The 57671-nt window shown below is 70.6% G+C and carries 38 protein-coding genes (2 of these 38 only partly in view); 19 read left to right on the top strand and 19 right to left on the bottom strand.

The annotated features are described in order from the left end of the window. A protein-coding gene (gene treZ, locus K8640_RS27840; protein WP_370640401.1) for a malto-oligosyltrehalose trehalohydrolase crosses the window boundary here: on the bottom strand, positions 1 to 61 show its 5' end (the start). The gene continues 1808 nt to the left of window position 1, outside the view; the window shows 61 of its 1869 coding nt (coding positions 1-61); its start codon is at positions 59 to 61; the stop codon falls past the left edge of the window. A gap of 128 nt (positions 62 to 189) precedes the next feature. Further along, positions 190 to 687 carry a hypothetical protein gene (locus tag K8640_RS27835; RefSeq protein ID WP_223749822.1) on the bottom strand — a complete coding sequence of 166 codons (498 nt, stop codon included), beginning with the start codon at positions 685 to 687 and terminating at the stop codon, positions 190 to 192. A gap of 198 nt (positions 688 to 885) precedes the next feature. Between K8640_RS27835 and K8640_RS27830 the strand changes: the two genes are divergently transcribed. Further along, positions 886 to 2031 (top strand): AAA family ATPase, encoded by a 1146-nt coding sequence (locus tag K8640_RS27830; protein ID WP_223749821.1) that lies wholly within the window; start codon positions 886 to 888, stop codon positions 2029 to 2031. Positions 2032 to 2139: 108 nt separating this feature from the next. Next, positions 2140 to 2523, top strand: a complete 384-nt coding sequence (locus K8640_RS27825) for a DUF5335 family protein (RefSeq protein ID WP_046710694.1) — start codon at positions 2140 to 2142, stop codon at positions 2521 to 2523. 145 nt (positions 2524 to 2668) lie between these two features. Here K8640_RS27825 and K8640_RS27820 read toward each other — a convergent pair whose 3' ends face one another. Further along, on the bottom strand, positions 2669 to 3487 hold the full coding sequence (locus K8640_RS27820) for a M57 family metalloprotease (RefSeq protein ID WP_223749820.1): 819 nt from the start codon (positions 3485 to 3487) through the stop codon (positions 2669 to 2671). Between the two features lie 478 nt (positions 3488 to 3965). Here K8640_RS27820 and cls point away from each other — a divergent pair, with 478 nt between their 5' ends. Then, positions 3966 to 5420 carry a cardiolipin synthase gene (cls, locus tag K8640_RS27815; protein ID WP_223749887.1) on the top strand — a complete coding sequence of 485 codons (1455 nt, stop codon included), beginning with the start codon at positions 3966 to 3968 and terminating at the stop codon, positions 5418 to 5420. Between the two features lie 16 nt (positions 5421 to 5436). Here cls and K8640_RS27810 read toward each other — a convergent pair whose 3' ends face one another. Both K8640_RS27810 and K8640_RS27805 read right to left on the bottom strand, forming a co-directional pair. Next, positions 5437 to 6831: an MBL fold metallo-hydrolase gene (locus K8640_RS27810; protein ID WP_223749819.1), complete on the bottom strand. Its 1395-nt coding sequence runs from the start codon at positions 6829 to 6831 to the stop codon at positions 5437 to 5439. Positions 6832 to 7287: 456 nt separating this feature from the next. Then, positions 7288 to 12063: a DNA topoisomerase 3 gene (locus K8640_RS27805; RefSeq protein ID WP_223749818.1), complete on the bottom strand. Its 4776-nt coding sequence runs from the start codon at positions 12061 to 12063 to the stop codon at positions 7288 to 7290. Between the two features lie 548 nt (positions 12064 to 12611). On the opposite strand from K8640_RS27805, the gene K8640_RS27800 reads away from it, so the two are divergent. Next, entirely contained in the window at positions 12612 to 12809 is a 198-nt protein-coding gene (locus K8640_RS27800; RefSeq protein ID WP_074948654.1) for a hypothetical protein, read from the top strand. A gap of 291 nt (positions 12810 to 13100) precedes the next feature. On the opposite strand, the gene K8640_RS27795 is transcribed toward K8640_RS27800, so the two are convergent. Beyond that, on the bottom strand, positions 13101 to 14603 hold the full coding sequence (locus tag K8640_RS27795) for a hypothetical protein (protein ID WP_223749817.1): 1503 nt from the start codon (positions 14601 to 14603) through the stop codon (positions 13101 to 13103). Positions 14604 to 14773: 170 nt separating this feature from the next. Here K8640_RS27795 and K8640_RS27790 point away from each other — a divergent pair, with 170 nt between their 5' ends. Both K8640_RS27790 and K8640_RS27785 read left to right on the top strand, forming a co-directional pair. After that, on the top strand, positions 14774 to 15310 hold the full coding sequence (locus K8640_RS27790) for an SHOCT domain-containing protein (protein ID WP_223749816.1): 537 nt from the start codon (positions 14774 to 14776) through the stop codon (positions 15308 to 15310). 79 nt (positions 15311 to 15389) lie between these two features. Continuing rightward, positions 15390 to 16940, top strand: a complete 1551-nt coding sequence (locus tag K8640_RS27785) for an ATP-binding protein (protein WP_223749815.1) — start codon at positions 15390 to 15392, stop codon at positions 16938 to 16940. On the opposite strand, the gene K8640_RS27780 is transcribed toward K8640_RS27785, so the two are convergent. From K8640_RS27780 to K8640_RS27770, 3 genes are all read right to left on the bottom strand, one after another. Further along, positions 16937 to 18130 carry an NAD-dependent epimerase/dehydratase family protein gene (locus K8640_RS27780; RefSeq protein ID WP_223749814.1) on the bottom strand — a complete coding sequence of 398 codons (1194 nt, stop codon included), beginning with the start codon at positions 18128 to 18130 and terminating at the stop codon, positions 16937 to 16939. The genes K8640_RS27785 and K8640_RS27780 overlap by 4 nt on opposite strands. A 45-nt stretch (positions 18131 to 18175) precedes the next feature. Continuing rightward, positions 18176 to 19471, bottom strand: a complete 1296-nt coding sequence (locus K8640_RS27775; protein ID WP_223749813.1) for an NTP/NDP exchange transporter — start codon at positions 19469 to 19471, stop codon at positions 18176 to 18178. A gap of 152 nt (positions 19472 to 19623) precedes the next feature. After that, a complete protein-coding gene (locus tag K8640_RS27770; protein ID WP_223749812.1) occupies positions 19624 to 20922 on the bottom strand; it encodes a pyridoxal phosphate-dependent aminotransferase in 1299 nt (432 codons plus the stop codon). Positions 20923 to 21300: 378 nt separating this feature from the next. Here K8640_RS27770 and K8640_RS27765 point away from each other — a divergent pair, with 378 nt between their 5' ends. Both K8640_RS27765 and K8640_RS27760 read left to right on the top strand, forming a co-directional pair. Beyond that, on the top strand, positions 21301 to 22311 hold the full coding sequence (locus K8640_RS27765; protein WP_223749811.1) for a DUF1028 domain-containing protein: 1011 nt from the start codon (positions 21301 to 21303) through the stop codon (positions 22309 to 22311). 108 nt (positions 22312 to 22419) lie between these two features. After that, entirely contained in the window at positions 22420 to 23274 is an 855-nt protein-coding gene (locus K8640_RS27760; protein ID WP_223749810.1) for a hypothetical protein, read from the top strand. A 166-nt stretch (positions 23275 to 23440) separates the two neighbouring features. On the opposite strand, the gene K8640_RS27755 is transcribed toward K8640_RS27760, so the two are convergent. The 8 genes from K8640_RS27755 to K8640_RS27720 all read right to left on the bottom strand — a co-directional run bounded on the left by K8640_RS27755 (position 23441) and on the right by K8640_RS27720 (position 39655). Continuing rightward, complete coding sequence (locus K8640_RS27755; protein ID WP_223749809.1) at positions 23441 to 25405, bottom strand: 4-alpha-glucanotransferase; 1965 nt, start codon at positions 25403 to 25405, stop codon at positions 23441 to 23443. Positions 25406 to 25531: 126 nt separating this feature from the next. Continuing rightward, positions 25532 to 28732 carry an efflux RND transporter permease subunit gene (locus K8640_RS27750; protein WP_223749808.1) on the bottom strand — a complete coding sequence of 1067 codons (3201 nt, stop codon included), beginning with the start codon at positions 28730 to 28732 and terminating at the stop codon, positions 25532 to 25534. A 39-nt stretch (positions 28733 to 28771) separates the two neighbouring features. Next, entirely contained in the window at positions 28772 to 30043 is a 1272-nt protein-coding gene (locus tag K8640_RS27745) for an efflux RND transporter periplasmic adaptor subunit (protein WP_223749807.1), read from the bottom strand. A 208-nt stretch (positions 30044 to 30251) separates the two neighbouring features. Next, positions 30252 to 31226: an ADYC domain-containing protein gene (locus K8640_RS27740; RefSeq protein WP_223749806.1), complete on the bottom strand. Its 975-nt coding sequence runs from the start codon at positions 31224 to 31226 to the stop codon at positions 30252 to 30254. A 189-nt stretch (positions 31227 to 31415) separates the two neighbouring features. After that, a complete protein-coding gene (locus K8640_RS27735) occupies positions 31416 to 35222 on the bottom strand; it encodes a bifunctional serine/threonine-protein kinase/formylglycine-generating enzyme family protein (RefSeq protein WP_223749886.1) in 3807 nt (1268 codons plus the stop codon). A 120-nt stretch (positions 35223 to 35342) separates the two neighbouring features. Continuing rightward, a complete protein-coding gene (locus tag K8640_RS27730; protein ID WP_223749805.1) occupies positions 35343 to 35813 on the bottom strand; it encodes a response regulator in 471 nt (156 codons plus the stop codon). A gap of 151 nt (positions 35814 to 35964) precedes the next feature. Continuing rightward, entirely contained in the window at positions 35965 to 37629 is a 1665-nt protein-coding gene (locus K8640_RS27725; RefSeq protein WP_223749804.1) for an Ig-like domain-containing protein, read from the bottom strand. A gap of 352 nt (positions 37630 to 37981) precedes the next feature. Beyond that, positions 37982 to 39655, bottom strand: coding sequence for a carboxypeptidase-like regulatory domain-containing protein (locus tag K8640_RS27720; RefSeq protein ID WP_223749803.1), 1674 nt, complete (start codon positions 39653 to 39655; stop codon positions 37982 to 37984). Positions 39656 to 39900: 245 nt separating this feature from the next. Between K8640_RS27720 and K8640_RS27715 the strand changes: the two genes are divergently transcribed. Then, a complete protein-coding gene (locus K8640_RS27715; RefSeq protein ID WP_223749802.1) occupies positions 39901 to 40344 on the top strand; it encodes an HIT family protein in 444 nt (147 codons plus the stop codon). Between the two features lie 61 nt (positions 40345 to 40405). After that, entirely contained in the window at positions 40406 to 45052 is a 4647-nt protein-coding gene (locus tag K8640_RS27710; protein WP_223749801.1) for an AAA domain-containing protein, read from the top strand. 9 nt (positions 45053 to 45061) lie between these two features. Here the strand turns inward: K8640_RS27710 and K8640_RS27705 are convergent, their stop codons facing one another. Then, positions 45062 to 45646, bottom strand: a complete 585-nt coding sequence (locus K8640_RS27705; protein ID WP_141333526.1) for a Uma2 family endonuclease — start codon at positions 45644 to 45646, stop codon at positions 45062 to 45064. Positions 45647 to 45827: 181 nt separating this feature from the next. On the opposite strand from K8640_RS27705, the gene K8640_RS27700 reads away from it, so the two are divergent. From K8640_RS27700 to K8640_RS27660, 9 genes are all read left to right on the top strand, one after another. After that, positions 45828 to 48671, top strand: coding sequence for a TonB-dependent receptor domain-containing protein (locus tag K8640_RS27700; protein ID WP_223749800.1), 2844 nt, complete (start codon positions 45828 to 45830; stop codon positions 48669 to 48671). After that, complete coding sequence (locus tag K8640_RS27695) at positions 48671 to 49135, top strand: GNAT family N-acetyltransferase (protein ID WP_223749799.1); 465 nt, start codon at positions 48671 to 48673, stop codon at positions 49133 to 49135. Before K8640_RS27700 ends, K8640_RS27695 begins: the two co-directional genes overlap by 1 nt. A gap of 150 nt (positions 49136 to 49285) precedes the next feature. Further along, positions 49286 to 50506: a nitronate monooxygenase family protein gene (locus K8640_RS27690; protein WP_223749798.1), complete on the top strand. Its 1221-nt coding sequence runs from the start codon at positions 49286 to 49288 to the stop codon at positions 50504 to 50506. A gap of 102 nt (positions 50507 to 50608) precedes the next feature. Then, positions 50609 to 51019, top strand: coding sequence for a hypothetical protein (locus tag K8640_RS27685; protein ID WP_223749797.1), 411 nt, complete (start codon positions 50609 to 50611; stop codon positions 51017 to 51019). A gap of 778 nt (positions 51020 to 51797) precedes the next feature. Next, positions 51798 to 54113, top strand: a complete 2316-nt coding sequence (locus K8640_RS27680) for a hypothetical protein (RefSeq protein ID WP_223749796.1) — start codon at positions 51798 to 51800, stop codon at positions 54111 to 54113. A 58-nt stretch (positions 54114 to 54171) separates the two neighbouring features. After that, positions 54172 to 54558, top strand: a complete 387-nt coding sequence (gloA, locus tag K8640_RS27675) for a lactoylglutathione lyase (RefSeq protein ID WP_223749795.1) — start codon at positions 54172 to 54174, stop codon at positions 54556 to 54558. 129 nt (positions 54559 to 54687) lie between these two features. After that, positions 54688 to 55527, top strand: a complete 840-nt coding sequence (gene nudC, locus K8640_RS27670; RefSeq protein ID WP_223749794.1) for an NAD(+) diphosphatase — start codon at positions 54688 to 54690, stop codon at positions 55525 to 55527. A 74-nt stretch (positions 55528 to 55601) separates the two neighbouring features. Then, complete coding sequence (locus K8640_RS27665; RefSeq protein WP_223749793.1) at positions 55602 to 56546, top strand: oxygenase MpaB family protein; 945 nt, start codon at positions 55602 to 55604, stop codon at positions 56544 to 56546. A 197-nt stretch (positions 56547 to 56743) separates the two neighbouring features. Beyond that, on the top strand, positions 56744 to 57436 hold the full coding sequence (locus tag K8640_RS27660) for a radical SAM protein (RefSeq protein ID WP_046710670.1): 693 nt from the start codon (positions 56744 to 56746) through the stop codon (positions 57434 to 57436). 9 nt (positions 57437 to 57445) lie between these two features. Here the strand turns inward: K8640_RS27660 and K8640_RS27655 are convergent, their stop codons facing one another. After that, on the bottom strand, positions 57446 to 57671 hold the 3' portion of the coding sequence (locus K8640_RS27655) for a B-box zinc finger protein (RefSeq protein WP_223749792.1). The gene runs 188 nt beyond the window's last position; 226 of the gene's 414 nt are visible here — the last part of the coding sequence; its start codon lies off the right edge, out of view — the gene reads right to left on this strand; it ends in the stop codon at positions 57446 to 57448.

Raw genomic sequence — 57671 nt, 5'->3', positions numbered from 1 at the left:
ATGCACCCAACGAAGAGGTTTGAGACGGCTTCACGTTCCGCTTCTCCGACAGAGCACCCATGAGGGGCATCCCTGTAATGCGCTCGGGCCTGCCTGGGGAGCACTTGCGCGCGAGGAGGTCCGAGCCGTCCCCCGCGGATGTTCACGGGTGGGCGTTCCCGCCCGACACGGGGCCACCGCTCGTCCGCCTCAGTGCAGCGTGGGCTCGCGGTGCAGGAGGAAGGGGATGATGACGTGGCGGAGCAGCGGCAGCTCCAGGTGCGTCATCGCCAGCAGCGTGTGCCCCTCCAGCCAGCGCACCTCGTCCACGAAGGGACGCCACTGCCAGCCGGCCCCACGCGGGTACTCCACCTGGAGCGAGGCGCGTCCGTCCACGCGAGAGACGCCGTCGCGCAGCACCAGCGGCACCGAGCGCGAAAGCCCCCCCTCGCGCCGCACCAGGTTCACCCCGTCGCGCCCTCCCGCCGCGAAGTCCTTGCCCCACCAGCCACGCAAGCCCAGCAGCCCCAGCCCCTGTCGCACCAGGCCCTGGAACCAGGCGGGCCCCAGCAGCTCTCCCCGGTAGCGCCCCGGCAGCGTGTCGCGCGCGGGGGTGGGGAGGGTGCGGAACAGCGCTCGCCACTCCCCGTACCGGCGCGGCTGGGTCACGGGCACGAGCGAGGGCAGGGACAGGGATGGGAGGCTCATTCCCCCACGCTATGCAGCCGGACGCCCCGCGCCCGCGCGCACCTGCCCGTCCGCCCTCCCGGGGGCTGGGCGCCGGGCCCTGCCGCTCGGGAGGGGGCTCGAGCTCGCCGGGCTGCTTGTGGACACCCCGGAGCGCCGGGATGATGCGGCCTCTCGGGTCCGGGGTCCTCCGGCCCGACGCCCCCGGAGCCATCCTCGATGACTGTCGTCCGCCATGGCCTGGAGCCCCGGCCCTCTCCCCGCGGCGAGGATGTCGTCGAGCGGGTCGCCGCCATCGAGGTCCTGTCCCCGCGCGAAATCGACGCGCGCCTCACGGACCTGGGCTACCGCGGCCAGCCCGAGGCGCGCCGCGCCGCGTCCGTGCTCGCCTACCGCCACCTGCGCCGCATCCGCCGCCTCCACCTGGAGGGGCTCGCCCCCGAGCCGGGCCTGCGGGAGAACTGCCTGTTCCTGGGGCCCACCGGCTCCGGCAAGACGTTCCTCGTGGAGCTGCTCTTCCGCGAAATCCTCGCGGTGCCCACGGTGCTCGCGGACGCCACCCAGTTCTCCGAGACGGGCTACGTGGGTGACGACGTCAACACCCTGCTGTCGCGCCTGTACGAGGCCGCCGACCGCGACACCGAGTGGGCCGCGTGCGGCGTCATCTGCATGGACGAGTTCGACAAGCTCGCCACCAGCCGCTCCGACAGCCGCTTCGCCGGACAACAGACGACGAAGGACGTCAGCGGCTTCGGCGTGCAGCGCAGCCTCTTGCATCTGTTGTCCGCGGCGCACGCGGACTTCCCGCCGGACTTCGGCTTCACCAGCCGGATGCCGCCGGACTCCATGGAGATGGCGTGTGTCACCTTCATCGCCTGCGGCGCGTTCAGCGGCCTGCGCGCGACGGCGGAGGGCATGGCGCGCACCGAGCGGCTCGGCTTCGGCCGCGAGCCCCGCCGCGAGCCCGAGGAGTCCATCGCCACCGCCGTCACCCAGGAGCAGCTGGAGCAGACCACCGCCTTCGCCCGCTACGGCTTCATCCCGGAGCTCATCGGCCGCTTCAACCGCCTGGTCTCCTTCACCCCGCTGGACGCGGCCACGCTGGGCGACATCCTCCAGCAGAACGTGCTGCGCGCGTACGAGCGCGAGTTCGAGCAGGAGGGCCTGCGCCTGCACGTGGAGCCGGCCGTGCGCGAGCACGTGGTGGCTGGCGCCCTCAAGCGCGAGACGGGCGCGCGCGGCCTGCGCACCACGCTGGCGCCGCTCTTGGAGCAGGCGGCCTACGAGCACTTCGGCCGCCCGGACGCGGCCTCCACCGTGCGGCTGGTGCTGGAGGGTGACCGGGTGCGCTCCTGCACGGAATAGCGCCCGACGCTCCCTCCCCCACCGAGCGGGGAACCGGGTCCGGCCTCCATCCCGCCCGCACGCACCTTACGGTTTGAGCGGGAACACGAACACCGGAGGGTCGCACACATGGCGCACACGGACCACACGCGAGAGATTCCCCGGGAGGGCTGGGCGGACTATCTGGCCCTGCTCAGCAACATGGAGAAGGAGCAGCCCGTCCGCATCGAGGTGGAGGGGATGGAGCTGGGAGACCAGCCGCTCGCCTCGGGGCTGCCGTTGGTGGAGATCAGCCTGGAGGAGAAGGGCAGCGACCGGGGCGTGGTGGAAATCATCGTCGGCGGCCCCGGCGGCGAAATCACCCACCGCATCCAGAAGCCGGACCACATCTACGCGGACGAGAGCGAGAGCGGCGAGCTGGAGTGCCTCGACATCGAGAGCAGCGAGGACAACACCAAGACGCTCATCTACTTCGGCCAGGCCACCACGGCCGGCGCGCGCAAGATGGACTGAGCCTGGGAGGGCGCCCCCCCGCGCCCATATCAGAAAGGCCGGAAGGCACCCCCCTCCGCGGGAGAAGGAACCTTCCGGCCTGTGGCCTTCACCCGTCCCCGCCGTCGCGACGGGGATGGGGGTCGGCCGGTGCTTCAAGCGCGAATCACGGGTACAGCGCGCGGGCGCCCTGCTTGTCCAGGGTGGTGAGGATGAGGTCGCCCGTCTGGGTGCCGTTGCACTGCGGGTAGTGCATGACCGAGGAGCGGTCGTAGGACGTCAGCGCGCGCCAGTTCGCGTCCTCGTAGCAGGAGCCGTTGACGCGCGTGTGCTCGTGGCGGAAGCCCAGCACGTGGCCCAGCTCGTGGCGCAGGATGCCCGCCAGCGTCCAGGGCGCGATGCTGCCGAAGGCCGTGTTGTCCACGAGCACGTTGCGGCCCGAGCGGCCCGAGTTCGGGAAGAACGCGCGCGCCAGGTACTGGCCACCGGAGTTCACCGGGCGCACGTCGAAGAGCACGCCCGTCTGGGACGCGGTGCAGCTGGCGTCGTAGCTGGTGCTGTGCGTGAAGTTCACGCTGGCGGTGGCCTCCCAGGCCGCCGTCGCGCTGTTCATCGCCGTCACCATCTTCGCCTTGTTGGTGGTGCCGAAGGTGTTGCTGATGCAGTACGTCAGGTTGCCCTTCTGCGCGGAGCTCCACTTGATGTCGCCCGCCGCGGTGCCGCCGCTGTTGTACACGGCCAGCCCGTTCTGGGTCTTGCCATGGTCCGCGACCACGTTGTTGTCGTAGTAGGCGCGCAGCTCCTCCTCGCTGTCCACGGCCTGGTCCATGTCGAAGATCCACTTGCCTTCCGGATCCTGCACGGCGCCCGCCTTGAACTCCTCCCACGTCATCTTCGGCGCCAGCGTCTCGGCGCTCTCGGGACCACACGCGGAACCCAGGAGCGTCACACCAGCCAGCAGCGCCATGGAGCGGAACTTGAGCATCGGTCTTTCCTCGGAAACACACGACTGCGGGGGATGCGCCGCCCCACCTGGTCCCTCCACCAGCCGCGGCAACGGCGCGCCCCGGCCTTGAGCAACTGTCGGGCCAACGACGCCCACATAGCTGGATAGACTGTTTTTCGAGCACAAACTGGATAGCCAGCACTCCAGGTCAAAACAGACCGACTGTAAATGGGCCTGACAAAGTCCGGTGGAAGTCGGCGTGGCGGTGAGGGTTTTCGTTTCGCGCCGGGACTGTTCGGGAATCAGACGGTTCTGTCTGCGAATCAGTCAGTCGCCCAGGGGCTGTCGGAAACCGGGTCAGGGTTTCCCCGCACACGCTTGGGGGCGCAATCAGCCACGCACCATGCAATCACCGTCGGAGCGCGTCAAGCAGCTGCGGCGCGGCGGACAGCTCGCGGCGCGCCGCGCCGTGGCGTCGTGTATAGCCGAAGGCGTCGTGGGCCCTCTTCCGTTCGACATGGCGTGGTGGCTGTCCTGGCTGGAGGCGGTGTGGCCGCACCTGGCGGCGGGGCTGACGGTGCTGGTGAGCGTGCTGGCCAGCGCGCACGTGGTGCTGCACAAGCGGGACGTCCGCGCGGCGGTGGGCTGGGTGGGGCTGGTGTGGCTGGTGCCGGTGCTGGGCGCGGCGCTGTACCTGGTGCTGGGCATCAACCGGATTCGACGGCGCGCGCGCTCGCTGACGCCCCGGCGCGGGCACGGGATGTTCCCGCCCATCCGCGGCGTGGAGGCGGTGGTGGCCGAGGGCGTGTCCCGGGTGAAGCCGGAGGCCGCGCACCTGGCGCCCCTGGCGCGGCTGGGGGACGCGGTGCTGCACCGGCCGCTGTTGCCGGGCAACCAGGTGACGGTGCTGGAGTCCCGCACGGACGCGTACCCCGCCATGCTGGAGGCGATTGCCCGGGCGAGGACCTCCATCTCGCTGTGCAGCTACATCTTCGACAACGACGTGGCGGGCCGGCACTTCGCGGGGGCGCTGGGTGAGGCGGTGCGGCGTGGGGTGCAGGTGCGGGTGCTGGTGGACGCGGTGGGCGCGCGCTACACGTGGCCGACGATTCTCGGGCGGCTGTCGCGTGAGGGTGTGACGGCCGCGCGCTTCCTGCCCTCGCTGATGCCGTACCGGCTGCCGTTCATGAACCTGCGCAACCACCGCAAGATATTGGTGGTGGACGGACAGGTGGGCTTCACCGGGGGCATGAACATCCGCGAGCACTTCTGGCCGGGGGAGCAGGCCGCGAGGGACTTGCACTTCAAGCTGGAGGGCCCGGTGGTGGCGCAGCTGCAGGAGACCTTCGCCGAGGACTGGGTGTTCACCACGCGCGAGCGGCTGAGCGGGGACGCGTGGTTCCCGGAGCAGCAGTCGGCGGGGGCGGTGCTCGCGCGGGTGGTGCCGGACGGGCCGGACGAGAACTTCGAGACGCTGCGCACGGTGCTGCTCGGGGCGCTGTCCACCGCGCGGGCGTCGGTGCGAATCGTCACACCGTACTTCCTGCCGGACGCGTCGCTCATCACCGCGCTCAACGTGGCGGCGCTGCGCGGGGTGAGGGTGGACGTGGTGCTGCCCAGGAAGGGCAACCTGCCGGTGGTGCAGTGGGCGAGCACCGCGCAGCTCTGGCAGGTGCTGGCGGACGGGTGCCGGGTGTTCCTCACCGAGCCCCCCTTCGACCACACCAAGCTGATGGTGGTGGATGGCGAGTGGGGCCTCATCGGCTCGGCGAACTGGGACCCGCGCTCCTTGCGGCTCAACTTCGAGCTGAACGTGGAGTGCTACGACGCCGGGCTGGCCCGGCGCCTGGATGCGGTGGTGGACGAGCGGCTGTCGCGCGCGCGTCCCCTCACCCGGGAGCAGGTGGACGCGCGGCCCCTGCCCATCCGGTTGAGGGATGGGCTGGCGCGGCTGTTGTCCCCGTACCTCTGAAGCGACGCGCGCCGCGCTACAGCAGCACGCGGCGCACCTTCCAGAAGGCCTCCTTGGCGGTGCGGAAGGCCTGCGAGTCCGGCGGCAGGAACGAGCGCAACAGCTCCGCCGACTGCGTCTGGAGCGGCCGCACGCAGTGCGCCTCCACCTGGCCGCGCAGGAAGCCCACCGGGTCCCTGCGGCGGTACTCGGAGAAGTACGTGCGCAGCTCGTTGCGCGTGCGCGCCTTGCCGTTGTCCGCGTACTTGGCCACGTAGGGGCTGAAGTCGGGGTAGAGCCGGCCCTCGCCGAAGTCGCCGTGCAGCGTCGTCTTCATGAAGTTGCCGATGAGCAGGTCATCGAAGACGCGGTAGCGCACCGCGGTCATCAGCGAGTGGCGCGGGGCCTCGAAGGTGATGCCCCGGCGGAAGCGGCGGCGGTGGAACTCGATGACGTGGTCCTGGCCGCCCACGCGGAAGCGCAGGAAGTCCAGCACCGAGCCCAGGTGCTCGATGGCGCCGAAGTACTCGCGCAGCATGCGGGACTCGTCGGCCTCGAGCATCTCGCCCCAGTCGTCCCCGAACTCCGTCGGGTCCACGGGCGTCAGCGCGCGCTCGGTGGGGCGGATGAGCCGCACGTCGTCCTGGGCGAAGTCCACCTGGACGAAGGCGGGCAGGAGCGAGCACGTCGGGGACTCGAAGCCGCGCGAGTAGTCCTCCAGCGTGGTGGTGTACTCGGAGGCCCAGATGCTGTCGGCGCGCTGGTACTTGTGCATGGAGCTGAAGGGCACGAAGTAGCGCGCGCCGTAGAACTCCGCCTGCCGGGCGATGGTGCGCCCCACGGGCGTCTTCGCCGCGGCGTAGGGCGCGATTCGCTGCCCGTCCTCGGTGAAGTAGTTGATCATGTCCGCGTCGCCGTAACCGGACAGGGCCAGGAGGTAGGACTGGTCATACCGGCGCACCAGGCCGCGCACGAAGCGGCCCCAGCCCCGGTCTCCCGCGTCGTTGAGGTTGACGAGCAGCCGTCCGCCCACGTCGACGAGCAGCACCGCGTCCTGGTTCATGTCGGGGATGCACATGACGCGGATGCGCGGCGACAGTTGGGTCCACACGCGGTCCACCAGCACGTGCACGTTGAAGCCCTGCTCGCGCAGGTCATCGCGGATGCGGCCGCCGAAGTGGTTGGGGACCAGGATGGTCAATTCGCGCAGCTTCTCCAGGGACTCGGGGCTCAGGTGGTCCGGGTGTCCGTGGGACAGCCACGCGTACTGGCAGCGCTGGATGGTGTCGCGCTGCTCTTCGGGAATGTCGTGGGACAGGGTCCAGCTGCCGAAGTACGCGGCACCGTGAGTCCACGGGTCGGTCACCAGCACCGGTCCGTTGTCGTGGCAGATGAGTGTGGCGTTTCCGATTGTCTCGAATCCGAGTTCCATCTTCCGCTCCCCCCTCAGGCCCGCGCGGTTGCTCGCCATCGCGGTCACAGGCCGGAAGGTGACGCGCAACGGGGGAGAGACCCACTGCCCCCGCGTGCAGCGAAAAGGACTGCACGCCCGGCAGGCTGCCCGAGGCCCGGTGGAAGGGAAGATGTTTTCCCCGGGCACGGCGTCGGGCACGCCCTCCCGCGGAGCCGGAACGGCACGGACACGGCGCGATGGAGCCTCGCGAGGGGTCGCCGCGCGCGAGGGACACACCGTCACGGGTGACAAGTGCACGGCGCGGGCGGACGGGTCGACCGCCCTCGCGTGAGAGGAGGCAGCCACCCGCGTCCACGTCGACGATGTTCGCGAGTGGAGACACCAGGGCCTCCCGGTTCGAGACATGGCTCGGGAGGGGCGCGGCGCTTGGAGCAGGCACCCAGGCGCGAGCCCCGCTCCGAGCGTGGGCGTCCCTCAGCGCTTGCGAGCCACGAGCGAGAGAATCTGGGAGCCGTAGCGCTCGGTGAGCGCGGGCCCCACGCCGTGGACGGCCATCAGCGCGGCGCCGTTCTCCGGCCGCGCGGCGGCGATGGCGCCCAGCACCCGGTCCGTGAGGATGCGGAACGCGGGCACCTTGCGCTTGCGCGCCTCGGCGAGCCGCCACGCCTTCAGCGCATCCACGAGCCCCGCGGGGGCCTCCTCCTGCGTCACCCCACGGCTCCGCGAGGAGCGAGCCCCCCGCGACACGGGCTCCTCGGGGGTGCCTCGCCCCACGGGGATGCGAGACTCGGGAGACAGCGCGGTCCTGGACGCATTCCATGAGGAGCGCTGCTCGAAGTCGTCCGAGGGAGAGGAGGCCCGCCACTGTCGGCCGCCGGCCTCGCTCCGACTGGAGCCCGCGCGTTTCTTCGTCGCGCGTCTGGTCGTCTTCCCGCGCTTCTTCTTGGACGCCTTCTCCAGCGCCAGCGGCAGGAAGACCTGCTGCGGGTCCACCACGCGCGTGCGGCGGCCCTCGTCCGTCAGCGACAGGCGCTGGAAGGAGATGACCTGGCCGTCCTTGTCGAACGAGTCGACCTCCAGCCGCGTCAGCCCCGCACGCACCAGCCCTCCCACCAGTCGCTCGAAGTCACGCCGGGGCAGCGCATCCCCGAACAGCTCGCGGTGGAGTCGCCCGGTGGCCTGTCCATCCCGCTCCTGGAGGGACTCCAGGATGCGCTCGAGCCAGTGGCGCTCGGACGCCGACGGCTCGGCGAAGCGCAGCGTGGCGCACGACTCGGGCGAGCACACGTCACACAGGCCGCACGCCTCACCGGAGTCCTGGGTGTCACCGAAGTGAGAGACCAGCTGCTTCATCCGGCAGCCATGGGCCTCCGCGTAGCGCCCCATCTGCTCCAGGTGCAGGAGCTTGCGCTCACGCTGGGCGTTGTACGCCGCGGACCAGTTGGGACGTCCGCGCCGCACCGTCTCGTCGGGTGTCATCACCACGCCGCCGTGAATCCAGAGCTGTTCGAGCGCCTTGTCGAACACCTCCGGGTCCGTGCGCACGCGGCCCTGGAGCGACGGCTTCGGCTCGGGCTCCAGCGCCGTGGACTGGAACAGGCGCTCCAGGACGTACGCCTCGGGGTAGTCGCGCTTGTGGAAGAACTCGTGCGTGCGCCGGTCGATGTACGAGTGCAGCAGCACGGCGCGAGACGGCTTCCCGTCACGGCCCGCGCGCCCCAGCTCCTGGTAGTACCCCTCCAGGCTGGCCGGCAGCGCGGCGTGGATGACGGTGCGGACATCCGGCTTGTCGATGCCCATGCCGAAGGCCGTGGTGGCGACGATGACCTCCAGCGAGCCCCCGAGGAACTCCGCCTGGACCTTGTCGCGGTCTCCCGGCGGCAGGCCCGCGTGGTACGCGGCCGAAGGGAAGTCGCCCGCGAGCAACTCCGCGAGCTGCTCGGCGTGCTTGCGCGTGGCCGCGTAGACGATGGCGGGCCGGTTCTCCTCGTCCTGGAGCAGCCCGTGGATGGCGTCTCCGCGAGCGCCGGGGTTCAGCTCGCGCACCTCGATGGCGATGTTGGTGCGGCGGAAGCCGTGGATGAAGGTGCGCGCCTTGCCTCCCGCGCCCAGCAGGCCGAGCTGCTGCACGATGTCCCGCTGCACGTCCGGCGTGGCGGTGGCGGTCAGGGCCACCACGGGCGCGGGACGCAGCAGGGGCAGCCGCGCGCCGAGCAGCCGGTAGTCGGGACGGAAGTCGTGGCCCCACTGCGAGATGCAGTGCGCCTCGTCGATGGCGATGAGCGTGGGAGGGCGCCGCGCGAGGAACTCCACGAAGCCCGGCACGCCGAGTCGCTCCGGCGCGATGAACAGGAAGTCGAGCTTCCCCTCCAGGTAGTCGAAGCACACCTGTCGCGAGGTGGCGCGGTCCCGGCCGGAGTGGATGCGGTCCGCCGCGAAGCCGAGCGACTGGAGCCGCAGCACCTGGTCCTCCATCAACGCGATGAGCGGACTGACGACGATGGTCGTCCCCGCCCGCGCCAGACCCGGGAGCTGATAGCAGAGCGACTTGCCCGCGCCCGTGGGCATGACGAGCAGCAGGTCCTCGCCCGCCGTGGCCGCGCGGCACACGGCCTCCTGGTACGGACGGAAGTCGGAGAAGCCGAAGGCCTCCTTCAGGAGCGGTCGGAGCCGGTCCGGAGGCGTGGGAGCGCGAGGGACACGCTCCGGGCGCCCCCCCGTCGACACGGAGACACCGCCCCGTGAGGAGCCCGGCCCACGAGACACGCCCGTGTTGAACGCGCCCTGAGCGCTCGTCCGACGAGGCGCCGACACCACGGCTGCTTCCGAGAACCCTGCACTTTGTGAGGAGCGCGAGCCGGCTGAGGCCTCCGCGCGCCAGGCCCCTCCACCGTCGGCGGCACCACCGGGCGAAGTGCCTCGCGCCGTGCGACGAGCAGGCTCCAGCTCCGAGGAGCCACCGCCGAACGAGGCGGGAGTTCCAAGCGAAGCGTTGCGCGGAGAGCCACGGCCTGCCGTCGCGAAGTCGCCTCCACGTGAGGCCTCATCCCTCGATGCGCCAGTGAACGAGTCCGTCGAGGTACGTCCTGCGCCACCGGGCGCGTCCGAAGTGCCCTGTGAGAACGAGGTCTCCGCACGATGCTCCGTCCCCATCGCGCCGCCCCACCCTCCAACCCCACCCTCGTGAGCCACCGGCCCACCGCGCCCACCCGGGACACCGGCGCGCACCGGCCCCGAGGGCCCCTGCCCCACCACCTCGATGACGTACTTCTCGATGCCCCGGATGAACTCGTCGAGCTGCCCTTCGCCCCGCTCGATGCGCTGGAGCCACGCTTCCCACTGGCCCGTCATCGCCGGCGTCTTCACGTCCGGGTGCACCACGTGGATGAGGTTCAGCCCCTTCTCCGTCGCCTCCAGCACCTTGCCCTTGCGGACCAGGTACTCGCGGTCCAGCAGCACCTCGATGATGGCCGCGCGCGTGGCGGGCGTCCCCAGCCCCGTCTCGCGCATCGCCTCCGCCAGCTCCTTCTCGTCCAGCAGCCGACCCGCCGTCTCCATCGCCGTCAGCAACGTCGCGTCCGTGAAGCGCGGCGGCGGACGCGTGCGCTTCTTCACCGCCTCCACGTCCTCCACCGTCTGCGGCTGCCCCCGCGCCAGCCCCGAGGGCAACGACTGCGAGTCATCCTCCGGCTCCGCCTCCTCGTCCCCCTTGCGCGCGTCCGACTTCGGCTTCGGCGCCTTCTTGCCCCCGCCGATGTCCAGCACCTTCCAGCCGATGCGCTCCACCTGCGTGCCCGTGCTCTGGAAGCGGTCCACCACCGGCACCGCGCTCTTCGGCCCGGGCGACGTCACCGCCGTCACCACCGTGGTGACGCGCCACACATGGTCCTCGTGCCACGCCTGCAACAGGCGCCGGCACACCAGGTCGTAGATGCGCTGCTCGTCCGAGGACAGGCGCAGCCCGTGCGGCGACGTGGGCGTGGGGATGATGGCGTGGTGGTCCGTCACCTTCCCATCATCCACGTAGCGCCGACCCAGCGGACGCACGCCCGTGCCCGGCGCCAGGTCCTCCTCGTAGGGCCCGCGCACCGTGCCCACCACCTCCGGCAGCGTGTCCGCCACCGTCTGCGACAGGTGCCGGCTCGACGTGCGCGGATAGCTCAAGAGCTTGTGCTTCTCGTAGAGCGCCTGCGCCACCTCCAACGTGCGCTGCGCGCTGAAGCCATACAGCCGGTTCGCGTGGCGCTGCAGCTCCGTCAAGTCGTAGAGCAGCGGAGGCGCCATCTTCTTCTCCTCCGCCTCCAGCGATTCGATGGTCGCCTGCCCCCGCTTCACGCGGTCGATGATGGCCTGGGCCTCCACCCCGTCCGCGTCCAGCCGGCGCGCCTCGCGCACGCCCTCCATCCCCGGAGGAATCACCGGCTTGCCATCCGGCCCCGAGCGGAACCACGTCCCGTCGTACCGCGCGCCCGGCGCCACGTCCTTGCTCCGGGGCGCGAAGGTGGCCACCACCTCCAGGTAGTCGCGGGGCACGAAGTTGCGGATGGCCCACTCCCGCTCCACCACCATGGCCAGCGTGGGCGTCTGCACCCGCCCCACGCTCAACATCTCCCCCTGCCCGCCATGCGCCAGCGTGTACAGGCGCGACAGGTTCATCCCCACCAACCAGTCCGCCCGGCTGCGCCCCATCGCCGCCGCCGCGAGCGGCTCGTACTCCCGCCCGTCCTTCAGCTTCTGGAAGCCGTCCCGGATGGCCCGCTCCGTGAGCGACGACACCCACAGCCGCCGCACCGGCTTGCGACACCCCGCCGCCTCGTAGATGTAGCGGAAGATGAGCTCGCCCTCGCGGCCCGCGTCCGTGGCGCACACCACCGCGCCCACCTCCGGCGAGGTCAGCACCCGGCGCACCACGTCGAACTGCGAGCGCGTCTGCTCGGAGACCACCAGGGGCCAGCCCTCCGGCAGCATCGGCAGGAGCGCGCGGCTCCACTTCTTCCAGTCCGGCCTTATCTCGTGCGGCTGCGCCAGGCCCACCAGGTGGCCGATGGCCCACGTCACCACGTAGCCGTTGCCACGCAGGAAGCCGTCACCCCGCTCCTGCGCGCCCAACACCCGCGCGATGTCCCGCGCCACGGCTGGCTTCTCCGCCAACACCGCCAGCAACGACGAGCGCCCCGCGCCCCGCGCCGCCGCGCCCTCCCCACCTCGCCTGTCCTCGCCGGGCACCTGGCCCATCGCTTCCCACCTCATGAAACCTGTCCCCTCCCGCCGCCCAATACCCGGGACATCCGCCCCAGGCACACGTCGCAACCGTCTTCCCTACCGCGTCAGGCTGACATGGCCAGCCCCTCACTGTCCCTACCCACGACGCCCGCTCGCCCCTCCGCCAGTCGAGGCGGACCCTCTCACTCCACCCACCCACCTCCCAGGTCTCCCTCCACTCCGGGTGGAACCCGCCACGTTCGTCCCGCCGCCAGCCCTGCCGACAAGCTGGCGCGTTCGCGCAAGCATTTGGCGCTAGCGCGGAAAACTCGTTCCACGGACTGAGCCAGTATGCCCTGGTCGACACACGCCACGGCGCGTGTGGCCGGGGGGACGGCGGTCATCAGTGGGTGCGAAGGGAGAGGCGAATGTCGCACGTCGCGCATGAGTCGGGCCAGCGGGTTCCGGGGGGAAACAGCGGGCCAGGCGGTGTGAAGCGTACGGACAGGGGACGGGGGGCCGCGGCACACAGGGCCCGGGGTCGCATCCAGGGGGGACACCCCAGCGCTCTCGAAGCACGAGAGGGGGACATCGCGGTGCCGGAGCTGGCTGTCTTCGCGGGGGCGAAGCGCAGGGAGCTCGTGGCGCTGACGAAGTCGAAGGCGCTGGGGGTGTTGAGGCAGGAGATGGAGCACGTGACGCGGGTGGCTTCCATGCGCCCGCAGACGTTCGGTTGGGCCCAGACGCTGGCGCGGATGCGAGCCATCTCGCAGCCGGCGCGGTCCTGGCCCTGAAGCCGGTAGCTGAGACACCGGGTGCTTGGGGCACCCGAGGGTCCGGCCGTCGGCGAGCGCACCGGGGGGAGCGCTCGAGTCGCAGTCGAGGTCTTCGCTGGAGGGGTCCAAGGCCCTCCGGACACTCAGGGCGGGTAGGAGGGTGGCGTCGCGGGGGCGGCGTCATCCGTGGCAGGGGACCCGGAGGAGTGACGCTCGCCAGAGGGGGAGAGCGGACTCCGAGTCAGGGTCATTCATCCGGGGGGTGCTCCGCGTACACCGGAGCATCCCCCGTTGCTTTTCCAGGGTACGTCACTCCAGGCGCAGCGTCGCGGTGCCGGTGAGGGTGCGGTGGAGGGTGAGCCACAGCGCGTCGCCCGCGTCGTCGACGGAGGCGAAGTAGTCCGCGTCCGCGGTGAGCACCCGCTCGTCCAGGAGCACGCGCGAAGGGGGCGTCGTGGCGGTGTAGCCGCGCAGCACCAGCACGGGGTGCTCGAGCGGTTGGGTGCCGGTGTCGAAGCGCAGCTCGGCGCGGTTGTCCGCGGCGCGGGCCTCCCACGTCGCGTAGACGGGGTTGTAGCCGGGCACGTCGAAGGGCACGGAGTCGGTGCGGCCCACGCCGCCGGGCCCTTGCGTCACCACGGTGCCCCGGGTGGCGGTGAGGCGCACGCGCTGCCAGGACTCCACCTCCGAGACGCGGCGGAGCACGGAGTCTTCCGTGTGCGTGCCCAGCACCATGAAGACCGAGTAGCTCTGGTAGGGGTGGCCGGAGAGCATGCCGTCGTCGCCGTAGCGCGCGTACTGGCGCCAGCCGAGCGCGCCGTAGTTGCTGCCCCAGGCCATGCGGTGGGAGCGCGTGGTGGTGGGGAGCTGGTACTGGTTGAGCTGGAAGGTCCAGTTCCAGTCGTCCGGCAGCGGGCCGCGCTCGTTGCGCTGGCCCCAGCTCGAGTAGAGCCAGTAGCCGCCCGCGGGCTTCTGCTGCCAGGTCTGCGTCTGCACCACGCCCATCTCCGCGTCCGGGGTGGTGGTCCACATGCGGGTGAAGGGGACGACGTTGGGCTCGCGGTAGTCCCAGCCGCTGGCCATCGTCACCGGCGAGGCGAGCGTGCGGAAGCGGTAGCGGTCTCCCCAGCCCAGCCCGGCGATTTCGGCGTTCGCGTTGCCGTCGAAGAGCAGGTCGCCATAGGGCGAGCGCACGTCCGCCTCCAGCGCGTCGGGCGCGACGCGCGAGACATCGTGGGTGATGGCGTAGAGCGGGTGGTCGCGTCCGGTGGCGAAGAGGTAGTGGACGGTGACGTCGACGATGTGGCCATCGAGCGGCAGTGGCCAGCGGAACTCGTGCAGTGCGTGGTGGCGTCCCTCGAAGAGGGTGCGGCCCGTGCCCGTCACCTTCTCGGTCCAGTTGCCCCAGTCGGCGCCGGCGCGCACGTGGCAGGTCACCATGCCCCAGCCGGGGACCTCGTTGGTGGCGCCGTCGCAGGTACGCGCGGCGCCGTGGGCCTCGTAGACGTAGCGGCGGAGGTAGCCGCCGTGCCAGCCCGCGGGGTCCTGGGCGTCGTTGCGCACGAGGAAGGCCGAGCGGGGCGCGCAGTCGCCGTCGCGCCACGTGTAGCGGTCCGTGTGGAAGCCCTCCAGGTCCACGTCGCGCTCCAGGCTCACCGGGACGCAGGGATGTGCCTGACCGGGGCCCGCGTCCGGAGTCCCCGCGTTGCCCTCCGGACGGACCTCCTTGCCACCACAGGCCACGAGCGACAGGGCGAGCAGCGCGACGGCACCCTGCCGCCGGGGCGAGCACCAGGACAGGCGAGACATCATCGTGAGTCCTCTTCGGTTGTCGGAGCCGCTGCGTCCGGGAATCGGCCCCGCATTCCGCGACATCATGTCATGTCGTGCGGACATGACGGGTTTCGAGCCGGAGGCCGTGCGTCTAGAGTCGCTGGACGCGGCCGCGGTCGGGGCCGTGCCGTCACCGTCGAGAGAGCAAGATGAACGCCGAAACGCCCTTGTCCGCAGCCCGGTTCCTGGTTCCCCTGCTCATCCTGATAGGCACCGGCGTCGGCGTTTGGCTCACCGTCCGCATCCTCGGGACGTGGCTCAAGCACCGGAAGGTGCGTGAGCAGGGGCTGCCGGCCCGGGCCATCCTGCTGCGCAGCGAGCGCACGGCGATGAGCAACCAGAAGCGCGCCCGCTACAACCATCTGCTCGAAGTCACCTTGCCGGACCGCCCGAGCTACGAGGTCTGGGTGCTGGACCGCTACCACGACTGGAACGTGCGAGTGTTCACGCCGGGCCTGGAGCTCAACGTCAAGGTCGACCCCGATGACCCCCAGCGGGTCGCCGTCGTCGGGCCCGTCGTCGAGCAGGACCTGAGCCAGCTCGCCGCGCTCCTGGCGGGCAAACCTGTCAGCGCTCCGAAGGACCCGGTGAAGTCCCTCGCGGACCTGCAGCGGATGCTGGGCGAGGGGCTCATCACGATGGACGACTTCGAGCGCAAGAAGGCGGAGATCCTCGGGCGACTCTGAGCATCCGGGCCGAACAGGTCCGGACACCCTCGGGTCCATGGGCCTTTGCCCAGGAAGGAGACGCAAGTACCTTCCAGGCATGCCCCGTTGGTTCAACACCGCCGGTCCGTGCAATCCGGACCACCACTACATGCTGCCGGCCATGCGCCGGCTGCCCGAGGTCCGGCGGCTCGTCGAGCAGCAGGGCTACTTCGTCGTCCACGCACCTCGGCAGGTGGGCAAGACGACGGCACTGCTGTCCTTCGCTCGCGAGCTCACGATGGAGGGACGCTACGTGGCGGCCCTCGTCAGCATGGAGGTGGGCGCGGGGTTTCCCGACGACACCGGCGCCGCCGAGGATGCCGCCCTCTCGAGCTGGCGGTCCGCCGCGCGAGCACAGCTGCCCGCCACGCAGCAGCCTCCGGAGTTCCCGGTGGCCCCTCCAGGGCACCGCATCGCCAGCGCGCTCGAAGCCTGGTCCCAGGCCGCGGGAAAGCCGCTCGTCATCTTCCTGGACGAGGTCGATGCCGTGAGGAACGAGGTCCTCGTCTCCGTGCTGCGTCAACTCCGGGATGGATACCGCAACCGCCCCCTGAACTTCCCCTCGTCGATGGCGCTCATCGGCTTGAGAGATGTTCGCGACTACAAGGTGGCCTCCGGAGGCTCGGATCGGTTGGCAACCTCCAGCCCCTTCAACATCAAGGTGCGCTCGCTGACGGTGCGCGACTTCACGGAGGAAGAGGTCGCCGAGCTCTACGCCCAGCACACCGCCGACACGGGACAGCGCTTCGAGCCCGAGGCCATCTCACTCGCCTTCGAGCTCACCCAGGGACAGCCCTGGCTCGTCAACGCGCTGGCCAAGGTGGCCGTGGAGGAGCTGGTCACCGACGTGAGCCAGCCGGTGCGCCGCCAGGACATCGAGCGCGCCAAGGCGACTCTCATCTATCGCCAGGAGACCCACCTGGACAGCCTCGCGGCCCGTCTTCGCGAGCCTCGCATCCGAGCCATCCTCGAGCCGATGCTCGCGGGCCAATTCCTGGGCGACATCCCCGAAGATGACCGACGCTTCGCCACCGACCTGGGCCTGGTGCGAAGAAATGCGGCAGGGACACTCGAGGTGGCCAACCCCATCTACCGCGAGATCCTGGTCCGAACCCTGGCCTCGGGAACGAGCGACACCCTTCCCGCCATCCACCCATCCTGGCTGCGTGCCAACGGACGAATGGACCTCGAACAGTTGCGCGAGGCGTTCCTCTCCTTCTGGCGTCAGCACGGCGAGCCGCTGCTCGCCTCGGCCCCCTACCACGAGGTGGCGCCGCATCTGGTGCTCATGGCCTTCCTCCACCGTGTGGTCAACGGCGGGGGCACCATCGAGCGCGAGTACGCCATCGGCCGGGGCCGCATGGACCTGTGCGTGCGCCATGGACCGGACACGCTCGCCATCGAAATCAAGGTCTGGCGCGACAGGGAGTCGGACCCGCTGAACGACGGCCTGGAGCAGCTCGACGGCTATCTCCAGGGCCTGGGTCTGGACAGCGGCTGGCTGATGCTCTTCGACCGTCGCTCGAACCAGCCGCCCATCGCCGAGCGCACCCGGGCCGAACAGGCCCGGACGCCCTCGGGACGTCAGGTCACCGTCATCCGCGCCTAGCGCGTGGGAGTCGCGGTGCCCTGGTCGTGCTCCTGGTGCCACGCCGCGAGCACCTCCTTCTCGCGCGCCGGAGCGATGCCCGCCTTCAGCTTCGCCTGACGCTCGGGCGGCTCCGACTTGAACCACTCCACCGTGTCGCGCACCGTCTCCTCCAGCGGCCGGAACGTGAGCCCCGCCGCCAGCGCCTTGTCGATGTTCACCCGGAGCAGGCCCGCCTCCTCGCCCGTCGGCGTCACCCACACCGGCATGTCTCCGAAGGCCTCCACCTTGTGCTTCGCCAGGAAGGACGGGTGCGCCCAGATGAACGTCGCGTCACTGCGCAGCGCCTTCTTGCTGCGCTCCAGGAAGTCCCGCATCAACAGCGGCTTGTCCGGCCCCGTCGCCGTGTAGGGCCCCGCCAGGTTCTTCTCCACGCCCAGGATGATGAACGCGGCCAGATCCCTCACGTCGATGAACTGCGTGGGGTCATGCCCCGTGCCCGGCGCGAGCACCTCGCCGCCCTGGGCCACGCGCACCGGCCAGTACGTGAAGCGGTCCGTCGGGTCGTCCGGCCCGACGATGAGCCCCGGGCGCACGTTGAACACGCGGCCCGGCATCGCCGTCTCCGCCGCCTTCTCGCACAGCGCCTTCAGGCCGCCGTAGTACTTGTTCACGTCCTCCGAGTTCGGCTCGTCCACCGTGGCCACCGCCGCCGTCTCCGTGAGGCCCGGCTTCGACGCGTCCTTGTAGACCGAGATGCTGGACACGAAGGTGTAGTGCCCCACGTTCGGCGCGAGCAGCTCCGCGGACGCCTTCACGATGCGCGGCACGTACCCCGACGTGTCCACCACCGCGTCCCACTTGCGGCCCTGGAGCGCCTTGAGCCCCTCGCCCTTGTTCGGGTCGCGGTCTCCCTGCAGCTTCTCCACGTTGGGGAAGAGGCCCGGGTTCGTCTTGCCGCGGTTGAACAGCGTGACGGTGTGCCCCCGGGCCTGCGCGGACTCCACCAGCGCCGGCCCCAGGAACTTCGTGCCCCCCAGGATGAGGATGCTCAGGGACTTGTCCGCCTTCGTCCCTCCGCTCCCCTGCCCCTGCGGCGCCGGCTCCGCCGTGCCACCACCCGACGCGCCCTTCGAGGACGCACAGCCCATGGCGAACAACGAGCCCGCGACCACGGCACCCTGAATCACATCCCTGCGAGACAGCTTCATAGCGTGTCGTCTCCTGCCACGAGGAAGCACTGCGAGGAAGATTGCTCAACGGGCGGCGGCATTGTCCGGCGCCGCGCGCGCCAGCTCATCCCCACCCTCGCGAGACAGCCGCCGCTGCTCCCGCGACAGGTACAGCGACACCCCCCACCACAGCCCCGCCAACGGCACCGCCGCCAACGACAGCCCCGTCATCCCCAACCCCAGCGCGGTGAGCCCACCCTGCAACCACGCGCTCACCGTGTCGCTGCCCCGGTACACCACCGTGTCGATGAAGCTCTTCGACTTGTAGCGCGCTTCGCGGTCCACCGTGGTGAAGAGGATTTCGCGCGAGGGCCGCTCCAGCGCGTAGTGGCTGGCCCCGCGCAGCGCCTTGAACGCCACCAGCACGCCCAGCACCGGCACCGCCGCCAGCCCCAGGAAGCCCAGCCCCGTCACCACCGGCGCCACCGCCAGCGCCGCCCCCAACCCCAGGCGCGAGATGATGCGCCCGGTGACGAGCGTCTGCAGCGCCAACGTCAACAACTGCACATAGAAGTCGATGTCCCCGAAGAGGGCCGTCCGCGACGCCGCGTCCTTGCCCACCTGCGCCACCAGCTGCACCTCCTGGAAGTACAGGAACGTGGACGTGGCCGCGTACAGCAGCACCTGGAGCCCCAGCGCCAACAACATCGGCGACGCCACCAGCAGCTTCAGCCCCGCGAGCACCCCGCCCCCCACGGGCCCCTCGGCCGAGGGCGGCTGATGCTGCACGTCACGCGCCCAGCGGCTCAGCCACCGCACGCACTGCGCGCTCACCTCCAGCAGCACCGCGGAGATGAGGATGAGGTTCACCGGCCCCACCGGCTCCGCCAGCCGCCCCACCAGGAACGGCCCCACCAGCATGCCCGTGGTGCCACCCGCGGCGATGAAGCCGAACAGCCGCTTGCCCTGCTCGCTGGCGAAGACGTCCGCCATGAAGCTCCAGAAGATGGAGACCACGAACAGGTTGTAGACGCTCAGCCAGATGTAGAAGACGCGCGCCACCGGCTCCTTCGCCACCTCCAGCTTCAGGAGCGCGAAGAAGACCAGCAGCGACACCAGGAAGAAGCGGTAGATGCGCGGCAGCACCACCCGCCGGGGCCAGCGCGCCACCAGCGCGGAGAACGCGGGCACCGCCAGCAGCATCACCAGGAACGTCGCCGTGAACAGCCACGGCAACCCCTTCACGCTGCCCGCCGTCCCCATCTCGTTGCGGATGGGGCGCAGGATGGCGTAGCCGCACATCAGCGTGAAGAAATAGACGAACGACCCGAGGACTGCGCGGACCTCCTCGTCACGGACATCCACGAATCGCTTGAGCATGGGCACGAAGGCGCGCGCGTCTCGGGTGGGGACCGGCGACAACGGATGCGTCAGCCGGGCGCGTCCCTGGCTGAACTCCGGTCCTTTCCGTGTATTCCCGGGCCCACATCCGCGTCCAGGGGGACGTGGGCCCGGGCTTCGAGCCAGCTCGACTACTTCGCGCCGAGCGCCTCGCGCAGGGTGGCCTCCACGCGGGGCAGCACGTCCTCGATTTCCGCCACGGACGTGGCGCCCACGGACAGGCGGAACCAGCCGGTGTCCTCCTTCAGGCCGAACGCCTGGAAGGGCACCACCGCGAGGCCCGCCTTCTCCAGGAGGAGCTTGCGGATGTCGTCATTCGTCTTCAGGCCGCTCTTGCCTACCAGGTCGAACTGGACGGACAGGTAGATGGCGCCCTGGGGCGCGATGTGGCGCACCGGCAGCCCCGCCTCGCGCATGCGCGACAGGCCCTTGTGCAGCGCCTCCAGGCGCGCGTCCACGCGCTGGTGCATCTCCTTCAGGAAGGACTCGGTGGCGGGCACGTCGTCCAGGTAGCGGGCCACGGCGACCTGCTCGGCCTTGGGCGCCCACGCACCCACGTGGCCCAGCACGTCGCGCATGCGCGCGATGATGCTCGGCGGGCCCACGCCCCAGCCCACGCGCACGCCCGTGGCGGCGAACGCCTTGGAGATGCCGTCCACGAACACGGTGTAGGGCGCCACCTCCGGCACCAGCTCCACCGGCGTCACGTGCTTCTCCGAGCCGAAGCTCAGCACCCAGTAGATCTGGTCGTACATCAGGATGAGGGGCTTCTTGCCCGTCTTCTCGCGCTCGCGGTTCTCCGCGACCACGCGCTCGCAGATGGCGCCGAGCACGTCCTTCGAAATCATGGTGCCCGTGGGGTTGAGCGGGCTGCACAGGCACAACAGGCGCGCGGTGCCCAGGTGCGGCGTGAGCTGCTCCAGCGTGGGCATGAAGCCATGCGAGGGGTCCGTCGTCACCACGACGCCCTTCGCGTTCATCATGTGGATGTAGTGGTTGTTGTTCCACGACGGCACCGGGTAGACGACCGTCTCCCCGTCATCGAGCACGCTGCGGAAGGTGCCGTAGATGATGGGCCGGGCGCCGCCCGCGATGACGATGCCCTCCAGCGGGTACTTCAGGCCCAGGGCGCGCTCGTAGAAGCGCTGCACCGCCTGGCGTAGGTCCAGCACGCCGTCCGAGGGCGGATAGTTCGTCTCGCCCGCCTGGAGCGCGGTGGTGATGTGCGTGCGCAGGCCCTCGGGGATGGGGAACTCGCGCGGGCTGAAGTCGCCCACGGTGAGGTTGCACACCTTGCGACCTTTGGCGACGAGCTCCCGGACCTCCGCGGCGATGCGGAGGATTTCGCTGCCGACGAGGCCCCGCGCCATGGTGCCGACGGTGGCGTCGTCCCTCGAGGGACGGGGGAGGGAGGTGAGGTCGAGAGCCATGGGGGATGTGTCTCCGGTTCGTGCGCGTAAGGGGGACGCGGGCTGCGGCCGGGCGCGCACCATACCCGCCACCCGGCAACTTGTGGGGTGCGTCCTGCAATCCCGGGGTGGGAGTGCCACGGCTTCACGCGTACCGGAAGCGGAACACGCGGGGCACCCGGCCCGGCGGGCCCTCCCCGGCCCGGCCCACGGGTGTTTGCCGGGCGCAACGGTTGGCGAGCCTTCCCGATATGTCCCGGAAGGGCCTTCCGTTCAGGGCTCCAGCAGTTTCGGGGCGTGGGCGGGTTCCGCGCACCGACATCCATCCCTGACAGGAAGGGCTCCTCCACGCGGGACGTCGCGGTCCGCCACGGGAGCGCCTTGCCCAGAGGTGTCCGTATGAAGTTGTTCGAGCGTGGCTCGTGGCTCGTGGCGTTCCTGATGCTCGCTTCCACCCAGGCGTCGGCGGAAGGCGGCCGCCCCCTCAACCGGAGCCTGTTCGGCACGCGCGCCATCGTCGCGTGTGACGCGGTGGAGCAGTCGTGCGGCATGGCCGTCATCTCCTTCCCGAGCGGGGTCAGCGGACTGGTGCCGTATGGGCGCTCGGACATCGCGGTGGCCACGATGGCGCTGCCCTCGGTGGATGATGCCCAGGGGGTCATCGCGCGCATCGACGCGGGCGAGGCGCCCCAGGCCGCCATCGACGCGGTGCTCGCGCTGGACCCGTACGCGCCCATCCGTCAGCTCGCCGCGGTGAAGCTGCACCCGGATGGGAGCGTGACGACGGGGCAGCGCTCGGGCGCGCAGACGAGCGCGCACACCTGTGCCATCCAGGGCGCGACGTTCGTGGTGCAGGCGAACAACATGTCCACGCCGGACATGTGTACGGCCATGGCCGCGGGCTTCCAGCGCGCGAAGGGCAGCCTGCCGCAGCGGCTGTATGCGTCGCTCGTGCACGGCGCGCGCGTGGGCGGGGACAAGAACGGCGAGCGCTCGGGTGTCATCCGCGTCTGGAACACCACGAGCGAGACGGCGTTCTACACGCACGTGCTCGCGGAGGCGGTGGTGCACGGCAGCACGAAGGCGCTCCAGGAGCTGGGCGTGGAGCTCAACCGCTACCAGGGCACGCTCGCGGACGTGTACACCCAGGACCGCGTGACGCTGACGGCGGACATCGCGCGGGACGTGAAGCAGGTGCTGCGCAAGCTCGGGTACTACCGCGGGCCCATGGATGGGAGCTGGTCCGACGCGGCGGAGCAGGCGCTGTACGACTTCAACTGGAACAATCTTTTCTTCCTGAAGCCGACGGTGGTGGAGAACGGCACGCGGAAGATGGACGGGGTGCTGGTGAAGTTCCTGCGGGACGCGGACCTGGGGGCGCTGACGCGGGCGACGGCCTCGGCGGAGTGACACTGTCGGCTTCTCGTCACGGGCCGGTGGTGCTGGCACGTGGCCCCCCTGTCGTGAGAGAGGGTGTCCTCCGTGGCCCCTCTTTCGCGGGCCCCCTGGGGAGGAACGATGAAGCGTGCGGGACGCTGGCTGTCATCGCTGTGGCTGGCCGGATGCCTCGTGGGCACCGGGTGCTCGAAGAAGGAAGAGGCCCCGCCGCATCCGGCGGCCGAGCTGCCAGCGCCCGATGACGCTCCCGCGCGGCCCTCGGGTGCGCCCGAGGGCGCCGTGGCGCGGGGAGGTGAAGCCGCCGCGAAGCCTCCCGTGGCCGTGGGAGAGCTGCCTCCCGAGGAGCCTGGTGCGGAGGCTCCTTCGGGAGCGGGCTCGCCATCGGCGGGCGCGGGCGCTCCGTCGGGTTCGGGCTCGCCGTCGGCGGGCGCGGGCGCTCCGTCAGGCACGGGCTCGCCATCGGGCGGCGCGACTGGCGCGGGGACAGGGACGCCGTCGGGCGGTGGCTCGGGTGGAGTCACGCCCGAGAATCCGAAGAACCGCGAGTGGACCACGGACGCGGTGAGTCTGGACCGCAGGGACGTGCCGCAGGCCACGCTGCGCTCGGTGCGCGCGGGAGCGCATCCGGATTACGACCGCGTGGTGTTCGAGTTCGAGGGGACGCAGCTGCCGGGCTATCGCGTGGAGTACGCGAAGGAGCCCGTGGTGCAGTGTGGCTCGGGCAACCCGGTGACGCTGGCGGGCAAGGGCCAGCTCCAGGTGAGCTTCACGCCGGCGAAGGCGCATACGGATGCGGGTGAGCCCACGGTGGCCACGCGCGAGCTGAAGCCCGCGTTGCCGGTGTTGCTCGAGCTGGAGCGCACGTGTGACTTCGAGGGCGAGGTGACGTGGGTGCTGGGCAACAAGAGCAACGCGCCGTTCCGCATCCTGGAGCTGCGCGAGCCGACGCGACTCGTGGTGGACGTGAAGCACTGAGGTGCTCGTTCCGGGGCGAGCGCTTGCACTGCGCTCCCTCGGTCATGCGCGGGAACGAGTCTGATGCGGTAGCACCTCACCGCATCTCTCGCCCACCCTGAGTCCTGCTCGCCTCGATGCGTTCGCGGGTCGGCCCCATTGTCATCAAGCAACGGGTAGGGGCCCCTCACGCCCCGCCACGCAGCTCCGCCGCCAATCGGTCCAGTCCCGCGAGCAGCTCGCGGTGCTTCTGTCTCACGGGAGCGCCCCCCGCGCGCAGCGCCATCGCCAGGACACCCGGAAGGTTCATGGCCGCATCGCCGCGAAGCCGCTCGCGATACTCACGCATCCAGTCCGCGGGCACTCGGAGCGACCAGTTTCGCTCGTCGATGGTGCCCGGCTCGTTGTACGTCTCCGGCATCCCGAGCAGGTCCGTGAAGAACACCATGACATTGCGCGCGCGGCTGGCGAACAGGTCCGCCAGCTTCGCCTGCGCGAGTCGCCCCGGGTCCGTCGCCAGCTCACGCGCGAAGGCCTCACGGTGCTCGACCTCCGGGCACAGCCGCGTCGCCAGATAGTCCGCCTGCGCCCGCAGCGTCCCACGCCACTGCCAGTCGCCGACGAGGCGCCATAGCGACTTCGTGTCGTGGTTGCCGACCATCATCCAGTCCTCGGCCGCCGCGTTCTCGCTGCGATACACATCCGCCGGGTTGCGCAGGTCCGCCTTCTGCGTGACGCGGAAGCGGCCCATCCCGTACCGCGCGAGCACGCGTCCCAGCGGATACGGCATCGTGCTCAGCACCTCGCCCAGCAGGTCCCCCAGCTCGCGACCATTGCGCCGGGCCGCGGCGACCACCGTGTCGAAGAGGACGCTGAAGCGCTCCACCTGCTCGGGCGTCAGCGACTTCACCTCTCCGTCCACATAGCGAGGCACCGAGCGGTCCACCTGCTCCGGTGACACGAGCGCATAGCGCGCCAGCTCGGGGTGCTCGGGCAGGTCGGGTGACGAGAACAACCGCGCGCCCTGTTGAACGGCGGCCACGGGGTCCCACTGGTTCGACCGATACACCCAGGGGCACACGAGCCCATGCGGATGGTCCAGCCGCAGCCCGTCGTACTCGGCGAGCATCTTGTCCATCCGAGCATCCATGAAGCGCAGCACCGCGCCCGGGCGGAAGCCCTGGGACGGGCCCTCTCCGCCCTCCATGAAGAACTGCTCCGGGTCCAGCACCGGGTAGTTCCACGGCTGGCCGTCGGGGTTCGTGCGACTGGGCGGCGCGCCCATCAGGTACGTGCGCAGGAACAGTCCCTGCCACGCCCACGCGTCGCGCGGCGAGAAGCCGATCTGCAGGTCGCCATAAAGCTTCAGGCGCCACGTGGCCGTCCGCTCCCGGAGCACCTCATGTTGCGTGTGCACGAGGAACTGGAGGAACGCATAGCGCTCCAACGTGTCGCCGTATCGCGACTCCAGCGCGAGCACCCGAGCCGCCGCCGCGGACTCTTCACCTGGAGCCGGGTTCCACAAACGCCCGTCCAGCGAGTCCGCCCAGGGCCGCCAGTCCGGAACGCCCTTCTCCTCGCACAGCACCTCGAACAGGGCATCGCGCACGAGCCATGCGCGGTGGCGTTGCCGGAAGGAGGTGAAGCGCCGGGACAGGTCCTGGATGGCGGCGGAAGGCTTCGACTCCGCGCGCTGCCGACGAAATGACGCCCACGCCTCATCGAGCACCGCGAGCTGCGCGCGGAACGCCCACCGGTAGCGCTCCCCGGGATGGGCCGCATGGGGCCGGGACCGTGAGAGCGCCTCCACGCGGCCAGGAGGCAGCAGCGCGCCCCACGGTTCGTGCTCCAGTGGCGCGAGCGCGATGTTGAGGATGTTGCGTGAGAACAGGGTGCCGTCATACGGCGACGCGTTCGCCTCCGTCGTCTGCCCCTGGGGCCCCAGTTGGATGCCGGTGAAGCCCAGGGCGCGCGCGGACTCCAGGAAGAGCGCGGCGCCCTCGGAGTAGGGCGAGCCCCGTCCCGAGTCCTCGGACGGCAGGCTGGGGAAGCTGGGGTCGTGGATGCTCAGCACCAGGTTGCGGACATCGAGCGCGGCCAGGGCTTGGGTGACGAGTCGATGATGGTCTTCAGGCAGCGGGGCTCGGGACATGGCGGATGACGACCGACCCTAGGTGCCCGAGCCGGACACGCCAACCCTTCATCTGAGCCCACGTTCAACATCCGTCCGAGGACGACACTCCGAGCGTGCACGCGGACACCCGGAGCGGACCCAGTGTCACTTCTGCGGCGACTGGGGCACGGGACGCGGCTCCCCACCGCCACTCTGCGGCGGGCCCTGATGTCCCGGGCCCTGGGGCGCGCGGAAGTGGAACACCTTGCGCAGCTTGCGCCCCATCCACGTCCGGCCATCCACCAGGATTTCGTACACCGTCGGAATCACCAGCAGCGTCAGCAGCGTGGACGTAATCGTGCCGCCAATCACCGCGCGGCCCAGCGGCGCCCGGAAGTCACCGCCCTCGCCCGCGCCAATCGCCACCGGAATCATGCCCGCCACCAGAGCGAAGGTCGTCATGATGATGGGTCGCAGACGGATGCGCCCCGCCTCGATGAGCGCCTCGCGCAACGGCATGCCCTTCTCGTGGGACCACTTCGCGAAGTCGATGAGGAGGATGGCGTTCTTCGCCACGATGCCCATCAGCAGGATGACGCCGATGAGACTCATGATGTTCAGCGTGTCCCCGGTAATCAGCAGCGCGCCCACCACGCCAATCAACGACAGCGGCAGCGAGATGAGGATGGCCAGCGGGTCCAGGAACGAGCCGAACTGGATGACGAGGATGAGGTACATCAGCATCACCGCCACACCCAGCGCGATGAACACCCGCGAGAACACCTCCTCCTGGTCCGCGGACTCACCGCCCGTGGTCAGCTCGTAGTCCGCGGGCATCTGCACCTTGTCCACCCGCGCCTGGATGTCCCGCATCACCTCCGTCAACGAGCGCCCCTGCACGTTCGCCTGGATGTTGATGACCCGCTCGCGGTTGAGGTGCGTGATTTGCGCGGGGCCGAGCGCCTGCTGGATGTCCGCCACCTGTCCCAATGGGACGAGCTGCGGCGTCCCTCCCGGCACCGCGCCCACGAGGATGGGCAGCCGAGCCAGGTCATCCGGATTGTCCCGCGCCTCGGGCGCGAGGCGCACCATCACATCCCGAGTCTCACCAATCGGGTCCACCCAGTCGCCCACATCCAGCCCCGCGAAGGCCGGCCGCAGCACCTGCGCCACCTGCCCCACCGTCACCCCGAGCTGACCCGCGAGCCCTCGATTCAGGTCGACCACCAGCTCCGGCTTCTGCCCTCGCGTGGACAGGCCCACGTCCACCGCGCCGGGCACCTGCTCCACCTCACGCTGCACCTGCTGCGCGAGCTGCGTGAGCGTCTTCTGGTCCGGCCCGCGCAGCTCCAGCTGGATCTGCTTCATCGCCCCGCCGAAGCCCGAGGTGAAGACAGACACCTTCGCGCCCCCCACCGCCGCGAGCTCCTGGCGCAGCTTGCTGCCGAGCGAATCCTGGCTCAAATCACGGTCCGCCTTGGGCGTGAGCCTCACGTACACCAACGCCTGGTCCACGCCCGGAGCGCTCAGCGGCAGCGGCACGCCGATGGTGCTGTACGTATAGGCGACCTCGGGGTGCGCGCGGACGATGCGCGTCACCTCCTCCACCTTGCGCCGCGTGTACTCGAGGCTGGAGCTGGACGGCGTCTCCACCAGCAGCTCCACCTCCGAGCGGTCACTCACCGGCACGAAGCCCGCGCCACCCACGGTGCCCTGGAGCACCAGCGCGCCCACGAGCGAGCCCACCGCGACCAGCACCATGATGAGCCGGTGGTCCAGCGCCCAGGCGATGACGCGCTTGTAGCGGTCCGCCTGCCGGTCGAACCAATCGTTGAAGCGCGTGAGGATGCGCGAGATGAAGCCCTTGCGAGCCCCCTTCTCCACCTGCGGGTCCGCCCAGTACGCGCTGAGCATCGGGTCCAGCGAGAAGGAGACGAACAGCGACACCAGCACCGCGCAGGCGATGGTGAGCGCGAACGGCTTGAACCACTGGCCGGCCACGCCGTACATGAAGGCCACCGGCACGAAGACGGCGACGATGGAGAACGTGGTCGCCGACACCGCGAGGCCAATCTCCGACGTGCCCTCGCGTGACGCCGTGTAGTGGTCCTTCCCCATCTCGATGTGGCGGACGATGTTCTCGCGCACCACGATGGCGTCATCGATGAGGATGCCGATGGCCAGCGTCAGGCCGAGCAGCGACATCGTGTTGAGCGTGAAGCCGAAGGCCCACACGCTGATGAACGCCGCCAGCACGCTCACCGGCAGCGCCAGCCCCGTGATGACGGTGGAGCGCCACGAGTTGAGGAAGATGAACACCACCAACACCGTGAGCAGCGCGCCCTCCACCAGCGCGGACTGCACGTTCTCCACCGCGCTCTCCACCCGCACGCCCGCGTCGCGCACGATGGCCAGCTTCACGTCCGGAGGCAGCTTCTTCTGGAGCGCCTCCACGCGCGCTCGCACCGCGTCCGCGACCTCCGTGGTGCTGTAGCCCTTCGACTTCAGCACGTCGATGCCCACCGCCTGCGCGCCGTCGTAGAGCGCCAGCGTGCGGGGCTCCTCGGAGCCCACGAAGACATCCGCCAGCTGCCCCAGCCGGATGACCTGCCCGTCGCGCGTGGCCACGACCATGTCGCGGAACTCGTCCACGTTCTCCAGGCGCCCCTTGAGGCGGATGGACTCCTCCCCGAGCGGCGAGTTGATGCGGCCGACGGGCGCGGCCAGGTTCTGCGATTGCAGCGCCTGCACCACCTCCGCCAGCGAGACGCGCGCGGCCTGGAGCGCCTCGGGCTTGAGCTGCACCGTCATCTCGCGCTCGACGTCGCCGACGACGTCCGCCTGCGCCACGCCCGGCACCGAGCGCAGCTCGCCCACCACCAGCGGGTCCGCCACGCGCGACAGCGCCGCGACATCGAGCCGCTCCGAGGTGAGCGTCAGCGAGACGATGGGCGCGTCCGCCGGGTCGAAGCGCGTGAGGACCGGCTCCTCCATCTCGCGAGGCAGGTCCGCGCGCTTGCTGGAGATGGCGTCGCGGATGTCCTGCGAGGCCTCCTGGATGTCCTTCTCGAACTCGAAGAACACGGTGAAGGTGGCCAGGCCGTCGGTGGCGGTGGCGGTCGTCTCCTTCGGGTCGACGCCGCTGATGGCAAAGATGGCGTCCTCGATGGGCTCGACGATTTCGCGCTCCACCGTGTCGGGTGAGGCACCCGGGTAGACGATGGTGACGGCGATGACGGGCGCCTGCACGTCGGGGAACTCGTCCGTCTCGAGCTGCCACAGCGCGACGAGGCCGAAGACGACCAGCGTCACCATGGCGGTGATGGTGACGATGGGCCGTTTGATGGCGAAATCGGAGATGAACACGGGGTGACTCCCGACAGGAGGCGAAGGAACGACGTGGGCTCAGGGCGTGGGCTGCGTCGCGCCCTCGGTGGAGCCTCGCGGCGACTGCGTGGGACGTGCACCGTCGTCGCGCCCGGCCGGTGGTGACCTGGGCGCGGCGCCTTCGCCCTGCTGAGCACCACCACCGCCGACGCCCGGGCCCTCGTCCCCGCGCGGCGAGTCCCCCTCACGCGGCGGCGCGACCTTCACCTGCATGCCCTCGCTCACCTCATCGCGCGCCGAGCCGAGCAACACCACGTCTCCTTGCTGGAGTCCCTGGCGCACCTCCACCCGCTTCTCGACGTCGTCGCGCAGTCCCAGCGTGACGCTCACGCGCTCCACCTTCTCGTCGCGCACGCGCAGCACGGAGGGCTTGCCCTCCGCGTCGTCGATGGCGTCCAGCGGCACCGCCAGCGCTCGCACCGACTCCGAGGCCACGCGTCCCTCCGCGAACAGACCCGCGAGCAATTGCAGGTTCGTGTTCGGAATCGCGACGTAGATGCGCACCTGCCCCGTGTTCGGGTCCACCACCGGGTTGATGCGCTCCACCTGCCCGGTGAACGCGCGGTTCCCATAGCCGGTGACCCGGAACTCCACGGGCGTCCGGGCCTTCACCTGGTCCAGGTTCGCCGCCGGCACGGAGGCCTCCAGGCGCAACGTGCGCGGGTCCACCACCGTGAACAACGGCGCACCGGGCTGCACCACGTCACCGGCGCTCGCCTGCCGCTCACTGACGACCCCCGCGAAGGGCGCGACGACGCGCGTGCGTCCCAGCTGTTCCTGCGCCAACGCGTAGCGCGAGCGCGCCTCCGCGAGCTGCCCCCTCGCCTGCGCCACGGAGAGCTGGGCCCGATCGAAGTCCCGCTGGGTGATGACCCCCGCCTGGGCCAGCTTCGCGCTGCGCTCCTGCTCGGCCTCGGCCACCTGCAAGGCATTGCGCGCCGTCGCCACCGCGGTGCGCGCGGCGATGACCTGGTCCCGCAGCGTCGCGTCGTCGATGCGCGCCAGTTCCTGGCCCTGCTTCACCACCTGGCCTTGCTGCGCCTTGAGGTCGAGGATGGTGCCGCCCACCTGCGCGCGGACCGCCGCCGCGGTGCGGGCTTGGAGCGTGCCGGAGATGCCGGGGCCGGAGCGCAGCTCGCTCGCCTGGACGCGCGCCACGTTCTCCTGTCCCAAGGTCAGCACGGGCGGGGCCAAAGGTGCCGCCTCCTCCGAGCCCTTCTTGCATCCGGCCACCGCGCAGGCAGCCGCCAGCAGCACCCCCTTGATTCCGCCAGCGACCGTCCCTCTCATCCGTCGGGCTCGTCTCACCGCGCGTCTCCGTCCTCCGCCAGTCCCTCCCCTGCCCCTGGCGGGCCGGCTAAACGTGGTGTCGGCCCCTCGCCTCCGGAAGTCGGCCTCTCGTGTCGCCCACCCCAGGAGACAAAGGCAGGCCGCCTGCTCCCGGGCACAGCGGGCAGCCAGCCTCACCGAGCGGATGCCGCGCCCTTCGCGTCCGTGGTTACGGCGCCACCGGGACTTCACTCATCAGCAGCGTGCCGCCCGTCTCGAAGCTGGAGGACGGGCCACAGGTGGGGACCACCGTGCCCGACGCGCACGCCACCGCCTGCGTCCCCGCGCGCGTCGTCTGCGAGCGGCAGCGCGCTCCCGCCGCGTCCCACTCCGCCTCCAGGCTCCAGCTCTCGGTGTCCTGCTGCACGCCCGCGGCGTCGTACAGGTTCACCCAGTTCCCATCCGTCGTATACGACGTGCCGTCGCCACAGAAGTCCGCGCGCACCATGCGCGTGCAGGCCTGGTGCAGCTCGCCCAGGCTCTGGCCATTCACGCTGCCCGCCCACGGGCGGTAGCCGAAGCGCACGCACTTGGCCAGGGCCGCGCCCTCGCACGCGAAGGTGAAGGCCTGCGCGTCCTCGAGCTTCGCGCCGCCGCCCGCCACGCCCTGCCGGTAGTCCCAGCGCCCCGTCAGCGCAATCGCCCCGAGCGCTGAGCCATCCGCCGCCTGGCACGCGGGCTTCCACGCCCCTTCGTCGGCCGCGTAGTAGGAGACGCGATACACCCAGACATCCGCGCTCGCGCCCGTGGCCGGCTGGATGTCATCGATGCGCAGGGGAACCGTGTCCCCGCTCCCGAGCTCCCCCACGAAGCGCGCCCCGAGGAAGTCCATCCCGGACACCACGCCCTGCGACGTCGCGCCGTGGAGGACGCTGCCGTCCAGCCACGTGTCCGACAGCGCGGGAGCCCCCGCGTCCGCGCGCTCGGCGCCCGCGAAGCGCACCGACACCAGCATCTGCCCCAGCTCCGTGCTGTTGAGATTGCGCCCGTTGAGGTTGCGGCCATTCAGGTTGCGCCCGTTGGGCGACGACAACCCGGCCACCTGGGTTCCCAGCGTCCGGGACTCCTCGACCTCCACCGCGCTTCCACAACCCCAAAGCCCGCAGGCGATGACCACCGCCCCCACCATCCGCCTCGCCACCATGCCCCGACCCTCCCCGGCCCTGCGCTACTGGACACAAGGTTCGCAGGAGCCTGCCCGCTCGCAAGGAGGAGTGATGACCCCACGACAATCGTCCCACCCTCGAGGGGGTGGCGAGCAGGCACGACAGGGTGAACGGGCGCTTCCAACGTCCTGTGCCGGGCCACTCCCCGGACCCACATCCGGGAAGGCTCACGGCCTGGGTGCGGACAGGTCCGCGCACACGCGCAGGCCCATCGTCACGTCGCGCAACGACGGCTCGGGCAATTCGCGGTTCGTCGAGCGCGCGGAGGTGGCCGCGAACGCGAAGCTCCCACCTCGCGCCACCGCGCGCCCTGGCTCCAGCCACGAGCGGGTCCACTCCCAGACATTGCCCGCCATGTCATCCACGCCGAACGGACTGCGTGACGCGGGGTGGCTGCCCACCTCGTCCGGACCGAAGCCTCCGGGCTGCTTGCCGTACGTGGTGTCGATGTTCGCGTCGTCCGGGCCCAGCCTGTCGCCGTGCGGGAACTCGCGTCCGTCCACACCGCGCGCCGCGCGCTCCCACTCGAGCTCCGAGCACAGCCGCGCCCCCGGCACCCTTCCGCTGAAGGACAGCCAGGACACGTACGTCTCCGCGTCGGAGAAGGAGATGCCGCTCACCGGGAAGCGCAGCCAGTCCTGCGTCCCGCGGCGGGTGCGGTTCGCGTAGCGGATGGGCTCGTCCGCGCGGGCCTCGTAGGGCACGTTGCCGGGCTGGAAGCGCAGCCGCCAGACACCGTCCACCTGGTCCAGCGCGAGGTGCCCCGCATAGCCCCCCGTGCCCACGCGGGGGCTGTGCGCGGCGCGTGACTCGGGGGACAGGGTCTCCAGGAAGACGAGCCAGTCCGCGTACGTCACCTCGTGCCGCGCGATGAGGAAGCCCGGCACCTGCACCGCGTGCTGCGGCACCGCGTTGAAGAACTCGCGCACGCTGGCGTCCGCGGCGCTGCCGAAGCGGACCTCGCCCGGGGGAACGAAGACGAAGCCCGAGGGAATCGAGCCCTCGCGCGGCAGGCGCAACTCCAGTCGCCGTGCCTCTCCGCGACGCAGGAGCAGCGGCTGCGTCACGGCCTCGTGGTGCGGCGCGCGCAACGTGAGCCGATAGGCGCCCGGTGGCACGGAGACGTCCATCCAGGGCTCGGACTCCAGCGGCAGCGGCTCACCGGGCTGCTCGTTGCCGAGCGTGTCGCGCGTCAGCGGACGCAGCTCCACCTGCACGTCGTGCGCGGCGACGCCCAGGGTGAGTCGGGCGGGCGCGGTCCATCGCCGCCAGCGCTCACCGTGCGCGTCGTAGAGGCGCAGGCGCTGGAGCAGCGTGGGCACCATGGCCACTTCTCCGTCCTGCTCGGCCCACAGGGCGCGCTCGAAGAGGAAGTCGGCGAGCGCGTCGCGGACCTCGGGCCGCTCGGGCGCGAGCGCGAGGGCCCGCTCGAGTCGTCCTGCGACTCCATCGAAGCGATGGCGCACCTGCGCGGCGCGCGCGACGCTCTTGCCCCACAGCCGCTCCGCCTCGGGCTTCTGGCCGCTGCCGTAGAGACGGAAGGCCTCCGAGCGCTCGGAGTGGAGCAGGTCCTTGGTCTCCAGCGCGGACTCGAGTGACTTGCGCGCCTCTTCGAGCTCCGCGCGCACCTGACGCTCCAGGCTCCAGCGCTCGCGCAGCTTGAGGCCCCCGTAGACGAGGCCGAGCGAGAGGACGAAGCCCACCACGAGCGCGTGGCGCAGACCGCGGCTGCGGATGAGCGTGCGGCGGGAGGCGCGCAGGAAGTCGCGCTCGCGGCGGTTGAGCTCGGCCACGTCCAGCACCGCCGCCTCGGCGAGCTGACGTGAGCCCCAGAGCAGCTCGCGCGAGTGGTGGTGCTTCTCCCAGTGGGCCGCGGCCGTCTCCAGCAGCGCCTGGACCTCGCGCCGCTCGGCGGCCTCGGTCAGCCAGTGCGCGAGCGAGTCCCAGCCCGACAGGAGCGCCTCGTGGGCCAGCTCATAGGACGTGCCCTCCGGGGCCTCGCGCGCCACGAGCAGGCGCGCGCGGACCAGGGCCTCGAGCGCTGCCTGGTAGCGCGGGTCGTCTCCGGCGAGCTCGCGGTCCGTCTTGCGCGCGCGGGTCCCGTCGGCGGTGACGAGTCGGAGCAGGACGCCTCGCGCCGCGACGCGCTGGTCTGGCAAGAGGCGCTCCACCGCCGCGTCCGCGTGTCGGGCCAGGGCTCCGGCCACGCCGCCCATCGAATCGAGCGCGGCCTGGGTGATCATCTGCGTCTTCGTGTCGCGGGCCTCCCAGAGCTCGGCGAGCGCGAACTGGAGCAGCGGCAGGCCACCCTCAGCCGCGGCGGTGACGAGCGCGTCGACGAGGGACTCCGACTCGAAGCGGACGCCCTTGACGCGTGAGGGGCCGGTGACGGCCTCGCGGGTCTCCTCGGCGGTGAGGGCGCGCAGGAGGTACAGCGCGCGGGGGACCTCGGCGCCCAGGCCGGGCACGGCGGTGAGCCGGGTGAGGAAGTCGCTGCGGCTGGAGGCGAGCAGCCGCACCCCGCTGGCCCCCTCCGCGAGGCTGCCGAGGGCCTGTCCCGCGAGCGCCGCCTCGTTGGGCTCGGCGAGCGTCGCCAGTTCCTCGAGCTGATCCACGTAGACGAGCAGGCCCTCACGGGCGCCCAGACGGGCGCGCAGGCGACGGGCGAGGCACGCGGGCTCGGCGCGCAGCGCCTCGGCGAGGAGCTCCTCCTCGGTGGCGAGGAGCGCGGCGAGCGCGGCGGAGAGCGCGACCAGGGGCTTGCGTCCCGGGACCAGGCGGACGGTGTGCCAGCGACGGCCGTCCTCGAGCCCGCCATCGACGACGGCGGGGAGGATGCCGGCGAGGCACAGGGAGGACTTGCCGACGCCGGAGTCGCCGGTGATGAGCAGGAAGGACTCGCCGCGCAGGCGCTCCAGCACGGCGCGGCACTCGCGGCGGCGGCCGAAGAAGAGGGCGCGGTGCTCGGCCTCGAAGGCGCGCAGGCCGCGATAGGGATTGCCCTCGGGGACGTGGGTGGGCGTGTCCTCGCGGCACAGGGCCTCCAGGGCCTCGAGGAGCTGGGCGGCGGAGGCGAAGCGCTCGGAGGGCTCGCGGCGCAGGCAGCGGTCGATGATGGCGGCGAAGGTCGGGTCCACCTGCGGAGAGACTTCGCCCAGGGGCAGGGCGTCCTGGGTGCGCACGACGTGAGGCAGCTCGCGCCAGACGACGTCGCGGTAGGGGCCTCGGCCCACGCAGAGTTCGTAGAGGACGATGCCCAGCGAGTACACGTCGCTGCGGGCCGACAGCTCCTCGCCGGCCCAGGCCTCGGGAGACATGTAGTACGGCGTGCCGACGAGGGCGCCCTGGGGCAGCGAGGGCAGGAAGACGCCGTCGAGCGAGCGGGCGGAGAAGTGCGGGTTGAGCTCCGGGTCCAGGTCCATGGGGAGCTCGGGTGGGGTGGTGGTGCGAGGAGAGGGCACCTCGTCGCCCACCGCGCCGTCGAGCAGCTTGGCGAGGCCGAAGTCGAGCAGCTTCACGGCGCCGCTCTCGGTGAGCACGGCGTTGCCGGGCTTGATGTCGCGGTGGAGCACGCCCCGACGGTGGGCGGCGCTGAGGCCCCGGGCGAGGTCCCGACCGATGGCGAGCACGCGCTCCCAGCGCAGGGGTTTGACGAGCCGGTCCAGGCTGACGCCGCGGATGAACTCGGAGATGAGGTAGGGCTGTTCGTCGAGTTGTCCCACCCGGTAGAGGGTGACGACGTTGGGGTGCTGGATGCGGGCGGCGGCGCGGGCCTCGACGAGGAAGCGCGCCAGGGCATTGGGGCCGAGGGCGGGGATGAACTTCACCGCCACGGGGCGTTCGAGCAGGGTGTCCTGGGCCAGGTACACCCGCCCCGTGCGTCCCCGGCCGATGGGCCGAACGATTCGGTACTCGTCGAACTCCTCCGGAGGAGTCCACGAGTCTGGCGGCCGGAAGGTGGCGGGGGTGCCCACTCCCACGGGCTAGGCATCCGGACGTCCCGCGGCAACCCTTCCCCCGTCCGAAAGGGCAGGAGCGCGCCGGAAGGGGCCACCCGATGTCGGGTGGTCATCACTTCCGGAGGGTGGCCGACGTCAGCCTTCCTGTCCGTTCGGCTTACGCGACTTGCTTGGCTTGAGCATGTTTCGGATCTTGTTCTCCAGGTCCGAGGGCAGGCACGGCTTGGCGACGAACTCGTCGGCGCCGGCCTCGCGGGCGTGCTCGGCGTTGCCCGCGAGCACGTGGCCGGTCAGCGCCATGACGGGGATATCGCGGGTCCGAGTGTCCTGTTTGATACGTCGGGTGGCCTCCCAGCCGTCCATGACGGGCAGGGAGAGGTCCATGAGGATGATGTCCGGCTCACTCGTCTGGGCCTTCTCCACCGCCTCGACGCCGTCCCGGGCGGTGTCCACCTCGAAGCCGACGAACTCCAGGTATTCCGCGTACATCTCGCGGGCATCGTCGAAGTCGTCGACGACGAGGATGCGCTTGCGGTTCACGGGGGACACGGCCGGGGTCGCGTCCGCCACCGGCTCTTCCGAAGTCTGGATGGCCGTGCGCTTCATGAAGCAGGTGCCTCGCGTGTAGGGAAACAGCGGTAGACACGACAATCTATGCACGCATCCGTCATCGCGCCCACCCCACATCGCCCCAGGGGGCACCCCACCACCGTTCAATGGAGAACGGTGGTGCACGGCGTGGCCCGTGTCGCGGGGGTCAGTCGTTGGAGATGTAGACCTGGATGAAGTGCTGCGCATTCGGCGGCTGACCCGTGGATTCGATTCGAGTCACCAGGAACCGTCCGTCCGGAGTGACTCCGAATCGGGGTGAGGGATTCGGAGTCAAATCGGGCGGCGGACGCAGCAGCCCCTCGAGAGGAACCCATTCGCCACCAACGAGCTTTCGCATGTGCAGCGTCTCGGGCTGCCCAGCGGCCTCCGGCTCCCCCAGGAGGACCACCAGCGCCCCCGAGGAATCCAAAGCGAAGCGACGCACTTCAGCCCTAGCCCCAGCTGGGAACCGTTCTTCGAAGGCACTGCCAAGCTCGCGCCATGCAGCGCTCCGCCACTCCCAAAAAGAGAGTTTTGCCGCATCATGAATCGCCACGAGAGGGCGCCCAGGGGCCCCCACACCCCAGGCCCATCCACTCGGGTGCCCCAGCGTCAATGGCGTGCTCTTCCATTCTCCCTCACTCCACCAGCGCGTCTCGTAGCGAATGGTATCACCCGAGGCATTCATCTCTCCCCAGATGACAACTGGATTCCCGCCCCCATCGAGTTCCATCGCCGTCGAGCCCACACTCCAATTTTCTGCGGGTCGAAACAGGCCCCGTCGAAGCCAGGTTGTGCCATCCCATTCATAAACGAAGAACTCCTCGCGGATGGCGAAGCTCACGAACCAACGCCCCTTCCCATTCGTTCTCAAGGAGAGTCCCCAACAGTAGGTTTTCGGGGCACGAATCACGGCACCCATCGAGACCCATTCACTCCCCGTCCATCGCCGGACATGAACTTCCCCCACTTCATCGTCGAGCCACCCCACCACCGGGTGCTGACTCTCATCCAGGCGCGCATTGAAATAGGTGACCCTCCCAGCAACCCTCAGTGGAGTTCCGCCCAGCAATTCCCAGGCAGCGCCCGCCCATTGATGAATGAACACGCCTCCGCTACCGCTGTCTCCCCATGCGACAAGGGGCCTGCCCGACGTCGGGACGAGCACCTCGGGAAAGCTGGGCGTGCTGTATTGAGGAGGGTCGCTCGTAAGCGCATTGCCCAGCGGGAGGAAGCCAGGAACCGTCCAGCGCCATTCATCACCCTGCTGAATTGAGTTTCCAGCCAAGTCTGTCACAGAGGAATCCATCACCACCTGGACAGCCACATCCTTCGGCAGTCGGCTCGCTGGACTTATCGTCAACACCCTACCGTCTGAGGACAGGGCCACGTCCCCTGCGATGACTTTGGAGTCCACCTCCAGACGAACGGAGGACACATGAACTGTCGACGGCTCGAGCCCCTCTGAAAACTCAGCGCGAACCGTATGACCAGCTCGGACTTGAGAGTCGCCTGGCGAGGGAACGCGCGACAAGAGGACCGGAGCTGTTCTATCCACCCTCAACAATCGTGGCTCGCTCAGGAACACCCGCTCCGCCAGTGTCGTCCGCACGAGCAGCTCGTGGTCTCCCTCTGACAACGCCTGCGTCTCCAGGCGCAGCCTGTACGGAGGAAGCAACGTCTCCACCGCAATACCATCCACCAGCAACTCCACCTTCTCCGGTGAGGCTCCCGTCAGTTCGACCTGGAGGTCGACACCACCGTTCGTCGCCGCCCGGGACAGGATGAGCCGTGCCCCCACGGTGGGCAGCCCAGCGTCGGGCACCTCCATGGGAGGCTCCTCCACATGGATGTCTGGGATATCGAGGCAAGCGCTCCAGAGGAGCCCGAGGGAGACGACGACAAGACGCAATGTGGAATGACGCATGACGTGACAGGAGGGCAATTTGCGTTCCATCGATGCCGGGCCTCGCGCAGCCCCCAGACGGAGCCCGGTCACTCACGAGGCCCCTGAAGAAATCTCACGCAGCAGACGGGCGTCCACATGGAAGGACACACCGTCCACCCAGGGGGCCTGGAATCCTCGATGGGCCTCCACAAACAGCAACGCCCCCGTGGAAATCCACGGGGGCGTCATCAGCCTCGGACGGCGCTACGTCGAGCCATCATTCGGCGGGGCTGTCTCAGGGAGTCGGGGCGGGGGTGATGCCCAGGCCAGTCACCGTGAGGTCCGTGACGACAGGCTGGCCCCAGATGTTCTCGTACGTCTGGTTGATGCCACGGCTGGCCAGCTTCGAGAATGCAACCGTGAACCCGGAAACGAGGGTCGGATTGATGGGCGCATAAGCCGCCCCCGAGGGATGCTGGAACGTGAAGTAATAACGGGTGCTGAATCCGGATTCCGTGATGGCGAAAACGGGCCGCTCGGGCTGGCTTGCATTCGTGATGAACGGCGCGGTCGGCTCATCCATGTACAGGGGGAAGCCCTGTCCACTGATGTTATTGACCTCACCGTACGAGACACCACCCACAGTGCCGTTGCCGTCGAGGTCGTAATTGAACAAGACCTGGACCTGCCCGTCCCCGACACGCAACGGGGAGAGGGGCGAGCTGAAGGTGAAGTAAACGCGTTCCCCTGTCGTGAGCTGCTGCGCAACGGGAGGAAGCGAGCTCTCCCTGTAACGAGCTTCCGTGACGGTCACCGCCGCGGGGGCCGTCGGCTCACCGCCAAAGAAGAAGCCGACTCGCTCGTAGATCTCCCCCGTCTCCACGGAGACGGCCCTCAGGTCCAGGTTGTACTCCTTGCCCGTCTGAATCGCGCCGGTAGAGGGGGTGATGGTGGCGCTGTAGCCGCCGTTCCCCAGTGCCACGGTGGCGGGCAGCGCCTCCTTGGCGTACTCGTCCGTCAGGCGCGCCAGCAGCGAGCCCTGCTGCACGGGCTGGTTGAAGTACAGATAGATGGGCTCGCCCGGGCGCACCATGTTGTGCAGCGGCTGCGAGCTCGAGGCTCCACGCAGCATCGCCACGTTGCTGGACTCGACGAACAGCGCGCTGCCCGTGGGCCGCGACGCCGGCAGGTTCAGGATGCGCGTGGTGCCGACCGACACCACGGACGCGGCCGAGTAGGTATCCACGTAGCCGTTGATCTCCGGGACGCCATCGCCGTTCGAGTCCGTCGGCGCCACCCACAGACGGTACTGCCCCGTCTGGTTCGTGAAGCGCGCCAGCTCCTGCGCGGCGGGGATGTTCTGGAACAGCAGCACGCCCTGCTCGTCGGACGTCGCCTCCACCACCACCGTGCTCACCACACTCGTGGTGTCATCGCTGTTCCTCAAGACCACCGTGCCAGCCGGCGAGGCCTCGAGCGTCGCGCGCACGTTCGCCGCGGGACGCCCCTGCGGCGTCACCAGCAGGAAGCGCAGCGAGCCGTCCAGCCGCGTCAGCGTCACCGGACCGAAGCTCACGTTCGCGTTGTTGATGGGCACGTTGCCCGCCGACGAAGGCACCTCCGAAGTGGCGCGCAGCGTCGCATAGCCCGTCTTCGTGAACGTCAGCAGCACCTGCGAGCCCGCCGGGACACCCTTGAACTCGAAGTTGCCCTTCGCGTCCGTCGTCCCCGCCAGCGGCTCATCCGAGCTGCCAATCGTGATCTCCACCGACGCATCCGCCAGCGGCTTGAGGTCCGTCCCCAACACCTGGCCCGACACCGTCCCCTTCGGCGTCGCCGGCGTCACCACCGTGACGTTGTCCGGCTCACGCACGCCGTCCGCGATTCCGTCCCCGTTCTCGTCCTTGAAATCGTCTCCACACCCGAGCGCCAGGAACGGCACAACGGCCATGACCAGATGCTTCTTCATCTTCCCCACCTTGTATTGGATTGGCTCTGACGCCCCAAAACCCCGAAAGAGCGCGCATCGGACACTCTCCGACCCGGGCCCTCCACGTCAAGAAGGTGACAGTCGCGGGTGCATCGCCACTCGGTGGCGTGCCCCGGCGATCACATACCTCCAGGGTCCGACAGCAGGGTCCATCCAGACCCTGATGGGTTGAATCTCATCCATTGAGACGCGTTACCTGAGCGGATGGCTGATACCTTGCCCGCATGGTGGATGTGAATGAACCGTGTCTCGGCTGCGCCATCACTCGCGGTGAGCACCGCCCCGTCGGAGGCATCCTGGCTCGCGCTCCCGGGCTCGTGCTGCACGGCGTCGCCGGTCCCAGCCCCGTGCCGGGGTGGGTGGTCATCTCCAGCGAGCAGCACGCCCGCGCCTGGTACGAGCTGGATGACGGGACCTCCCGGGAACTGGGAGCCTTCGCCGCCCGCGTCATGAGGGCCCAACGCGAGGTCCTTGGCGCCGAGCACGCCTATGCCTTCGCCATCGGCGACGTGCTCCGGCACTGCCACCTGCACCTGGTGCCTCGTTTCGCCGGGACGCCCCAGCGCCTGTGGGGCCGCGCCGTGTTCGACGCCCCTGTCGCCGACCACTTGCCCGCCGAGGCGCTGGAGGCCGCCGCTCGCGCCCTGGCCGCCGCACTGTCCGGCTGAGGTCCCCACTCGGGGGGACGTGCTAGACCCACCCTCTCCCTCCTCCCGAGAGGTACCGCCCGTGTCGTCCGAGCCCCGCAACCGCGTCCTCGAGAAGATGCTCGAGCGCCTCTACGCCGCGCTCGCCTCCGGCCCCAGCCTCAACTGCCGCCCCCACCACAGCCGCCAGCGCCTGGACCTGGCCACGCTGACCCGACTCGACGGCACCTCACCTCACGCCGTGCTGGCCGCGCTCCTCGGGGACAAGGCCACGGTCCGGCTCGCCGTGAAGCCTCCTGTGTCGAAGGGACGTCTGGCCGCGCCCGGCGGCGCCTCGGCTCGCCTGGCCGCCGACGCTCGCGACGAGAACTCGGCCCCGCCTCGTGCGGCGAGCATCTCGACGCGCCACGAGGACAACACCCGCGACGAGAACCCCGCCGCTCCTCGTGCGGCGAGCACCTCGACGCGCCACGAGGACAACACCCGCGACGAGCCCACCACCCCCGTGGCGGATGATGCGATTGCGCTCGCCGCATCCTCCCGGCCCGAAGGCGAGGTGAGCATCGAGCGCGACGCCCCAGCGCTCATCCGCGACGAGCGCGCCTTCGAGGACGAAGCCAGCGACGACCGCCCGTCCCCCACCCGCGCCGAGGAGGAGCAACAGGCCCTCCTTCGCAAGCTCGCCGCCATCGTCGAGGACGCGCGCATCTTCGAGCAGGACACCGGCGCGCACGTCCTCCACGTCGGCTTCCCGCTGCTGCAGCTCCCCCCGGGCCCCAAGGACAAGCGCGGCTTCGGCACCCGGCGCATCCTCGCCCCCATCGCCTTCGTCCCCGTGCGCATCACCCTCAAGAAGGGGCGCACCCCGTCCGTGGAGCTCGAGGGCGCCGAGGAAGGGGTCGACCGCGTCGCCCCCAACACCGCCCTGCTCGCCTGGCTGGAACAGCAGACCGGCCAGCGCTTCGGCGAGCTCTTCGCCGACGAGACCGGCGAGGACCCGTGGCGCGAGGTCAACGAGCTGGTCGCCCTCGTCTCCAAGTCGCTGGAGCTGCCCGCCCCCGAGCCCTTCACGGCCCAGACGGCCCTGTCCGCCGTGCCCCGTCCGGACGAGGACGCCGCCACGCAGGCCGCCATCCTCCCGAGCGCCGTGCTCGGCCTGTACCCGCTGTCCAACCAGAGCCTCGTGGACGACATGCGCGCCCTCGTGGACGGCGAGCCCCTCTCCGGCCCCATCGAGAGCTTCCTGCGCGTGGACGTGTCACTCGACCAGCCCGCCCACCCAGGCGGCGGAGAGCGCAACCTGGAGGGACTCAAGCGCGCCGAGGACGAGCGGCTCGTCACCATCGCGGACCCCTGCCAGGCCCGCGCCGTGCGCCTGGCGCGCAGTAGCCGGGGGCTCGTCATCCACGGCCCGCCGGGCACCGGAAAATCCCAGACCATCGCCAACGCCATCGGAGACCATCTCGCCCGGGGTGAACGGGTGCTGTTCGTCTGCGACAAGCGCACCGCGCTCGACGTGGTGAAGCACCGCCTGGACCACCTGGGCCTCGGCGACCTGTGCGCCGTCGTGCACGACGCCCAGCGAGACCAGCGCGACCTCTACATGGGCATCCGCGAGCAGCTCGACACGCTGGCGGAGACCCGCACCGACGCCGCCGTCCCTCGCGAGCTGTCCCGCGTGGACACGGAACTCCAGACGCTCCACGACGAGCTCACCACCGCCGAGCACGCCCTCTCCGCGCGCCCCGAAGACGGCTCCGCCCCGTCCTTCCACGAGCTGGTGGGCCAGTGGCTCGCCCTCGAGTCCCCCGAGGCGCTCACGCCCGCCACCGCGTCACTCACCTCCGCGCGCCTCGCCGACGTCACCGCTCGCGAGCGCGAGGCACGCGAGGTGTTCGAGCGCGCCCTCAAGGAGAGCTACCCGGACAACCCCTGGCGCGAAGCCCTGGGCATCGACCTGGCCACCTACCTCGCCACGCCCCTCACCACCTGGCGCGAGCGACTCGGCGCCACCGTCGAGGCGGCCCGTGATGCGGACGCGCTCACCTCGCCGGACATCCCAGCCTTCGGCGCGGAGCCGGAAGCCGAGGGGCTCGCGCGCGCCCACTTCGCCGAACAGCTCGCCCCCGTGTTGGAGACCACGAACCCGGAGTCCCTCGCCCGCTGGGCCGCGGCCTCACCGGACACGGTGCGGACCGCGAAGGCCCAGCTCGAAAGCCTCTCCCCTCAAGTCCAGGTGCTCTCCGAGGGCCCGCTCGACACCGAGCTCGCGCTGATTCACCGCGAGCAGCCGCAGGCCCTGGGTGCGCTGTCCACCGCGCTCGCCACGCTGGGCGCGTACCTGGGCATCGCCCGCAAGTGGTACGCGTTCTTCTGCTTCGCCCGGAAGGCCGGCGCACGAAAGGTGCTCCAGCAGTTCGGCCTCACCCTGGGCTCGGCCACCGCCGAGCGCGTCCGTCATTTCCTCACTGGCGCCCGCGCTCGCGCGCTCCTGGGCGAGTTCCACCGCGCCACCCTCGTCCCCACCTCCGCGAGCCTGCCCGATGAGACGCTCGCCCGAGATTTGCGCGCCCACGCCGCGCTCTTCGAGGTCCTCGGTGCGCTGGACTCGACGCCGCACCTCGCCTCGTGCCGGGACGCCGTGCGACGGGCCCTGACGACGGACGCCGCGACACGCGCCGCGCTGCTGACAGGGCTGCGACGCTCCGCCGCCCGGGGCGCGGCCGTAGCGAGGCTGGAGCAGCGGCTCGCCGAGACAGGGCTGTGCTCCTCCGAGTGGCTCACCCTCCGCGTGCACGAACTGCGCGCCGGCGCCCTGCTCACTCCCGTCGCCACCGCGCTCCAGTCACGTCTGTCCACGGTGGAGGGGATGCTGCGTCTGCGCTCGCTCCTGTCGGGCATGCCCCCGGCGTTGGCGGCCTCGGTCGAGTCGCTCGCCCGCCTGGGCACGGACGCGCGGACGGGCTGGACGGCCGTGCTCAAGGCCACGCTCGCCGCCGAGGCGACCTCGCGCCTTCGCGAGGACTCCACCCTCCAGCACGTCGACGCCGAGCGCACCCAGGCCACCCAGGCGCGCTACCGCGTGCTCGAGGAGAAGAAGCGCGGCCTCGTGCGCGACGCCATCCTCCACCAGTGGACGCAGCGCCAGCGTGAGCGGCTGCTCGCGGCCAACGGCGGTCGACTCAACAGCCAGGGCGCGGAGCTGCGCCGACGCCTCATGTTGCGCGGAGAGCGCGCCATGCGCGTGCGACAGGTCATCGCCACCGGCCTGGACATCGACGGCGGAGACCCGCTCTTCGACGCCCGACCCGTGTGGATGGCCAGTCCCCAGACGGTGGCGCAAATCTTCCCGCGCCGCCCCATCTTCGACGTCGTCATCTTCGACGAGTCCTCGCAGTGCCGACTGGAGGAGGCCCTGCCCGTGCTCACGCGCGCCAGGCGCGTCGTCATCGCCGGAGACCCGAAGCAGCTCCCTCCCACGCGCTTCTTCGAGTCCGCCGTGGTCCAGAGCCAGCAGGACGCCGAGGCCGAGACCGAACAGGGCCTCTTCGAGGAGCAGCAGTCCGAGGTGGAGGACCTGCTCTCCGCCGCCCTCAACCTGGACATCGACCAGTGCTACCTCGACGTGCACTACCGCTCGCGCGACGCGGACCTCATCGCCTTCAGCAACGAGCACTTCTACGACAAGCGCCTCCAGGCCATCCCCGCCCACCCCTCGCACCGCGCGCCGCACGCGGCCCTGCGCCTGCTCCCCGTGGGCGGCACCTATGAGAAGCGCGTCAACCAGGTCGAGGCCCGTGCCGTGGGCCAGCTCGTGAAGGAGCTGCTCGCCCGGCCCGAGCCCCCATCCATCGGCATCGCCTGCTTCAACCTCTCCCAGCGCGACGCCATCACCGATGTGCTCGACGAACTCGCCGCTGAGGACGCCACCTTCTCCGCACGACTCGCCACCGCGCGCACCCGCCGGGGTGCCGGCTCCTTCGAGGGCCTCTTCGTGAAGAACCTGGAGAACGTCCAGGGCGACGAGCGCGACCACCTCATCATCAGCACCACCTACGGCCCGGACCGACAGGGCCACTTCTACCGCCGCTTCGGACCGCTCGGCAGCGCGGGCGGTGGCCGGCGCCTCAACGTGCTCGTCACCCGCGCACGCCAGCAGGTGCACCTGGTCACCTCCATCCCTCGCGACGCGTACACCGCCCTGCCCCCCGTGGAGCCCGGCCGGCAGCCCAACGGCGGCTGGCTGCTCTTCGCCTACCTCCAGTTCGCCGAGTCCCTCTCCCAGCCCCAGCGCCCCACCACGCCCGAGGCCGCCCCCCGGGAGCTCGTCGTCCACGAGCGCGAGACCGACGCGGGCTCCACCTTCGCCCGCGCGCTGGCCCACCACCTGGCCCGCCGCCACCAGGTCTCCTCCGACGTGCACTGGGGCAACGACGGCTTCTGTGTGGACGTGGCCCTGCACCACCCCACCTCGCCCGGCGACGTCACCGTGGGCCTCTTGTGCGACGGCACCCGCTACCCCAAGGCCGCGGACCGCGTGGAGTGGGACCTGTTCCGCACCGGCGTGCTCGAGGGCCAGGGCTGGAAGCTCGTGCGGCTCTGGACGCCCCACTTCTTCCGTGACCCGGAGGGCGCCACCACCCAGGTGCTCCAGCGCGTGGGCGAGGTGCTCATGCGCCAGCCCGCCCCGCTCACCGTGGACACACCCGACAAGCGCGCCCTGCACTGAGCACCCGGCTCAGGGCGACCCGGGCTTCACCTCCGCAGTCAGCCACAGGTCGCCCAGCGCCAGCTCCAGCGCCTCGAAGGGCTCGGCCCGCACCCGCTCGTCTCCCGAGTAGGTGCCGAGCTCGACCCACCGCGCCCCGTCCCGTCGGAACACCTCCAGCGTGCGCGCCTTCGGGTCCACCAGCCACACGTGGCCCACACCCTCGCGCGCGTAGATGCGCTTCTTCTTCACCCGGTCCAACGGCGCCGTGGAGGGAGAGAGCACCTCACAGACCCAGTCCGGCGCGAGCGTGAAATACGGCACGTCCGGGATTTCCGGCATCCGCTCCCTTCGCCAGGCCGCCAGGTCGGGCACCAGCACGTCCTTGCGGAAGTGCAGCTCGGGCTCCACGAGGAACCACCACCCACCGGGCCCGCCTCGTCCCCGCTCGAAGGGACCATAGAGCTCGCCATACAAACCCGAGTTGGCCTTCGCATGCGGACTCGCCGGCCGGGGCATCACGATGAGCTCCCCGTCGACTATCTGCCCGACCACATGCTCCGGCAGTGCGAGCAGGTCCTCGTACGTCGCCGGTCGCTTCGGTCCTTCTCCCATCGCCTTGCTCCTCTCACCGCCCGCACCCCACCCCTCCAACATCCGCGCCGCCTCCCCGAAGTGGAACCCCACCCCATACCGCGTGTCCACTCATTCCTACTTCATGGGTCTGACATCTGAACCCCCACCCAAAAGCCCCCATGGACCTCCCATTCCATAGAGGGAAGAATGTCGCCGCCCCATGGTTCCCTCACGCTCTGGCCTGCTCGTCCTGTCGCTCCTGCTCCTGTCCTCCCCTTCGTGGGCGGACAACAACGCCGACGAGGCGGATATCGCCTTCGAGCTGGGCAATGACGCCTACGCCAAGGGGCAGTACACCGAGGCGCTGCGCTCGTACTTCACCAGCTACCGGCTGGTGCCCAACCGCAACGTGCTCTTCAACATCGCCCGCTGCTTCGAGGCGCTGGGCAAGTTCAACGAGGCGTACCGCTACTACAACGACCTGCTCACCGAGGACCTGCCCACCGAGGACGCCTCGGAGGTCTCCCGCTCGCTGGACCGGCTGCGCCCCAAGGTCGCGCTGGTGAAGGTCACCACCGTGCCCAAGGGCGCGGACGTCTACGTGGACCGCATGGACCTGGGCAGCCGGGGCCGCTCGCCGCAGACGCTCGCGCTGTCGCCGGGCCGGCACAAAATCATGGTGAAGAAGGACGGCTACCGTCCCACCGAGGCCACCGTCACCGTGGCGCGCGGCAAGGAGACGGAGCAGACCTTCGACCTGTTCCTCATCACCGGCGGCGTGGAGCTCACCGGCACCCCCGAGGGCGCCGAGGTGCGTGACGCCCCCAACGGCCCCGTCATCACCAAGCTGCCCGGCCGCGCCCGCCTGCCTCCCGGCCAGCGCATCCTCTACGTGCGCGCGCCCGGCTACGCCCCCGGCCAGTACGTGGTGGACGTGCCCGCCGACGGCAGCGTGCCGCTCTCCGTGTCACTGCGCGTGCAGGACCGCCCCTCGGGCCGGCTCGTCGTCACCGCCAACCGCGACGGCGCCACCGTGCGCGTGGACGGCCAGCCCGCGGGCTTCACGCCCACCGTCGTCACCCTCCCCGAGGGCGAGCACCAGCTGGAGGTCGAGAGCCGCGAGGTGCGCCCCCTGCGCCAGAAGGTGACGGTCATCGCCGACCAGGAGGTGAAGGTCCACGCGGAGCTGAGGTACGCGCCCCCGCCCGTGCGCGCCGCGTCCAAGAGCCTGGTCGCCGTCGACGACGCGCCCGCCTCCACCACGGTGCTCACCCAGGAGGAGCTGCGCGCGTTCGGCTGGCGCACGCTCGCCGAGGCGCTGTCCGGCGTGCGCGGCTTCTTCCTCACCGACGACCGCACGTACACCTATCTGGGCGTGCGCGGCTTCTCGCCCCCGGGCGACCTCAACACGCGCATCAGCATCCTCTGGGACGGCCACCCCATGAACGACGTGTGGGCCGGCCAGGGCTTCGCCGCGCACGACTTCAACGTGGACCTGCTCGAAATCGAGCGCATCGAGGTGGTGCGCGGCCCGGGCAGCTCGCTCTACGGCACCGGCGCCTTCTTCGGCGTCATCAACGTGGTGCCCCGCGAGTCGCTCGGCCAGGACAAGCACCTGGAGGTGACGGGCGCCGTGGGCGCGCTGGGCACCACGCGTGGACACGCCACGGCGGCGTGGGCGAACGGCAACCGCTCCATCCTGGTGAGCGCCGCGGCCCTGACGGCCTCGGGCGCGGACACCACGCGGCTGCTCGCCGACCAGGAGTACCTGGTCACCGGCCTGGACGCGGAGCGCGCCGCCACCGGCTCCATGCGCGCGCGCGTGGGCGACTTCGCCTTCCAGGCCATGCTCAACGTGCGCTCCAAGGAGCTGCCCACCGCCCCCTACGGCACCGTCCCCGGCACGGAGGGCAACCGCGTGAAGGACCTGCGCTTCTTCGCGGAGGGGCGCTACGAGCACGAGTTCTCGGAGAACTTCAGCCTGTCCGCGCGCGGCTCGTTCGACCTGAGCCGCTACGACGGCATATACGTGTACCAGGAGTCGGCCGGCGGCCCGCGCGAGGAGACCGGCGACGCGGACTGGGTCAACGCGGAGCTGCGCGCGCGGGTGGGGCTGTTCGAGGGCAACCGGCTCACCCTCGGCGTGGAGGCCCAGGGCCAATTGGGCGTGCGGCAGTCGACGAACCCCGGCCCCATCCTCGAGACCAAGACGCGCACCATCCTGTCCGCGTACCTGCTCGACGAGTGGAAGCTGCACCCCCGGCTGAGCCTGTCGGCGGGCCTGCGCCTGGACAAGTACACGGACGTGGACGAGACCCCCATCACGCCTCGCGTGGCGCTCATCGCCCGCCCCTACGACGCGGGCCTCACCAAGCTGGTGGCCGGTAACGCCTTCCGCGCGCCCACCATCTACGAGCTGCACTACGCGGACGGCATCACCCAGGCCGCGCCGGAAGCGCTGGACCCGGAGACCATCACCACCTTCGAGCTGGAGCACGGCCACGATTTGACGGACGAGCTGCGGCTCACCGTGGCCGGCTACCACAACCGCATCTCCAACCTGGTTCGGCTGCAGGAGGAGGCCAACCCCTCCGGCCAGTGCGGCACCAGCACCCAGTGCCTCGTGTTCGGCAACGACAGCGGCACCACGCTGGCGTGGGGCGCGGAGGCGGGCGTGCACTGGCAGCCGGGTCGCTACCTGCTGGTGGACATGAGCTACTCGTACGTGCGGCTGCGCAACGCCTCGGACGAGGTGGCCGCCGCGGCCCCCGCGCACCTGGTCTCCGGTCGCCTGCTGATGCCCATCGGCGGCGGCGACATGCGGCTGGCCACCCAAGCCACCTACCAGAGCGCGCGCCCCACCGGAGAGGGCGGCGCCGACAGCGGCGAGGCGCTGCTCATCAGCTTCGGCCTCTCCGGTGACTACGGCCCGCTGCGCTACTTCGCCGGCGTCCACAACCTGCTCGACACCAGCTATCGGATTCCGGTGTCGGACGAGAATTCCATCGCGCCGGTGCCCCAGTACGGTCGCACCTTCACCCTGCAGCTGACCGGGACGTTCTGATGAGCGCGTCCGGCGCCGCGCCGTCCGAGCTCGCGCTCGACTTCATCCAACCCGGCCACGCGCTGTATGCCGGGGAGCTGGAGCTGCGCTTCCGGGTGCTGCGCGAGCCGCTCGGCTACACGCGCGAGCAGGTGACGTTCCCCTTCGAGGACACAAGCCTCCATCTGGTGGCGCACGTGGGCGGACAGGTGCTCGGCTGTGTCCTCTTCCATCCCGAGGACCCGCGGGGTGGCCGGCTGTTCCAGATGGCCGTGACGCCCGAGCTCCAGGGTCAGCGGCTGGGCGCACGACTGGTCCGGACGTTGGAGGCGGAGCTCGTGCGGCGAGGCCTCACCCAGGTCCACCTGCATGCCCGACAGGCGGTCGTCCCCTTCTACGAACGGCTGGGTTATTCCACGTACGCGGAAGCGTTCCTGGAAGTCGGCATTCCACATCGGCACATGCGGAAGTCACTCGGGACGTAGGCGCGGGAGCGTTGCTCACCAGCGGACACCGGCGCATGTCGTCGAGCATCCGGGCGGACCATCGCCGTGTCGCCCCCTGACCTCAACAACCGGGGGATGCTGGTAACCTTTCCAGCGCGGTCAGCGAGCCAGCGACATCGAGGAGAGACGATGAACGGAACGAACGACGGACGCGGCGCGCCCCCTTCCCATCGGGCCGGCCCCTCGGGAGCTCCCAGAGACAGCGAGCTGGAGGACGAGGGCCTCGCCTCCGACGCGGAGGCCGAGCGCGCGCCTCGCCGCCCCATCCAGGTGATGGAGGACAACACGCTGCACACGCGGCTGACGAAGGACCTGGGGGTGCACTACCCCTTCGTCAGCGCGGGCATGGCCTTCGTGGCGCTGCCGCCGCTGGTCATCGCGGTGTCGGAAGCAGGTGGCATCGGCATGCTGGGCTCGGCGCCCGAGCCCGCTCCGTTCCTGCGCGCTCGCATCCAGGCCATCCGCGCCGGCACCCAGCGGCCCTTCGGCGTGGACTTCATCCTGGACCATGCGCGGGCCGGGGACCTCACCACGCGCGAGCACATCGACACGTGCATCAGCGAGCGTGTCCCCGTGGTCGCGTTCCACTGGGCCCTGCCTCCGGCCGCGTGGGTGAAGGACTTGAGGGCCGCGGGCATCCGCGTCTGGGTGCAGGCGGGCTCGGTGGAGTTCGCGAAGGACGCGCTGGCGCTCGGCGTGGACGGGCTCATCGCGCAGGGGCGACAGGCGGCGGGCTACAACCGGGGGACCACGCCCACGTTGAAGCTGGTGCGGGAGCTGCGCGCGTTGACGAGCGAGCTGCCCCTGTTGGCCGCGGGAGGCATCGCGGACGCGCTGAGCGCGGCGCGCGCGATGTATCACGGCGCGGACGGCGTCTGGGTGGGCACGCGCATGGTGGCCTCCGTGGAGGCGTACGCGCATCCGGGCTACAAGCAGCGCCTGGTGGACGGGGACGCGCGCGACTCGGACTTCACCACGCTCTTCGGTCCGGAGTGGAGCGGCCCGAGGCAGCGGGTGCTGCGCAACCGCGTGGTGCGCGAGTGGGCGGGCCGGGAGGCGAAGGCGCCGACGCAGACGCAGGACACCATCGGCACGACGCGGCTGTTCCCGGGGCTCGCGGGTGGTGACGCGCTGTACACGATGCCGCGCTTCAGCGCCTTCGTGCCCACGCCCGACACGCAGGGGGATTTGGAGGAGATGGTGCTGCCCGCCAGCGGCTCCAGCATGGCGCGCATCGAGAGCGTGCAGCCCGCCGGGCAGATCGTGGTGGAGATGATGGAGGGGGCGCACCGGCTGCTCGCGAACCCGTACGAGCTGGAAGCGGACACCGACGAGAACGACCGCTCCTGAGGCCGGACGGACGGCGCTCCGCCCGCCTGGTCTCGGGCGGAGGATTCGGGTGATGCGGCCGTGGGAGTTGGAGTAGGAACCCACCGACGACGGGTGGGCTCCATGACGATGACGAAGACGCAGGCGCACTGGCGACGCGTGGCACTCTCGGGATGGCTCGGGCTCGCGCTGTGCGGCGGCGTGGTGGTGGCGCGGGCGGTGACTTCGGAGGTGAGGGCCCCCTCGCGGCGCCTGTCCCCGGAGGAGCGCGAGCTGCTGGGCAGGATGGCCGCGGAGGCCGAGCCCCACTGGCGGCGGCGCTCGATGCACTCGTTCCCCGGCGACCACTGGTCCCAGGATGACGACTTCGGCGCCTCCGAGCGCGGCTGGGTGATGAGCGAGGCGCGACGGCGCGATGTGCCCGTCACGGACGTGTTCGACGCCATCGACACGGAGCTGCGCGCCTCGTCGCCCGTGACGGCGCCTCGCAAGGCCACCGCGAGCCCGTGCAAGCCACGGCCGTTCTACGACTGATGCGCGGCGAGACCTCTCACCTCGCGTGGTCCGCGCGTGCCTCGCGCGACGGCGGCGCTCGCGAGCGGGCGGATGAGGAGTGCGCTCCGACGCAAGGGGGCTTCCGGCGCGTGACGTCGCCCGGGGCAACCGGAGCGCTTGGCCTCGCCGGTTGCTCACTGCAACCACGGTGGGCAGCGACAGTCGCTGACCTCCCGATGCCACGGGCGAGCCTCCCACACGAGGCGTCGCCCGGGACGGACGGAGCGCATCGCCCCGCCGACTCCTCACTGGCTCCTTGGTGGGAGCCGCTGGCCGATGCGCTCTCGCCGATGCGCGGGAGCACCTCACACGTGACGTCGTGTGGAGCCGATGAAGCGCTCCGTCCTACCGCTTCCTCACTGCATTCTGGGTGGGCGGCGACGGCCGATGTTCACTCGCCGATGCGCGGAAGTACCTCGCGCGTGACGCCGCCCGGAGCCGATGAAGCGCTCCGTCCCACCGCTTCCTCACTGAATTCTGGGTGGGAGCCGCTGGCCGATGCGCTCTCGCCGATGCACGGGAGCACCTCACACGTGACGTCGTACGGAGCCGATGAAGCGCTCTGCCCCACCGCTTCCCCACTGCATTCTGGATGGGCGGCGACGGTCGATGTTCACTCCCCGATGCGCGGAAGCACCTCGCGCGTGACGCCGCCCGGAGCCGATGAAGCGCTCCGCCCCACCGCTTCCTCACTCCATCCTCGACGGATGCGAGCCACCTCTCCCGCTCTCGCGCTCCACGGCGCGCCCCTTCGCGCATGACGACCTCGTCCCACGGATTGCTCCGCGCCGTGCACCGCGCCGCCTCGCTCACCAGCGTGCGCCTGGCCCTCTTCGGCGTCATCGCGCTCATCGCGTGCTGGCGGCCCCTGTCCGTCGCCGGCGGGCTGAACGACTTCCGCGACTCGCACCTGCTCGACTCGTACGAGGACGCGGGCACCCGCAGCGTGACGAACTACGGACAGCTCCCGCTGTGGAACCCCTGGTCCTGCGGCGGGCAGTACGCGCTCGGCAGTCCGCAGACGCGCGTCTTCGCGCCCACCGTGCTGGTGTCCTCGCTCATCGGTCCGCGCCGCGCGGAGCCCGTGCTGCTGTGGATGTTCCTCGTGCTCGGCATGGAGGGCTTCTTCCACTACGCCCGACGACGCGTGGGCTCCGCGGCAGGCGCGCTCGGCGCCGCGCCCCTCTTCGGGTTGATGGGCTTCACCGCGCTGTCCTGGTCCATCGGCTGGCTCAACTTCGCGGGCTTCCTCCTGCTGCCGTGGCTGCTCGTCGGCACCCGCCGCGCCGTCGAGGGCAGACTGTCCGGCGCCGCGCTCGTGGCCGCCGTCTTCTCCCTGCTGCTCGCCTTCGGCGGCACCTACCCGGTGCCCATGGGTGCCCTCTTCGTCGTCCTCGAGACGGGCCGCTCGCTCTACACCCTTCGCGGCGCGCCCCGCCGCCTCCAGGCCCTGTGGTCCCTGGGCGCCACCGCGTGCTTCACGCTGGCCGCCTGCGCCTTCCGCCTGTGGCCCATCCTCGAGACGATGCGCTCCTCGCCGCGCGTCATGGCCGGCACGCCGGGCAACGACCTCACGCCCCTCGTGAAGATGCTGCTCGAGCTGCCGGCACGCTCCGGCTACAGCGATACCGGCAACTTCTACTTCGCCCCCGCCGCGCTCGCGCTCGCGCTGCCGGCCCTCGCCTTCGCGTGGCGGCGCGCGCTGTACCCCGCCATCGTCGCCGGCCTCTGCGCGTGGATGGCCGCGGGCTACGCGGCGTCACCGTCCCTGTTCGCGGGCCTGCGCACGCTGCCCATCTTCGAGACGTTCCGCTACCCCGAGCGCTTCCTCGTCCCCACCTGCTTCTTCCTCGCCGAATTGGCCGCGCTGGGCCTCGCCGTCCTGCTGGCGCGCACGTGGCGCTCGCCCGCGCGGTGGACCTGGGCCGCGGCGGCCGCGTGCGCGGTGGCCCTGGCGAGCTGGGGGCTCCAGCTTCGCGCCTTCGACAACCTCTCCCACTGGGCGCAGATGATTCCGCAGCCCGTCGAGAAGGAGCAGCCCTTCGCGCAGGCGCGCGGCAACCGCTGGTCCCAAGGCCACCTGCTCGCGCTCAACCGAGGCTCCATCGCCTGCGGTGAAGCGTGGCCCGTGCCCATGTCCTCCAAGCTGCGCGGCGACCTGAACCAGGAGGAGTACCTGGAGGAGCCCGGCTCCGGCACCGCGCGCCGCGTGGAGTGGACGCCCAACCGCGTCACCGTGGACGTGGAGGCCACGCGGCCCACCGTGCTGCTGGTCAACCAGAACTGGCACCCCGGCTGGAAGTCCTCACAGGGCGAGGTCGTCTCGCGCGACGGGCTGCTCGGCGTGCGCGTGCCCGAGGGTCGCCATCAGGTGGTGCTGAGCTTCCTGCCCCGCTCGGGGCTCGGCGGCACCCTGGTGTCCGTGCTCGCGTGGGTGGGGCTCGGCTTCCTGTTGTGGCGCGAGCGTCGGGGACAGCGGCTGTCCTGGCCCGCGACGGTGAGCGTGGCCCTGGTGCCCCTCGTCGCGTGGGGCGCCGTGGCCACCGCCTGGAGCGAGCCCGTGGCGAAGCCGGACCCGCGCAACCAGGATGGCTCTCCGCTGACGGTGGCGCAGCTGCCCGCGAAGGCCACGCCCATCAACGCACGCTTCGGTGTGCCCGTGGAGCTGGTGGCCGCGGAGATTCCCGAGGAGCCCGACGCGGAGGGCATCGCGTCCATGGTGCTGAACTGGCGCGTGACGGGGCCGGTGCCGCGCTCGGTGGGCATCTTCGTGCACATCGTCGCGGCGGACGGTCGTCGACTCGGCGCGGACCACGACGTGGTGGGCGGCACCTGGTTCTTCACCGACGCACCCAGGGACACGCTGCTGCGCGACGCGTTCTCCGTGTCCACGCGCGGCTGGCCCCAGGGCGAGTGGACGGTGCTGGTGGGGCTGTGGCACGCGGGCGGCGACCAGTCGCGCGTGCCCCTGCTCGAGGCGCCGGGACGGCCGATGTCCGATGGCCGGGTGGCCGTGGGGACGTTCACCGTTCCACGGAAGGTCCGGGCCAACGAGTCCTCCGTGAACCCATAGTCCGAGTGCCGACAGCCCGCGCGAGACGCGCGGCGCCCGGGGCGTTATGAAGCGCGGCATGCGAATCCTGCACACCATGTTGCGCGTGGGGAACCTGGAGAAGTCGCTCGACTTCTACACCCGGATCATCGGCATGACGCTCCTGCGCCGCCGTGACTACCCCGATGGGAAGTTCACCCTGGCCTTCGTCGGCTTCGGCCCCGAGGACACGCATCCCGCGCTGGAGCTCACCCACAACTGGGGCGTGGAGAAGTACGAGCTGGGCACGGCCTACGGCCACGTGGCCCTGGGCGTGAAGGACATCCGCAAGACGTGCGACGCCATCCGCGAGGCCGGCGGCAAGGTCGTCCGCGAGCCGGGGCCGATGAAGCACGGCACCACCGTCATCGCCTTCGTCGAGGACCCGGACGGCTACCGCGTCGAGCTCATCGAGCAGGGCACCTGAAAGCCCCCGTCCCCACGCGAGGGAGGGCTGACGTGACGTCCCAGCCCCCGCGCCACGAACCCGTGAAGCCACCCGGGGCCCCCGGAACGAGTCCTGCGTGCGTGGGCCCGGCCCATTAAGCTGCCCCCCGTGAGCCCCACCCCCATCTTCCTCCCCAGCCACGAGCCGCCCGCGCGTCCTCGCGACAACGCGCTGCTCTTCCTCGCGCGCGGCATGGAGCTGCTCATCTCCGAGCGCGATGGCGCCATCGTCCTGCCCACCGGCGCGGCGTTCCCCGACGTCGTCCCGGCGGCGCACTACCTGGGCACGCTGGACGGCGTGGACTGCTACACCGCGCCGCTTCCCCGGGACTTCACGCCGCCCGAGGGCACCACGCTGGTGCCCGCCCGCGCGCTCTACAAGCGGCTGGACGAGGTGCGCTTCGCCATCGCGGGGCGCGCGCTCGCCATCTCCGAGTGGGACGTGCAGCACCGCTTCTGCGGACGCTGCGGCCAGCCCACGCAGCTCGTCTCCGGGGAGCGCGCCCGCAGGTGCCCGGTGGACAACACTCCGTTCTATCCGCGCATCTCCCCCGCGATGATTGTCCTCGTCACCCGGGGCGACACGATGCTGCTCGCGCGCAACTCCACCCTGCCGGAGCCCATGTTCAGCACGCTCGCGGGCTTCGTGGACGCCGGTGAGTCGCTGGAGGAGTGCGTCGCGCGCGAGGTGAAGGAGGAGGTCGGCATCGAGGTGAAGAACATCCGCTACTTCGGCTCGCAGCCCTGGCCCTTCGGGCGCTCGCTGATGGTGGGCTTCACCGCCGAGTACGCGGGCGGCGACATCCAGGTCGACGGCAAGGAGATCGCCGAGGCCCACTGGTTCCACCCGGACAACCTGCCCCGCGTCCCGCCGCGCCTGAGCATCGCCCGACACCTCATCGACGCCTTCGTCGAGCGCGTGAAGGCCCGCCCTCCCACCGGTCGGTGAGCCCGCGAGTGCCAACAAGCGGGCGCCACGGGCATTCGGTACAGTGCCCGCCAGCTCTCGCAGGAGGGACCCGGATGAAGCGCTTCGCGCTGCGCGACCGAACCGACCGCCTGGACGCGGTGACGCAGTACGAGGACATCGTCCGCATCCTCGCCACCCAGGAGTTCCCCTGGGACATCACCCAGGCGCTCAGCTTCGCGCTGTTCCGCACCTACGCGGTGCCGAGCATCGGCGTGCTGCTGCACGACACCGGCGAGTTCACCGCGCGCCCCCAGAAGCGCTACGACGACACCGTGCTCATCCTCGACGCCATCCTCGAGCACGGCATGGCCAGCACCGCGGGGCGCGCGGCCCTGCGCCGGATGAACCAGATGCACGGCGCCTATGACATCTCCAACGACGACATGCGCTACGTGCTGTCCACCTTCGTCGTCACGCCCGTGCGCTGGCTCGCGGAGTTCGGCTGGAGGGCGCTGACGCCCCACGAGGTGACGGCGTGGACGCACTACTACCGCGCCATGGGTCGCCACATGGGCATCCAGGACATCCCCGGGACGTACGAGGACTTCGTCACCCTCCTGGACGACTACGAGGCGAAGCACTTCGCCTTCGACACGCGCAGCCGCGCCGTCGCCGACGCCACGCTGGAGCTGCTCACCACCTTCCCTCCGTCGAACCTCGCGCCCAAGCCGCTCGTCACGCTTTTCGCGCGCACGCTCATGGAGGATGCGCTGCTGGACGCCTTCCACTACCCGCGCCCGTCCTCGCTCAGCCGGAAGCTGTTCCGCTCCGCGCTGTGGCTGCGCGGCCGGTTCGTGCGCTACGCGCTGTCGCCTCGCGAGACGCCGCTGTTCGGGCGCGAGGGCTCCAACCTGCGCACCTACCCCCAGGGCTTCGACGTCGAGAAGCTGGGCACCTTCCCCAAGGGCTGCCCCGTGCATCACCACCGCCCGGCCGCCGCCACCCCCACCGCGGAGCCCGAGGCCGCTCCGCCCCGTCAGGGCACCGCCAGCACCTGAAGGCCTGGGCGCGCCCGGGCGTCCGGACAGCCGCAAGTCCTCCAGATTGCTCGGGGTTCCCGCCCCCTGGCGTCCTGGGGCCGGGCGGGGAATCCGGTGGCGCGGTCGGGGCGTTGGCTCGGGATTGGGGAGAGCGGCTTGACCTCGTGGGCTGACTGGGGTTGAAGCGCCGCTCCCCCCAGTCTCACGAAGAAGCCATGCCCGCCGCGCGTCCGCACATCGAGCCCCGTCTGGTCCCCACCGCCGACTCCGTGGTGGTGAAGGAGATCTACCTCTCCCTCCAGGGCGAGTCCTCGCACGCGGGCCTGCTGTGCGCCTTCGTCCGCCTCACCGGCTGCCACCTGCGCTGCACGTACTGCGACAGCGAGTTCGCCTTCCACGGCGGCACGCGCATGAAGAACGCGGACGTGGTGGAGCAGGTGAAGGCCCTGCGCACGCCGCGCGTGGAGGTGACGGGCGGCGAGCCGCTCTTGCAGCCCGGCGTGTATCCGCTGATGCAGTCGATGCTCGACGCGGGGCTCATCGTGCTGCTGGAGACCAGCGGCGCCATCGACGTGCGCCTGGTCCCTCCGGCGGTGCACAAGATCGTCGACATGAAGACGCCGTCCTCGGGCGAGTGCGCGCGCAACGACTTGCGCAACTTCACGTCGATGAACGCCAACGACGAGGTGAAGTTCGTCATCGGCTCCCGCGAGGACTACGAGTGGTCCAAGGCGCTCATCGCCGAGCACCGCCTCACCGAGAAGCCCTTCTCGCTGCTGTTCTCCACCGTGTTCGGCAAGCTGCACCCGCGCGAGCTGGCGGAGTGGACCATCGAGGACCGGCTCTCCGTCCGCTTCCAGCTCCAGATGCACAAGTACATGTGGGACCCGAACGAGCGCGGCGTCTGACGACGGGCCTCACCTGTCGATGGCGAGGAACAGGAACATCGCCACCCAGACGAGCACCAGCAGGAGCGTCAGCCCCCCCAGCACCCAGCCGACGCGCGCGGGCCACTTCCCCCGGACGGGGCTTTCGGCCCTGCGGATGCGCCCGATCTCACGCAGCCCCAGCACCAGGGCGCCCGCGCCCGCCACCAGCGTCGGCAGGGGAATCCCCAGCGAGCACGGCAGGAGCACAAGCCCC

It is taken from the genome of Myxococcus sp. XM-1-1-1, from assembly GCF_020037095.1.
In the GTDB taxonomy this organism is placed as follows: Bacteria; Myxococcota; Myxococcia; order Myxococcales; family Myxococcaceae; genus Myxococcus; species Myxococcus fulvus.
The sequence above is the reverse complement of the archived record's forward strand: the minus strand, read 5'-3'. Positions and strand labels throughout refer to the sequence as shown.

What these genes read in the sequence shown, in the direction of transcription:
- K8640_RS27765 (WP_223749811.1), top strand. Translation starts at nt 21,301, where the DNA reads ATGAAGTTGTTCGAGCGTGGCTCGTGGCTCGTGGCGTTCCTGATGCTC.
- K8640_RS27715 (WP_223749802.1), top strand. Translation starts at nt 39,901, where the DNA reads ATGGTGGATGTGAATGAACCGTGTCTCGGCTGCGCCATCACTCGCGGT.
- gloA (WP_223749795.1), top strand. Translation starts at nt 54,172, where the DNA reads ATGCGAATCCTGCACACCATGTTGCGCGTGGGGAACCTGGAGAAGTCG.
- cls (WP_223749887.1), top strand. Translation starts at nt 3,966, where the DNA reads ATGGCGTGGTGGCTGTCCTGGCTGGAGGCGGTGTGGCCGCACCTGGCG.
- K8640_RS27695 (WP_223749799.1), top strand. Translation starts at nt 48,671, where the DNA reads ATGAGCGCGTCCGGCGCCGCGCCGTCCGAGCTCGCGCTCGACTTCATC.
- K8640_RS27720 (WP_223749803.1), bottom strand. Translation starts at nt 39,655, where the DNA reads ATGAAGAAGCATCTGGTCATGGCCGTTGTGCCGTTCCTGGCGCTCGGG.
- K8640_RS27780 (WP_223749814.1), bottom strand. Translation starts at nt 18,130, where the DNA reads ATGAAGCTGTCTCGCAGGGATGTGATTCAGGGTGCCGTGGTCGCGGGC.
- K8640_RS27760 (WP_223749810.1), top strand. Translation starts at nt 22,420, where the DNA reads ATGAAGCGTGCGGGACGCTGGCTGTCATCGCTGTGGCTGGCCGGATGC.
- K8640_RS27705 (WP_141333526.1), bottom strand. Translation starts at nt 45,646, where the DNA reads ATGGGAGAAGGACCGAAGCGACCGGCGACGTACGAGGACCTGCTCGCA.
- K8640_RS27790 (WP_223749816.1), top strand. Translation starts at nt 14,774, where the DNA reads ATGAACGCCGAAACGCCCTTGTCCGCAGCCCGGTTCCTGGTTCCCCTG.
- K8640_RS27835 (WP_223749822.1), bottom strand. Translation starts at nt 687, where the DNA reads ATGAGCCTCCCATCCCTGTCCCTGCCCTCGCTCGTGCCCGTGACCCAG.
- K8640_RS27825 (WP_046710694.1), top strand. Translation starts at nt 2,140, where the DNA reads ATGGCGCACACGGACCACACGCGAGAGATTCCCCGGGAGGGCTGGGCG.
- K8640_RS27740 (WP_223749806.1), bottom strand. Translation starts at nt 31,226, where the DNA reads ATGGTGGCGAGGCGGATGGTGGGGGCGGTGGTCATCGCCTGCGGGCTT.
- K8640_RS27745 (WP_223749807.1), bottom strand. Translation starts at nt 30,043, where the DNA reads ATGAGAGGGACGGTCGCTGGCGGAATCAAGGGGGTGCTGCTGGCGGCT.
- K8640_RS27830 (WP_223749821.1), top strand. Translation starts at nt 886, where the DNA reads ATGACTGTCGTCCGCCATGGCCTGGAGCCCCGGCCCTCTCCCCGCGGC.
- K8640_RS27795 (WP_223749817.1), bottom strand. Translation starts at nt 14,603, where the DNA reads ATGATGTCTCGCCTGTCCTGGTGCTCGCCCCGGCGGCAGGGTGCCGTC.
- K8640_RS27785 (WP_223749815.1), top strand. Translation starts at nt 15,390, where the DNA reads ATGCCCCGTTGGTTCAACACCGCCGGTCCGTGCAATCCGGACCACCAC.
- K8640_RS27660 (WP_046710670.1), top strand. Translation starts at nt 56,744, where the DNA reads ATGCCCGCCGCGCGTCCGCACATCGAGCCCCGTCTGGTCCCCACCGCC.
- K8640_RS27810 (WP_223749819.1), bottom strand. Translation starts at nt 6,831, where the DNA reads ATGGAACTCGGATTCGAGACAATCGGAAACGCCACACTCATCTGCCAC.
- K8640_RS27690 (WP_223749798.1), top strand. Translation starts at nt 49,286, where the DNA reads ATGAACGGAACGAACGACGGACGCGGCGCGCCCCCTTCCCATCGGGCC.
- K8640_RS27775 (WP_223749813.1), bottom strand. Translation starts at nt 19,471, where the DNA reads ATGCTCAAGCGATTCGTGGATGTCCGTGACGAGGAGGTCCGCGCAGTC.
- K8640_RS27755 (WP_223749809.1), bottom strand. Translation starts at nt 25,405, where the DNA reads ATGTCCCGAGCCCCGCTGCCTGAAGACCATCATCGACTCGTCACCCAA.
- K8640_RS27730 (WP_223749805.1), bottom strand. Translation starts at nt 35,813, where the DNA reads ATGAAGCGCACGGCCATCCAGACTTCGGAAGAGCCGGTGGCGGACGCG.
- K8640_RS27770 (WP_223749812.1), bottom strand. Translation starts at nt 20,922, where the DNA reads ATGGCTCTCGACCTCACCTCCCTCCCCCGTCCCTCGAGGGACGACGCC.
- K8640_RS27680 (WP_223749796.1), top strand. Translation starts at nt 51,798, where the DNA reads ATGACGACCTCGTCCCACGGATTGCTCCGCGCCGTGCACCGCGCCGCC.
- K8640_RS27665 (WP_223749793.1), top strand. Translation starts at nt 55,602, where the DNA reads ATGAAGCGCTTCGCGCTGCGCGACCGAACCGACCGCCTGGACGCGGTG.
- K8640_RS27805 (WP_223749818.1), bottom strand. Translation starts at nt 12,063, where the DNA reads ATGAGGTGGGAAGCGATGGGCCAGGTGCCCGGCGAGGACAGGCGAGGT.
- K8640_RS27685 (WP_223749797.1), top strand. Translation starts at nt 50,609, where the DNA reads ATGACGATGACGAAGACGCAGGCGCACTGGCGACGCGTGGCACTCTCG.
- K8640_RS27725 (WP_223749804.1), bottom strand. Translation starts at nt 37,629, where the DNA reads ATGGAGGTGCCCGACGCTGGGCTGCCCACCGTGGGGGCACGGCTCATC.
- K8640_RS27700 (WP_223749800.1), top strand. Translation starts at nt 45,828, where the DNA reads ATGGTTCCCTCACGCTCTGGCCTGCTCGTCCTGTCGCTCCTGCTCCTG.
- K8640_RS27820 (WP_223749820.1), bottom strand. Translation starts at nt 3,487, where the DNA reads ATGCTCAAGTTCCGCTCCATGGCGCTGCTGGCTGGTGTGACGCTCCTG.